The sequence below is a fragment of the Caloramator sp. CAR-1 genome, assembly GCF_030546345.1.
Lineage (GTDB): Bacteria > Bacillota > Clostridia > Clostridiales > Caloramatoraceae > Caloramator > Caloramator australicus.
Window position 1 is genome coordinate 1 of record NZ_JAUONW010000039.1, and the last position, 57,671, is coordinate 57,671.

At 32.2% G+C, this 57,671-nt stretch carries 59 protein-coding genes, 2 tRNA genes and 2 other annotated features; of the genes, 41 read left to right on the forward strand and 20 right to left on the reverse strand.

Features of this window, described 5'->3' with window-relative positions; translation table 11 throughout:
• Together Q3V94_RS10425 and Q3V94_RS10430 are read left to right on the forward strand one after the other, a co-directional pair.
• A partial coding sequence (locus Q3V94_RS10425; protein WP_303527613.1) for a zinc ribbon domain-containing protein occupies positions 1–134 on the forward strand: 134 nt, incomplete at its 5' end.
• 129 nt (positions 135–263) lie between these two features.
• A complete protein-coding gene (locus Q3V94_RS10430; protein WP_303527487.1) occupies positions 264–1,040 on the forward strand; it encodes a hypothetical protein in 777 nt (258 codons plus the stop codon).
• A 364-nt stretch (positions 1,041–1,404) separates the two neighbouring features.
• Here Q3V94_RS10430 and mcrC read toward each other — a convergent pair whose 3' ends face one another.
• Together mcrC and Q3V94_RS10440 are read right to left on the reverse strand one after the other, a co-directional pair.
• Positions 1,405–2,412: a 5-methylcytosine-specific restriction endonuclease system specificity protein McrC gene (gene mcrC / locus Q3V94_RS10435; RefSeq protein ID WP_303527489.1), complete on the reverse strand. Its 1,008-nt coding sequence runs from the start codon at positions 2,410–2,412 to the stop codon at positions 1,405–1,407.
• Positions 2,413–2,431: 19 nt separating this feature from the next.
• Positions 2,432–5,005: an AAA family ATPase gene (locus tag Q3V94_RS10440; protein WP_303527491.1), complete on the reverse strand. Its 2,574-nt coding sequence runs from the start codon at positions 5,003–5,005 to the stop codon at positions 2,432–2,434.
• A gap of 141 nt (positions 5,006–5,146) precedes the next feature.
• Between Q3V94_RS10440 and Q3V94_RS10445 the strand changes: the two genes are divergently transcribed.
• The 7 genes from Q3V94_RS10445 to ptsP all read left to right on the forward strand — a co-directional run bounded on the left by Q3V94_RS10445 (position 5,147) and on the right by ptsP (position 10,916).
• Positions 5,147–5,299 (forward strand): hypothetical protein, encoded by a 153-nt coding sequence (locus Q3V94_RS10445; RefSeq protein ID WP_303527493.1) that lies wholly within the window; start codon positions 5,147–5,149, stop codon positions 5,297–5,299.
• Positions 5,300–5,430: 131 nt separating this feature from the next.
• The gene (locus tag Q3V94_RS10450; RefSeq protein ID WP_303527494.1) at positions 5,431–6,186 is read left to right on the forward strand and encodes a DeoR/GlpR family DNA-binding transcription regulator; all 756 of its coding nucleotides are present in this window, start codon (positions 5,431–5,433) and stop codon (positions 6,184–6,186) included.
• 14 nt (positions 6,187–6,200) lie between these two features.
• Entirely contained in the window at positions 6,201–7,130 is a 930-nt protein-coding gene (gene pfkB / locus Q3V94_RS10455) for a 1-phosphofructokinase (RefSeq protein ID WP_303527495.1), read from the forward strand.
• 1 nt (position 7,131) lies between these two features.
• Positions 7,132–7,575, forward strand: a complete 444-nt coding sequence (locus Q3V94_RS10460; RefSeq protein WP_008907859.1) for a PTS sugar transporter subunit IIA — start codon at positions 7,132–7,134, stop codon at positions 7,573–7,575.
• Positions 7,576–7,604: 29 nt separating this feature from the next.
• Positions 7,605–8,963 carry a PTS fructose transporter subunit IIC gene (locus Q3V94_RS10465; RefSeq protein ID WP_303527496.1) on the forward strand — a complete coding sequence of 453 codons (1,359 nt, stop codon included), beginning with the start codon at positions 7,605–7,607 and terminating at the stop codon, positions 8,961–8,963.
• A 59-nt stretch (positions 8,964–9,022) separates the two neighbouring features.
• Positions 9,023–9,283, forward strand: coding sequence for an HPr family phosphocarrier protein (locus Q3V94_RS10470; protein WP_274767057.1), 261 nt, complete (start codon positions 9,023–9,025; stop codon positions 9,281–9,283).
• A 13-nt stretch (positions 9,284–9,296) separates the two neighbouring features.
• Positions 9,297–10,916: a phosphoenolpyruvate--protein phosphotransferase gene (gene ptsP, locus Q3V94_RS10475; protein ID WP_303527498.1), complete on the forward strand. Its 1,620-nt coding sequence runs from the start codon at positions 9,297–9,299 to the stop codon at positions 10,914–10,916.
• A gap of 16 nt (positions 10,917–10,932) precedes the next feature.
• On the opposite strand, the gene Q3V94_RS10480 is transcribed toward ptsP, so the two are convergent.
• Together Q3V94_RS10480 and rlmD are read right to left on the reverse strand one after the other, a co-directional pair.
• Entirely contained in the window at positions 10,933–11,442 is a 510-nt protein-coding gene (locus tag Q3V94_RS10480; RefSeq protein WP_303527499.1) for a hypothetical protein, read from the reverse strand.
• Between the two features lie 61 nt (positions 11,443–11,503).
• The gene (rlmD, locus tag Q3V94_RS10485; protein ID WP_303527501.1) at positions 11,504–12,847 is read right to left on the reverse strand and encodes a 23S rRNA (uracil(1939)-C(5))-methyltransferase RlmD; all 1,344 of its coding nucleotides are present in this window, start codon (positions 12,845–12,847) and stop codon (positions 11,504–11,506) included.
• Between the two features lie 93 nt (positions 12,848–12,940).
• On the opposite strand from rlmD, the gene Q3V94_RS10490 reads away from it, so the two are divergent.
• The 6 genes from Q3V94_RS10490 to asnA all read left to right on the forward strand — a co-directional run bounded on the left by Q3V94_RS10490 (position 12,941) and on the right by asnA (position 17,906).
• Positions 12,941–13,399 carry an NUDIX domain-containing protein gene (locus Q3V94_RS10490; RefSeq protein WP_008909586.1) on the forward strand — a complete coding sequence of 153 codons (459 nt, stop codon included), beginning with the start codon at positions 12,941–12,943 and terminating at the stop codon, positions 13,397–13,399.
• Positions 13,400–13,435: 36 nt separating this feature from the next.
• The gene (locus Q3V94_RS10495) at positions 13,436–13,876 is read left to right on the forward strand and encodes a cytochrome b5 domain-containing protein (protein ID WP_008909587.1); all 441 of its coding nucleotides are present in this window, start codon (positions 13,436–13,438) and stop codon (positions 13,874–13,876) included.
• 11 nt (positions 13,877–13,887) lie between these two features.
• Complete coding sequence (locus tag Q3V94_RS10500) at positions 13,888–14,766, forward strand: hydrogenase small subunit (protein WP_303527502.1); 879 nt, start codon at positions 13,888–13,890, stop codon at positions 14,764–14,766.
• A 9-nt stretch (positions 14,767–14,775) separates the two neighbouring features.
• Positions 14,776–16,122 carry a nickel-dependent hydrogenase large subunit gene (locus Q3V94_RS10505; protein WP_303527505.1) on the forward strand — a complete coding sequence of 449 codons (1,347 nt, stop codon included), beginning with the start codon at positions 14,776–14,778 and terminating at the stop codon, positions 16,120–16,122.
• Positions 16,123–16,146: 24 nt separating this feature from the next.
• Positions 16,147–16,575: a hydrogenase maturation protease gene (locus tag Q3V94_RS10510; protein WP_303527615.1), complete on the forward strand. Its 429-nt coding sequence runs from the start codon at positions 16,147–16,149 to the stop codon at positions 16,573–16,575.
• Positions 16,576–16,611: 36 nt separating this feature from the next.
• Positions 16,612–16,857 (forward strand) — a binding site (T-box leader).
• Positions 16,858–16,895: 38 nt separating this feature from the next.
• Complete coding sequence (gene asnA, locus Q3V94_RS10515; protein WP_303527506.1) at positions 16,896–17,906, forward strand: aspartate--ammonia ligase; 1,011 nt, start codon at positions 16,896–16,898, stop codon at positions 17,904–17,906.
• A gap of 11 nt (positions 17,907–17,917) precedes the next feature.
• Here the strand turns inward: asnA and ppcA are convergent, their stop codons facing one another.
• Positions 17,918–19,522 (reverse strand): phosphoenolpyruvate carboxylase, encoded by a 1,605-nt coding sequence (gene ppcA, locus Q3V94_RS10520; RefSeq protein WP_303527507.1) that lies wholly within the window; start codon positions 19,520–19,522, stop codon positions 17,918–17,920.
• A 326-nt stretch (positions 19,523–19,848) separates the two neighbouring features.
• Between ppcA and nrdD the strand changes: the two genes are divergently transcribed.
• The 4 genes from nrdD to Q3V94_RS10540 all read left to right on the forward strand — a co-directional run bounded on the left by nrdD (position 19,849) and on the right by Q3V94_RS10540 (position 24,459).
• A complete protein-coding gene (nrdD, locus tag Q3V94_RS10525) occupies positions 19,849–21,882 on the forward strand; it encodes an anaerobic ribonucleoside-triphosphate reductase (protein WP_303527509.1) in 2,034 nt (677 codons plus the stop codon).
• A gap of 41 nt (positions 21,883–21,923) precedes the next feature.
• Positions 21,924–22,415, forward strand: a complete 492-nt coding sequence (gene nrdG, locus Q3V94_RS10530; protein ID WP_303527511.1) for an anaerobic ribonucleoside-triphosphate reductase activating protein — start codon at positions 21,924–21,926, stop codon at positions 22,413–22,415.
• An 87-nt stretch (positions 22,416–22,502) separates the two neighbouring features.
• Entirely contained in the window at positions 22,503–23,390 is an 888-nt protein-coding gene (locus Q3V94_RS10535; RefSeq protein ID WP_303527512.1) for a LysR family transcriptional regulator, read from the forward strand.
• Between the two features lie 85 nt (positions 23,391–23,475).
• On the forward strand, positions 23,476–24,459 hold the full coding sequence (locus Q3V94_RS10540) for a YeiH family protein (protein ID WP_303527513.1): 984 nt from the start codon (positions 23,476–23,478) through the stop codon (positions 24,457–24,459).
• Positions 24,460–24,558: 99 nt separating this feature from the next.
• Here the strand turns inward: Q3V94_RS10540 and Q3V94_RS10545 are convergent, their stop codons facing one another.
• The 5 genes from Q3V94_RS10545 to Q3V94_RS10565 are packed head-to-tail and all read right to left on the reverse strand — an operon-like array spanning position 24,559 to position 29,758.
• The gene (locus Q3V94_RS10545; RefSeq protein ID WP_303527514.1) at positions 24,559–26,037 is read right to left on the reverse strand and encodes a cell wall metabolism sensor histidine kinase WalK; all 1,479 of its coding nucleotides are present in this window, start codon (positions 26,035–26,037) and stop codon (positions 24,559–24,561) included.
• On the reverse strand, positions 26,024–26,710 hold the full coding sequence (locus tag Q3V94_RS10550; protein WP_303527515.1) for a response regulator transcription factor: 687 nt from the start codon (positions 26,708–26,710) through the stop codon (positions 26,024–26,026). Before Q3V94_RS10550 ends, Q3V94_RS10545 begins: the two co-directional genes overlap by 14 nt.
• 12 nt (positions 26,711–26,722) lie before the next feature.
• The gene (locus Q3V94_RS10555) at positions 26,723–27,895 is read right to left on the reverse strand and encodes an ABC transporter permease (protein WP_303527516.1); all 1,173 of its coding nucleotides are present in this window, start codon (positions 27,893–27,895) and stop codon (positions 26,723–26,725) included.
• Positions 27,892–28,596, reverse strand: a complete 705-nt coding sequence (locus Q3V94_RS10560; RefSeq protein ID WP_303527518.1) for an ABC transporter ATP-binding protein — start codon at positions 28,594–28,596, stop codon at positions 27,892–27,894. Before Q3V94_RS10560 ends, Q3V94_RS10555 begins: the two co-directional genes overlap by 4 nt.
• A 13-nt stretch (positions 28,597–28,609) precedes the next feature.
• On the reverse strand, positions 28,610–29,758 hold the full coding sequence (locus Q3V94_RS10565; RefSeq protein ID WP_303527520.1) for an efflux RND transporter periplasmic adaptor subunit: 1,149 nt from the start codon (positions 29,756–29,758) through the stop codon (positions 28,610–28,612).
• Between the two features lie 147 nt (positions 29,759–29,905).
• Here Q3V94_RS10565 and ispF point away from each other — a divergent pair, with 147 nt between their 5' ends.
• Together ispF and Q3V94_RS10575 are read left to right on the forward strand one after the other, a co-directional pair.
• Positions 29,906–30,385, forward strand: coding sequence for a 2-C-methyl-D-erythritol 2,4-cyclodiphosphate synthase (gene ispF, locus Q3V94_RS10570; RefSeq protein ID WP_303527522.1), 480 nt, complete (start codon positions 29,906–29,908; stop codon positions 30,383–30,385).
• Positions 30,386–30,459: 74 nt separating this feature from the next.
• Positions 30,460–30,639 (forward strand) — a binding site (T-box leader).
• A gap of 46 nt (positions 30,640–30,685) precedes the next feature.
• Positions 30,686–32,407 (forward strand): proline--tRNA ligase, encoded by a 1,722-nt coding sequence (locus Q3V94_RS10575; RefSeq protein WP_303527524.1) that lies wholly within the window; start codon positions 30,686–30,688, stop codon positions 32,405–32,407.
• A 76-nt stretch (positions 32,408–32,483) separates the two neighbouring features.
• Here the strand turns inward: Q3V94_RS10575 and Q3V94_RS10580 are convergent, their stop codons facing one another.
• Positions 32,484–32,900 carry a hypothetical protein gene (locus Q3V94_RS10580; RefSeq protein WP_303527526.1) on the reverse strand — a complete coding sequence of 139 codons (417 nt, stop codon included), beginning with the start codon at positions 32,898–32,900 and terminating at the stop codon, positions 32,484–32,486.
• Between the two features lie 172 nt (positions 32,901–33,072).
• Here Q3V94_RS10580 and Q3V94_RS10585 point away from each other — a divergent pair, with 172 nt between their 5' ends.
• From Q3V94_RS10585 to Q3V94_RS10600, 4 genes are all read left to right on the forward strand, one after another.
• Positions 33,073–35,793 (forward strand): hypothetical protein, encoded by a 2,721-nt coding sequence (locus Q3V94_RS10585; RefSeq protein WP_303527528.1) that lies wholly within the window; start codon positions 33,073–33,075, stop codon positions 35,791–35,793.
• Positions 35,794–35,961: 168 nt separating this feature from the next.
• Positions 35,962–36,585, forward strand: coding sequence for a ferredoxin-thioredoxin reductase catalytic domain-containing protein (locus Q3V94_RS10590; RefSeq protein WP_303527529.1), 624 nt, complete (start codon positions 35,962–35,964; stop codon positions 36,583–36,585).
• A gap of 77 nt (positions 36,586–36,662) precedes the next feature.
• The gene (locus Q3V94_RS10595; RefSeq protein WP_303527531.1) at positions 36,663–37,010 is read left to right on the forward strand and encodes an SHOCT domain-containing protein; all 348 of its coding nucleotides are present in this window, start codon (positions 36,663–36,665) and stop codon (positions 37,008–37,010) included.
• Positions 37,011–37,026: 16 nt separating this feature from the next.
• On the forward strand, positions 37,027–37,896 hold the full coding sequence (locus Q3V94_RS10600; protein ID WP_303527533.1) for a DMT family transporter: 870 nt from the start codon (positions 37,027–37,029) through the stop codon (positions 37,894–37,896).
• A gap of 54 nt (positions 37,897–37,950) precedes the next feature.
• Here Q3V94_RS10600 and Q3V94_RS10605 read toward each other — a convergent pair whose 3' ends face one another.
• Positions 37,951–38,667 (reverse strand): L,D-transpeptidase, encoded by a 717-nt coding sequence (locus Q3V94_RS10605; protein WP_303527534.1) that lies wholly within the window; start codon positions 38,665–38,667, stop codon positions 37,951–37,953.
• Positions 38,668–38,874: 207 nt separating this feature from the next.
• Positions 38,875–39,615, reverse strand: coding sequence for a gamma-glutamyl-gamma-aminobutyrate hydrolase family protein (locus tag Q3V94_RS10610; RefSeq protein WP_303527536.1), 741 nt, complete (start codon positions 39,613–39,615; stop codon positions 38,875–38,877).
• Positions 39,616–39,761: 146 nt separating this feature from the next.
• On the opposite strand from Q3V94_RS10610, the gene typA reads away from it, so the two are divergent.
• From typA to Q3V94_RS10655, 9 genes are all read left to right on the forward strand, one after another.
• Entirely contained in the window at positions 39,762–41,588 is a 1,827-nt protein-coding gene (gene typA, locus Q3V94_RS10615) for a translational GTPase TypA (protein ID WP_303527537.1), read from the forward strand.
• Positions 41,589–41,705: 117 nt separating this feature from the next.
• On the forward strand, positions 41,706–42,638 hold the full coding sequence (locus tag Q3V94_RS10620; protein WP_303527538.1) for an ABC transporter ATP-binding protein: 933 nt from the start codon (positions 41,706–41,708) through the stop codon (positions 42,636–42,638).
• A gap of 11 nt (positions 42,639–42,649) precedes the next feature.
• A complete protein-coding gene (locus Q3V94_RS10625; RefSeq protein ID WP_303527540.1) occupies positions 42,650–43,783 on the forward strand; it encodes an ABC transporter permease in 1,134 nt (377 codons plus the stop codon).
• Positions 43,767–44,876, forward strand: coding sequence for an ABC transporter permease (locus tag Q3V94_RS10630; protein ID WP_303527541.1), 1,110 nt, complete (start codon positions 43,767–43,769; stop codon positions 44,874–44,876). The genes Q3V94_RS10625 and Q3V94_RS10630 overlap by 17 nt, the downstream gene beginning before the upstream one ends.
• Positions 44,877–44,886: 10 nt before the next feature.
• Positions 44,887–45,951 carry a sensor histidine kinase gene (locus Q3V94_RS10635; protein ID WP_303527542.1) on the forward strand — a complete coding sequence of 355 codons (1,065 nt, stop codon included), beginning with the start codon at positions 44,887–44,889 and terminating at the stop codon, positions 45,949–45,951.
• Positions 45,952–45,961: 10 nt separating this feature from the next.
• Complete coding sequence (locus Q3V94_RS10640) at positions 45,962–46,582, forward strand: response regulator transcription factor (RefSeq protein ID WP_303527543.1); 621 nt, start codon at positions 45,962–45,964, stop codon at positions 46,580–46,582.
• Between the two features lie 14 nt (positions 46,583–46,596).
• Positions 46,597–47,235 carry an HAD family phosphatase gene (locus tag Q3V94_RS10645; RefSeq protein WP_303527545.1) on the forward strand — a complete coding sequence of 213 codons (639 nt, stop codon included), beginning with the start codon at positions 46,597–46,599 and terminating at the stop codon, positions 47,233–47,235.
• An 11-nt stretch (positions 47,236–47,246) separates the two neighbouring features.
• Positions 47,247–48,275, forward strand: coding sequence for a low specificity L-threonine aldolase (locus tag Q3V94_RS10650; protein ID WP_303527548.1), 1,029 nt, complete (start codon positions 47,247–47,249; stop codon positions 48,273–48,275).
• Positions 48,276–48,283: 8 nt separating this feature from the next.
• Positions 48,284–48,541, forward strand: coding sequence for a DUF1294 domain-containing protein (locus tag Q3V94_RS10655; RefSeq protein WP_303527551.1), 258 nt, complete (start codon positions 48,284–48,286; stop codon positions 48,539–48,541).
• A 27-nt stretch (positions 48,542–48,568) separates the two neighbouring features.
• Here the strand turns inward: Q3V94_RS10655 and Q3V94_RS13695 are convergent, their stop codons facing one another.
• Positions 48,569–48,898 carry a 4Fe-4S binding protein gene (locus Q3V94_RS13695; protein ID WP_368506516.1) on the reverse strand — a complete coding sequence of 110 codons (330 nt, stop codon included), beginning with the start codon at positions 48,896–48,898 and terminating at the stop codon, positions 48,569–48,571.
• On the opposite strand from Q3V94_RS13695, the gene Q3V94_RS10660 reads away from it, so the two are divergent.
• Together Q3V94_RS10660 and Q3V94_RS10665 are read left to right on the forward strand one after the other, a co-directional pair.
• Complete coding sequence (locus tag Q3V94_RS10660; protein ID WP_303527552.1) at positions 48,789–49,145, forward strand: hypothetical protein; 357 nt, start codon at positions 48,789–48,791, stop codon at positions 49,143–49,145. The genes Q3V94_RS13695 and Q3V94_RS10660 overlap by 110 nt on opposite strands.
• Positions 49,103–49,912: an alpha/beta hydrolase gene (locus tag Q3V94_RS10665; protein WP_303527555.1), complete on the forward strand. Its 810-nt coding sequence runs from the start codon at positions 49,103–49,105 to the stop codon at positions 49,910–49,912. Before Q3V94_RS10660 ends, Q3V94_RS10665 begins: the two co-directional genes overlap by 43 nt.
• A 4-nt stretch (positions 49,913–49,916) precedes the next feature.
• On the opposite strand, the gene Q3V94_RS10670 is transcribed toward Q3V94_RS10665, so the two are convergent.
• Positions 49,917–50,597 carry a Crp/Fnr family transcriptional regulator gene (locus Q3V94_RS10670; RefSeq protein ID WP_303527558.1) on the reverse strand — a complete coding sequence of 227 codons (681 nt, stop codon included), beginning with the start codon at positions 50,595–50,597 and terminating at the stop codon, positions 49,917–49,919.
• 112 nt (positions 50,598–50,709) lie between these two features.
• Between Q3V94_RS10670 and Q3V94_RS10675 the strand changes: the two genes are divergently transcribed.
• The 5 genes from Q3V94_RS10675 (at position 50,710) to Q3V94_RS10695 (ending at position 55,591) form a co-directional block, all read left to right on the forward strand.
• Positions 50,710–51,327 (forward strand): 4Fe-4S binding protein, encoded by a 618-nt coding sequence (locus Q3V94_RS10675; protein ID WP_303527561.1) that lies wholly within the window; start codon positions 50,710–50,712, stop codon positions 51,325–51,327.
• Positions 51,328–51,339: 12 nt separating this feature from the next.
• On the forward strand, positions 51,340–51,663 hold the full coding sequence (locus tag Q3V94_RS10680; RefSeq protein WP_303527564.1) for a cupin domain-containing protein: 324 nt from the start codon (positions 51,340–51,342) through the stop codon (positions 51,661–51,663).
• A gap of 109 nt (positions 51,664–51,772) precedes the next feature.
• A complete protein-coding gene (gene gltX, locus Q3V94_RS10685; protein ID WP_303527566.1) occupies positions 51,773–53,227 on the forward strand; it encodes a glutamate--tRNA ligase in 1,455 nt (484 codons plus the stop codon).
• Positions 53,228–53,350: 123 nt separating this feature from the next.
• Positions 53,351–54,766, forward strand: coding sequence for an ISLre2 family transposase (locus Q3V94_RS10690; protein WP_202801031.1), 1,416 nt, complete (start codon positions 53,351–53,353; stop codon positions 54,764–54,766).
• Between the two features lie 174 nt (positions 54,767–54,940).
• On the forward strand, positions 54,941–55,591 hold the full coding sequence (locus Q3V94_RS10695; RefSeq protein WP_303527568.1) for an Mpv17/PMP22 family protein: 651 nt from the start codon (positions 54,941–54,943) through the stop codon (positions 55,589–55,591).
• A 1-nt stretch (position 55,592) separates the two neighbouring features.
• On the opposite strand, the gene Q3V94_RS10700 is transcribed toward Q3V94_RS10695, so the two are convergent.
• The 5 genes from Q3V94_RS10700 to Q3V94_RS10720 form a co-directional block, all read right to left on the reverse strand.
• Positions 55,593–56,540: a D-glycerate dehydrogenase gene (locus Q3V94_RS10700; protein ID WP_303527569.1), complete on the reverse strand. Its 948-nt coding sequence runs from the start codon at positions 56,538–56,540 to the stop codon at positions 55,593–55,595.
• 48 nt (positions 56,541–56,588) lie between these two features.
• Positions 56,589–56,678, reverse strand: a tRNA-Ser gene (locus tag Q3V94_RS10705).
• Between the two features lie 36 nt (positions 56,679–56,714).
• Positions 56,715–57,170 carry a tRNA adenosine(34) deaminase TadA gene (gene tadA, locus Q3V94_RS10710; RefSeq protein WP_303527571.1) on the reverse strand — a complete coding sequence of 152 codons (456 nt, stop codon included), beginning with the start codon at positions 57,168–57,170 and terminating at the stop codon, positions 56,715–56,717.
• 45 nt (positions 57,171–57,215) lie between these two features.
• A tRNA-Arg gene (locus Q3V94_RS10715) sits at positions 57,216–57,292 on the reverse strand.
• Positions 57,293–57,371: 79 nt separating this feature from the next.
• Positions 57,372–57,536: an aspartyl-phosphate phosphatase Spo0E family protein gene (locus Q3V94_RS10720; protein ID WP_303527573.1), complete on the reverse strand. Its 165-nt coding sequence runs from the start codon at positions 57,534–57,536 to the stop codon at positions 57,372–57,374.
• Positions 57,537–57,671: the final 135 nt, after the last annotated feature.

The following is a 57,671-nucleotide window of genomic DNA, read 5'->3' on the forward strand; positions in this document are numbered from 1 at the left end:
CATGTAGTGAATGTGGATATAAAAATCCTGATGTAAAGAATTTAGCATTGAGAGAATGGAAATGTCCAAAGTGTGGTGCAGTTCATGATAGAGATATAAATGCAAGCAAGAATTTGCTAAAATTAGCCATGTGATTGGTATATATGGGGAAGGAACAGCCCTTTGAGCGTGGGTAATCTGGTAACAGAAGTTACCTTGACCACGAAGCCACCACTTCTATAAGTGGGGGTAGTTCACTGATAGCAGCTCTATCTAAAGCATATATGGCAATTGAAGATAAAAAATATAAAGATGCAGCAAGGGATGCAGCTGATTTTATTTTAAATGCACTTGAGAAAAATGGAAGACTTTATCATATGTATAGAGATGGTGAGTGGAAGGTATATGGCAATCTTGATGATTATGCATTTGTTATTTGGGGATTATTAGAATTATATGAGGCTTCCTTTGAAATAAAATATTTGGAGGCTGCATTAAAACTGAATGAAGATGTATTTAAGTATTTTATTGATGATAAGAGTGGGGGATTTTATTTTGCACCTTATGATAACGAAGAGCTTCTAATTAGAAATAAAGAAATTTATGATGGCGCAATACCATCTGGAAATTCTGTTATGATGTTAAATCTATTAAGGCTTGCAAGGATTACAGGAAAAACTGAATATGAGGATAGTGCTCATAAACTTTATAGAGCCTTTTCAAAAAATGTTAAAGATATGCCTATGGGTTATTCATTTTTACTTTGTGCAGTTGAATTTGCTGTTGGGGATAGTTTAGAAATAGTAATAGTAGGAGATAAAACGTCAAGTGAAACTAAGAATATGGTTAAATTTATTAACGAAGAATTCTTGCCAAACAAAGTTATGATTTTAAAACCAACTGATAAAGATGAGACTAAAAGATTACACAATATTGCAGAATATACAATAAATCAAACCTTGCTAAATGACAAGACAACAGTCTATGTTTGCAAAAATTTTGTATGTAATAATCCTACCAATGATCCCATTGAAGTAAAAAGATTGTTCGATGATAATTAAAATCATTATTAAATGCTGATTGTAAACAGACCTTCTTTGGTATTCAGATTTTGCAAGAGCTACGTGAATGGATTTCAAAAAGGCATCTCTCATAAGCTTTAGCAATTCTTGCTTTTCGACTTTTGAAAACAAAGAAAAGCTTAGAATTGCTTAGCGAAATGAGCGAATACCAGGGAAATCCTTCACGGGGCTTATCAAAAACAACTTTTTCAACAGTCTGTATTAAATGGAGATTAAAATATTAAAGGAATTAATTTTTATCTATGATAAAGAGCCTCTTACGGTTTAATAGATCAATAAAATTAAACGAAAGAGGCTCTGATAATTTAAAATCCATTACTAAATAACGTTTGATAAACAACTATTAATTTATAAAACTTTCTGCAATGGTGTTTAATTGCCTGGTTATATTTGAAAAATCAGTATTCAAATCCAACGTTTTAATACTTATATAGTTTCCACATATTATGAAATCACTGTCTGGAACTATTTCTTCATCAGTCTTTGCATATAGTATAAGACCACTTACTTTGCCTGCAAAGAATGATTCCATATTTTTTATATACGTAAAAATTTGATACAAGTTATTGGAATGAAATGTCTTGCTGTCAAAAAGGCTATTTGTTTGCATTGTTTTCGAGTAGTATTTAGTGTCTATGATTAGGATTTTGTTTTTGTATCGTAAAGTGATGTCTGATTTCATAACAGGTAAATATTCTATGTGCCTACCATTAACATCCCAGTCAATATGTGCAGCCGATGCATTGAGTTCTGGGTAATGCCTGCGGTAATATTCAAGAACGAATTTTTCAAATAGTCTATGCATATGTTGATTATCTATAAAACGTGATATTTTTAAAGTGCCGTTCTGCTCAGTCATAAGCATACCTTCAATTATTAGATAACATATATTTAAAAGCATCTTATATGTAGAATTATTTCGGTGGTATTTTATACTTGACCACTGAATCATCTCAGGTTTTATCTCATCAACCTCATTGAAATATAACATTACTTTTTTCAAAGCATTTTTATTTTTTATTGATACTTCTTGACAGCGCAGTAAAAGCATAGCAGTAGTTTTAAGAATTTTATTCATATATGAATTTTCTAAGAGTTCATCATAGTCGCAAACAAATTGTTTTTTAGTAATAAAATTTTGCTTAATTGAGGCTGAGATATTTATTTTCCCAACAGGCCTATTTATAGCCTCAGTTCTTTCAAGATATTCTTTGTTAAGACCTCTTTTTATTTGATTAGTGATTCCTTTAGACAGAATTGCAGCAAATAAATCCGAAGCATAGTCAAAATCTTCTGATGTTATGTTATTGTATCCTTCTTCATTTAAAATTTGAAAAGCATATGCGAGCATGTAATAAATATTTTTAATTCTAACCATTTAAGACACCACACAGACTTTTTGACCATTGCTCAACTTTAGCTGGTTCATCGAACCAATATTCATTTAATAGAGGTAAAATTTCATACTTTATAACAGCCTCCAACCATTCATCCGTTACTTCATCATTAGTGCAAAGATAACTATGACCAATACGGAAACCACTTCCAAGTGTTTCATCCTTACAGATGAAGTCATTCAAAGCTTTAATTTTATCAACAAGGGCATTAAATTTTGGATTATTAGCTTTGAGCATTACCGCTCTAAAACCATCAGAATCAAAAGCGGGTTCGAGTTCAAAAAAAGCAAATCTTCTTCGAAGGGCATAGTCGATTATAGCAAGGCTTCGATCTGCTGTATTCATCATTCCAATAATATAAACGTTTGATGGAACAGAAAATAATTCATTGGAATAAAGCAGACGTATCTTTTCGCCACGCTTTTCTCTTTCAATAAGCATCATCAACTCACCAAAGATTTTACTTACATTTCCACGGTTAATTTCATCAATAATAAAGAAATAATCCCTCTCATCATCATCTTGGGCTGCTTTACAAAATTGGTAAAAAGGCCCATATGTGAGTTCAAATCCGTTTTTAGAGGGACGGAAGCCCATAATAAAATCTTCATAGCTGTAGCTTTGGTGAAATTGAACCATCATAACTCGGCTTGTGTCTTTTTGACCCATTATTGAAAATGCTAGCCTTTTAGCTGCAAAGGTTTTGCCCACTCCAGGTGCACCTTGTAAAATTATGTTTTTCTTCGTTTTTAGTAGATTGACTAAAGTATCATAACGCTCAGCAGTCATAAATACTTCACTTAGGAAGTCATTTTTAGTATAAGATTCATATTTTATCTCTGGTTCTTCGATAATGACGGAATTGTTATCTTCAATGAATATAGCTTCTAATTTTTGAACATAATCGGTATAAGGAGTAATATCAGTAAGTGTTTTCATTACTGCTTGTCCAGGATGTTCCCATTCGCCTTTATGAGTCCATTTAATTTTTCTTATATGTTTATAACTTTTACGACTGGGATCATATATATAGTCTGTTTCAACAATACCTCGCCCGATAACTTTGTACATACCTTTTTTAGCAAAAACAATATCGCCAATTTGTATTTCATTTGCAAACTGCCAAGTTGCAAGAGCAGAATTTTTATATGACAATTCAGGGCCATATAGTTCTTTCATCTTTGCTTTCATATCTTCTTTGCTTTTATACTGTTTAAGGTCGCCCATTTCGTCCCATTCTATTCCCATAATACCTTGATAATAAAACTCATCCCACTTGGAAGAATTTTCACCTGGTGCATAAATCCAATATCGCTTTTTAGGTGAACCTAACATAAATTTTTCTTTATACTGAATTTTATTAGTGATAATGGCATCAATTATATTTGCTTGTTCATTAGTTAATTTAAAATTTGTTTGATTTGGGAATTTTAAAAAGCTTATATTTTTTAAACGTTCATCTGCTAATAAATCCTCTTTTTTTAAAATATTATCAACTAATTTATGTGTAAGTTTAATATCTACAACAGGATATTCCCCTGAATTAATATTATCTGAAATTATATAAGGATCTGAATCTTCATCTTGTCTAATTTCTGGTTCACATAGAATAATACCTGAAGCTATAATTCCACCATTTTGACCTGAAACCCATATATATGCACGATCACCTTTTTTTATTTGATTTTGATATTGCTTAATGCTCCATATTATAATTTCAAGATCCTTAACAGCACCTATAACGTCATAATAATTAGGATTAACTTGAAAAATCCAACCATCATTTTGACTCTGTATAATTGTGCTTTCCCATGCTGCATATGACAATTCTGGAAAACTTTTATGAGGGCAGTTAATATCTTCAAATATTGTTCTACAAGTTGAAATGAGTTCCAAATAAGTTTTTGCATCAGGAAATTGTTTTAAATCAGAAATACTGGTTATTTTTGAATAATATGGAGTATTGATTTGAGTTAAGTATTTTCTATTACGTTCATCAAGATTTAGATAAAATAGTGGACGTATCCAGTAAAGTCCCACAGTTATATTCCATTTTACCCCTTGCTGCTTCCTTACTTTGTCAAAATAAGTTATAAATAATGACTCGTTGTCATTAGATGGATTATCTGCATATTTTATTGCTGCTTCAAAAAGATTCCAAAGATTATCAATATCATCTTCGCTACGGTCTGCTTTAAAGCCGAAAAACCAAGCCTTCAAATTGTTCAATATTGGAATACCATTAAATTCAGTTGGCGTTTTGGCCTTAACACCAAGTTTATCGCCTAATTTTTTCATAATGGCTATTCGATTTTCAATGGTTATTCCTTTGTTGAAACATCCAAATACTGTAAATGGACAAATGTCATCAATTGGTTTTCCATCCTTTTCTAAAAAAGGGTAGCGTAATCCTACATCATCATAGGTATCTTTGATTATTGTAAGAAGTTGCGATCGGTTGTTTTTATAAGTAAGCAACCTATTGGCAAATTCAACGTAAAAATCTTTCCAAGTAAACGTATTTTTTGTTTGAATATTTTGATTCACTTTATAACACCTCGTTTATAGGGGATTATTAATGACTAATATTTTTGTATTAACAATTATTTCCATAAATTTATTTTATCCTATAAGAAGTAATGTGTCTATAGTGTAATTTTTACAATTAGTGCATTTTTTAATAGATCAATGGAGTGGTTTAAGTCCTTCGATATTATAAAAGATATATTTATATTTGTATCCAACGGAAACGATAAGACATTGAATTTTTACTTGAAAAAGGGTTTTAAAATAAGCCACCAAATTTTAGATGGATTTATCACAGTTTTAAGAAATTTTTAAAGCATCCAAATTTACGGATGCTTTTTTCTTGACAATAATTTTCTGACGATTTATAATTAAATTAGTCATAAATGAGCAAAAGTGAGCATAAATTATAATATAAATAATCAAAAATGAGATTAGGTGATTATATGTTTGCAGAAGAGAGGAAAAATAAGATAATCGAGCTGATTAAAAGTGGACAAAGTGTAAAGGTTTCTGAACTTGCTAAAATGTTCAATGTATCTGAATCTACCATAAGAAGGGACTTAAATGAACTTGAAACTATGGGGGCAATAGTAAGAACCCATGGTGGTGCTGTAAACAGTTTTCATACTAATTTTGAACCTTCCTTTATTGAAAAACAGGACAAGTATCTTTGTGAAAAGGACTATATAGGAAAGATTGCAGCAAGGCTTATTAATGACGGCGATACAATTATCCTTGACGCCGGAACTACAACCCAATATATTGCAAGATATATTACCGCTAAAAATGTAACTATAATTACAAACTCAGTAAATCTTGCCAATGACCTTTCAAGCAGGGAAGACATTGAGGTTATTATAACAGGTGGGATTATAAGGCCAAAAACAAAGGCTATGGTAGGATTTATTGCTGAAGACACGTTAAGGCAATTTAGGGTTGATAAGGCCTTTATTGGAGCAAATGGAGTCTCAATCAAATATGGAGTTACAACGCCAAATTTAATGGAGGCAAATGTAAAAAGGGCCATGATGGAGAACGCAAAGGAAGTTTACCTTTGTGTAGATAGTTCAAAATTTAATGAAGTAACATTCTCATTGATATGCCCGGTATCGAGGGTAAATTATATCATTACAAATAATATGGAGGATGAAGAAAAGGTAAAATACAAAAAACTTGGTGTAGAAGTTATAACAGAATAAAGGTGGTAGATAAATTGATTTACACAGTTACTTTAAATCCTGCCTTTGATATGACTGTATATTTGGATGAACTTGTAAAGGGGGATGTTAATAGGAGCATTAAAAGCTTAATCGATATAGGGGGAAAGGGTATTAATGTTTCTAAAGTTATTAAATCCCTTGGTGGAGAAAGTATTGCCCTTGGATTTTTAGGACAAGAAAATAGGGGGAATTTTATAAAACAGCTTGATAGGCTCGGAATTAAACATGATTTTATTTATGTAGAAGGTGAAACAAGGACAAATATAAAATTAGTAGAGAATAAATTTGACATTTTTACTGATATAAATCAAAAAGGGTTTGGGATTACTATAGAGGATATTGATAAATTATTTGAAAAAATAAAGTATTATGCACGGCAAGGGGATATATTTGTATTATCAGGAAGCCTTCCTGAGGGAGCTGATAACAATATCTATTTTGAGTTGATTAAACTTTTAAAGAATATAGGTGCTATAACGATATTAGATGCAGATGGAGAGGCTCTAAAAAATGGACTTTTAGCAAAGCCAGACATAGTTAAACCTAATATTAATGAACTTAGGATGATAATGGATTTTAAAGATGATCTAAATTCCATAGCTTCAGTAGGGAAGGAATTGATAAGCCAAGGGACAGAAAAGGCGGTTATCTCGATGGGAGGTAATGGGGCATTTTATGTAACGAGGGATAAGATATTTTATGCTTATCCTGAAAGGGTGGAGGTTAAAAGCACTGTAGGCGCAGGGGATGCAATGGTAGCAGCCATCGCCTTTGGTGAATCTAAAAATATGGAGGATGAGGAAGTTTTTAGATTGGCGGTATCCTCAGCCACAGCTTCAATTATTGAGGAAGGAACAAAATCGCCGAATTTAGAAAACATTAATAAGCTAATGAAAAAAATTAAAATTGAAAGGTGGATGTAAATTGGACATAAAGATGATGTTTTCAAAGGAAAGGGTGTCCTTTGATTTAAAAGCAAGGACAAAGGAAGAAGCAATCGATGAGTTAATTGAGATGCTCTACAAGGATGGTAAATTGAAGGACAAAGAATCCTTTAAAAGGGCCGTCCTAAAAAGAGAAGAGGAATTTTCAACAGGAATAGGAATGGGAATTGCAATACCACATGGTAAGGATTCTTCGGTTGTAGAGCCATGCATAACCTTTGGAGTATCAAAAAATGGAATTGATTTTGATTCCATGGATGGAAAGCCTGCACATATATTCTTTTTAATCTCTGTTCCAGAAGATGCAGCTGATACCCATCTTCATATACTTAGCTTTATATCAAGGAAACTAATGCATGAGGATGTTCGACAAAAGCTTTTTAATGCAAAGGATTTTGAGGATGTTATTAATGCCTTCAATTAAATTTAAATATGTTAAAGGGGGATTTTTCTATGAAAATTTTAGCAGTTACGTCCTGCCCCACAGGTATAGCTCATACCTACATGGCGGCGGAGGCATTGCAAATTGCAGCAAAGGAGCTTGGAGTGGACATTAAGGTTGAAACAAGGGGTTCTGTAGGTGCAGAAAACGAAATAACAAATGAGGATATTAAAGGAGCCCATGCAGTTATTTTAGCTGTCGATACAAAGGTTGATGAGGAAAGGTTTAGAGGACTTCCGATTATAAAAGTTAGTGTAAAGGATGCAATAAAGGACCCAAAGGGATTAATTGAAAAAGCTATGGCTATGGAAAAGAAGGAATATGTAGACAAGGTTTTTGAGGCAAAAAAGGAATCTAAGGAAAAGATAACTGGAGCCTATAAGCACCTAATGACTGGTGTTTCTTACATGATTCCATTTGTTGTTGCAGGTGGTATACTTATCGCTTTATCCTTTATGTTTGGTATTAAGGCCTTTGAACAAAAGGGAACTTTAGCTGCAGCCCTCATGGATATCGGCGGTGGCGGTGCTTTCTCATTGATGGTTCCAATCCTTGCAGGTTTTATAGCCTTTTCAATAGCTGACAGACCAGGTCTTGTTCCAGGTATGGTTGGCGGTGTTCTTGCTGGAAAACTTGGAGCAGGTTTCTTAGGTGGTATTATAGCAGGTTTTGCTGCAGGATATGTTGTAGCATGGCTAAAGAAGGTTATTAAACTTCCAAAGACTATGGAAGGGCTTATGCCGGTTTTAATATTACCTCTTCTTTCTACACTTATTGTTGGCCTTGGTATGATTTATATAATAGGTGGGCCGGTAGCTGCGATTAATAACGCTATGGCAAATTGGCTTAAGAATATGAGTGGAGGCAGTGCTATAACTTTAGGTATAATTTTAGGACTTATGATGGCCTTTGACATGGGAGGTCCTGTAAACAAAGCAGCATACACCTTTGCAGTTTCAACCCTTGCGGCAGGGCAACCATCTATGATAATGGCTGCAGTTATGGCGGCTGGTATGACTCCACCCCTTGGAGTTGCCCTTGCAACCCTTATTGCAAAGGATAAATTTACTGAAGAAGAAAGGGAAGCTGGAAAAGCAGCATTTTTCCTTGGAATATCCTTTATAACAGAAGGTGCTATACCATTTGCAGCAGCAGATCCATTTAGAATAATACCATCCATAATGGTTGGTTCTGCAGTTACTGCAGCCCTTTCAATGGCATTTAAGTGCACCCTTGCAGTTCCACATGGTGGAATATTCGTATTGCCAATTCCAAATGCTGTGGGAGGATTATTCCTCTATACAATAGCAATAATTATAGGAACCTTAGTTACTGGATTTATGATATCTGCACTTAAACCTAAAAGATAAATTTAATAAAAGGCAGGGCCTCCTGCCTTTTATAATGTAGTAGAATTGGAGGGAATACTATGATAGAAAGAAAAGTAATAATAAAAAATCCTACAGGGCTTCATGCAAGACCTGCAAGCCTTCTTGTGAAGGAGGCCAATAAGTTTAAAAGTGAAATTATGATTAATAAAAACGGAAAAGATGTAAATGCAAAAAGTATATTGAGCGTATTATCATTAGGGGTATCAAATGGAGATGAAATAATAATAAAAGCAAATGGAGAAGATGAAAAGGAAGCAATGGATGCTATAATAAACTTAATAGAAACATTTGTTGAATGAAGGAGATGTTTTTATGCTAAAGGGCATTGCAGCATCATCAGGAATAGCAATAGGAAAAGCGTATGTAATAAGGGAAGAAGAAAATGCAATTAATAGATATGAAGTGAAGGATACTGAAAAGGAAATAAAAAGATTTCAAGGGGCAATTTTAAAAGCAAAGGAAGAAATAGAATCAATTAAAGAAACTGCAGTTAAAAACTTTGGAGAAGAAAAGGCTTTAATATTTGAGGCTCATCTTATGATTTTAGAGGATGAAGAGTTTAAGGCTTCTGTCATAGAAAAAATAAAACAAAATATTAATGCTGAATATGCAGTTAAGGAAACGGTTGAAATGTTTGAAGGTATTTTTTTGAGCATGGAAGACGAATATATGAGGGAGAGGGCAGCGGATATAAGGGATATTGGAGGCAGAATAATAGGAGCTCTTAAAGGAGAAGAAAAAAGTTCAATTGGCGATATAAAGGATAAATGTATTATAGTTGCAAAGGATTTAACGCCTTCAGATACAGCTCAGCTCAATAGAGAATATGTCCTTGGATTTATAACTGAACTTGGGGGAAAAACATCTCATTCGGCAATTATTGCAAGGGCCCTTGAAATTCCTGCAGTATCAGGGATAAAGGGTGCAACGGAAATATTAAAAACTGGGGATTTAATCATTTTAGATGGGGTAAAGGGAATTATATATATAAATCCTGATGAAAGTCTAATTGATGAATATCAAAATAAAATTCAAAGGGAAATGGAAGAGAAAAGGGAACTATTAATATATAAAGATAGAAAGGTATTGACAAAGGACGGCAAAAGAATTGAAGTTGCAGCAAATATTTCTTCTAAAGAGGAAGTTGATGTTGCTTTAAAATATGGTGCTGATGGGATTGGACTATTTAGGACGGAATTTTTATTCATGAATAGGGAAACAGCACCAACAGAGGAAGAACAGTTTGAGGTTTACAAATATGTTTTAGAAAAGATGGATTTTAGACCTGTAATCATAAGAACTTTAGATGTTGGTGGAGATAAAAAGATACCTTATATAGATGTTGGAACGGAGTTAAATCCATTTTTAGGTTTAAGGGCAATTAGGCTTTGTTTTGAGAGACTGGATTTATTTAAAACGCAGCTTAAAGCGCTTTTAAGGGCTTCAATCTATGGAAATTTAAAAATAATGTTCCCTATGATTTCTAAGGTGGATGAAATAAAAAGGGCGAAGGAGATTCTAGAGGATGTTAAAGCTGAATTGAAAAAGGCAGGACAAAAGTTTTCTGATAAAATTGAGATAGGTATTATGATAGAAGTTCCTTCAGCTGCTATTATATCGGATTTGCTTGCTAAAGAAGTTGATTTTTTCTCTATTGGCACAAATGATTTGATTCAATACACTTTAGCTGTGGATAGGATGAATGAGAAAGTTTCTAATATTTATGAACCGTCCCACCCTGCAGTTTTAAGATTGATTAAAATGGTTATAGATAATGCCCATAAAGAGGGTAAATGGGTTGGGATGTGTGGAGAAATGGCCTCTGACATTAGTATGATCCCCCTTTTAATAGATTATGGAATAGACGAGCTTAGCATGAGTGCACCATCGGTTCTTAAAGTAAAAAAGGAAATATTAAAATCCATAGACTAAGCATTAGTCTATGGATTTATTTTTGGCCTCTTATATAATCAGCTATGTCAACAAAGGATTTGTTGATTAAAAGATTAATTTCTTTTTGCAAATTTAATGTTTTTATTATTCCCTTTGATTTAACTTCTGAAGTTAAATTAATTATTTTTTCATTGTTTTCATATACTTCTATTATTGTATTTTTATTTGATGGATTAATATAAATTTCCCTAGAAAAATCCAATAAAATTTTAATATAATCGATGCACTTTTGATTTTGTTTTTTAAATAATATATTAGTTAATGTTAAACCATTTAAAGATTCCGGCTCGGATATATTAATCTGTTCTGCTATTCTAATAGACGAACGAATATCGTCTGGGTTATTGGATTTTTTAAATTCCTGCAATCCCTTATTATATTCCGTCAATATTGCATTCAAGCTGCTTTGATAAAAATATGATATTTTTAGTGTTGTTCTAAGATCTAATGCCAACAAAAAGGTGATTATCAATAAATAAATTAATGTATTTTTATTAAATCTCAAATATAATCCCCCTCTTTAAATATTTTATTCTTATCATCACTTTTTTAGATTGACTTTGTTATTACCTTTCTATCAATGCTACAGTCTCAACGTGTGGTGTATGTGGGAACATGTCAACGCATTTTACTTTTTTTACCTTATATCCGTTTTCTACGAATACCTTTAAATCCCTTGCAAGGGATGTGGGTTTGCAGGATACATAAACGAGTTTTGGTGCTTTAAAATTGATTATTTTATTTATAGCTTTAGGATGAATTCCATCCCTTGGTGGGTCAAGGATTATGATATCCGGCTTTATGTTTAATTCATCCACCTTTGTAAGGACATCCCCGGCGATAAATTCACAGTTATCTAAGTTGTTTAACTTTGCATTTTCCTTTGCAGCATCAACAGCTTCTTTAACTATTTCTATTCCAATAACCTTTTTAGCAACAGGTGCCATAATTTGAGCTATCGTTCCTGTTCCTGAATAAAGGTCGAAAATAACTTTATCCTTTGTATCACCTGCGAAATCCCTTACAACCGAATATAACCTTTCTGCGCCTTTAGAGTTAGTTTGAAAGAAGGAAAAGGCTGTTATTTTAAACTTAAGCCCTAATATTTCTTCGGTTATAAAATCAACGCCGTATAGTATTTCTGTTTTGTCACTTTGAACGACATCTGAAATAGAATCATTTATCGTATGAAGTATTCCCATTATTTTCCCTTCTAAGTTTAATGAAAGAATCATATTAACATATTCTTTAAAATCAAAAATTAACTGTGAGGTAGTAACGATGTTTATAAGCAGTTGGTTAGTATTAAAGGCCCTTCTTAAAACAAGATGCCTTAAAAATCCCTCATGAGTTTTTTTGCTGTAGTAGGGGACATTAAGTTTAGAAAAATAGGAAAGGGTAGCATCTAATACTTTATTAAAGTCATCGTGGACGATTTTGCAATCATCTGTTGTAATAACTTCATAGAACTTTCCTTTTTTGTGCAGCCCTAAAGCTAGGTTTCCCTCATCATCTCCAAACGTAAACTCCATTTTATTTCTATATCCAAACTCTAATGGACTTTTTTCAATTCCTAAAAATTCGTATTTAATTCCTGCTTCATCAAGTAATTTTTTTACTTGTTCTGACTTTAAAGCAATTTGATCTTCATAGGGAAGGGATTGATAGGAGCACCCGCCACATAAACCAAAAACGCTGCAGGGAGGGTCTATTTCATTCTTTGACCTTTCTATAGTTTCTATGATTATTCCTTCAGCGTAATCTTTTTTGTTTTTTACTATTTTTATTTTGACTTTTTGACCTAATATAGCATTTTTGATATATACGGTTTTACCATCTATAACTGTTATTCCCTTATTAGGAAAGTTAACATCCTTTATTTCAACTTCGTAAATTTCTCCCTTTTTCAACTTGCATCCTCCTAACATTATGTTATAACTATTAAGTTATTATATAATTAATTATAGTATTTCTCAAGAATAATATGGTTTTGGAGGTGGACTATGTCTATTAGAAATTCTGCTAAGGCAATAATAATTAAAGATGGCAAGCTTTTATGCACAAAAAATAAGGATCAGTTTGGGATATTTTATCTTCTTCCTGGTGGTGGGCAAAATAAAGGTGAGAATATAATAGAGGCATTGAAAAGGGAATGCAAAGAGGAAATAGGTGCTGAAGTTGAGGTTGGAGATTTAAAATTTGTAAGGGATTACATAGGGAAAAATCATGAATTTAAAGAGTGGGATAGCGATGTCCACCAAATAGAATATATGTTTATATGCTTTTTAAAGGGTGAAATAAACTATGAAAAGGCAAATGAAAAGGATGCATATCAAATAGGAATAGAATGGATAGATCTAAAGAACTTAAAGGGGGTTAGAATATATCCTAAAAAATTGTCTGAAGTGATTAAAGAAGATGGAAGTTTTGAGGATATCGTATATTTAGGGGATGTAAATTAATATAATTTTACTAAAGAAATTATGTGGAGTGATTCTGTGGAGGATATTTGTAAATTAAAGGAGGATCTAGAAAGAATTTTAGAAAGAATAAAAGAACTTTATTCGATGGAGTTTTTGACCTTATGCCCCCTTGGGAAGGAACATTACAAAAATATGATAATAGACAGCATAGACCAAGCCTATTTAAAATTAGAGGAGACATTAAATATTTTAAGACAAAATGAAGGTAAGAGGGAGTTAAAAGAATTTACTTTAGAGGAACTTGCAAATTTTGATGGAAGGAATGGGAAACCCGCCTATGTTGCAGTAAATGGAACTGTTTATGATGTAACTTTAATTGCCTCGTGGGGCGGAGGAAGTCATTTTGGAGTTTTGGCTGGCAAGGACGTTACTGAGGAATATAATAAATGTCATGAAAATGAGAATAAACTTTCAAAACTTGAAGTAGTAGGAAAGCTAAAGGGAAGCAATCTTTAGGGGGATATAGGTTGAAGATTAGCGGTTGCGTAGAAGAAATTATAAACAACAAAAACTCATTATCAAACATTTTAGCAGAAGAAGCTATTACGCAAATTAAAAAGGGAAGGGTTAATAAGCCAAATGTAGTATGGATTGAAGGGACTGGGTGCTCTGGGAACACCATTTCACTTTTAAATGCCAATTACCCTGATGTAATATATCTTCTTAACAACATGATCAACTTAAAATTTAGCAACAGCCTTATGACCTGCGATGGTGAAAAAGCCTATGAAATCTTTTTAGAAACAATTAAAGAAGAATTTATTCTTGTTGTTGAAGGGGCCATCTCTACAAGGGAAAACGGGCTTTTCAATGTAATTGCAAGTTATAAGGGTAAAAAAATTACTGCCCTTGAAGCTGTAAAAATTTCAGGTAATAAGGCAAAGCATGTTATTGCCGTTGGAACATGTGCCTCCTTTGGAGGGGTATCAAAGGCAAATCCTAACCCTTCAGAATCAAAAAGCGCAAAGGAGATTTTAGGAAGAGACGTAATTAATCTTCCAGGGTGTCCTTGCCATCCGGATTGGATTATAGGCACTTTGGCATATCTTATAACAAATGATGGCATAGAACTTGATGATGAGGGAAGGCCTTTATTATTTTACGGATTTACCATCCATGATTTTTGCCCAAGGAGAACCTATTTTAACAATAGAATATTTGCACAAAATGTAGGGGAGCCCTATTGTATGTTTAGATTAGGCTGTAGAGGCCCTGTGACAAGAACAGATTGCCCAACTAGAAGGTGGAATAGCGGTGTTAACTGGCCGATAGGTGACAATACTCCTTGTATAGGATGTGCTAATGCTTATTTTCCAGACGGTATGGAGCCTTTTATCAGGACTTAGGAGGATAATATGGGAAGGATAGTTGTAATAGATCCTATAACAAGGATGAGTGGATTTTTAGGGATAGAGGTTGAAGTTGAGGGCGACAAAATTATTGACGCAAAGGCGGTTGGGAATCTGTTTAGGGGCTTTGAAAAAATTTTAAAGGGAAGGCATGCTTTAGATGCTGTTTATTTAACCGAAAGGATATGTGGTATTTGTTCATCAGCTCATTCTGTCGCATCAACATTGGCTCTTGAGGATGCACTAGAAATAACGCCTTCGTTAAATGTAAGATATATTCGCGACTTAATTCACGCCTTTGATATAATTCAAAACCACATAAGACATTTTTACCTATTTACAGTTCCGGATTATGTCAAATTTGATTCTATTAATCCTGTGTCAGAAACATGTCATAAGGATTATAGAATTCCAGATAATTTAAACAATAAAATTCAAGGGGATTATATAAAGAGCATAGAGTATAGTAAACTAGCCCATGTTGGAGTTGCCCTTTTAGGGGGTAAATCGCCCCACAACCACGGTATTTTGCCCGGCGTTGTAACTGGCTCTTTGGATAGATTTAGAATAGAAGAGTTAAAATCTATGATAAATAAAATAAAGGATTTTGTAGATAATTACATGCTTGAGGATGTAGATATTATTTCTAATTATTACAACGATTATTTTGAAAAGGGAGACACATATAATAATTTTTTAAGTTTTGGACTATTTGACTATGAAGACTTTTCCTATGTAAAGCCTTCGGTCATTATAAATGGGATAAGGCAGGAGTTTGATAAAGACAAAATAAGAGAAAATATAGCTTACTCATGGTATAAGCCAGAAGGTGGGCAAGTAGTAGAGGATATAAACAAGGAAGGAGCCTATTCCTTTGTTAAGTCCCCAAGATATGATAAATGGGCTATGGAGGTGGGCCCTTTAGCAAGGATGATTCTAAGCGGAAGATATAAATTACAAAACTCAACCATGGATAGGATAACAGCAAGGTGTCTTGAGGCATCAGTTATATTAAAAATAATGCAAGTTTTGATAGAAAGGATAGAGCCAGTTGAAGAAAAGATAAAATATCAATTTAAAGATAAAGCTGAAGGGATAGGACTTACAGATACAACAAGGGGTGCATTACTTCACTTTGTAAGTTTAGAAAGGGATATTATAAATCGTTATGACATAATAACTCCATCTGCATGGAACTTTTCACCAAGGGATGAAAATTTTTTTGGGACAGCAGAAAAGGCATTGATGGGGACTAAAATTAATGATGTAAATGATATAGTTGAGGTTGGTAGAATCGTAAGAAGCTTTGATCCTTGCATATCCTGTGCAACCCATGTAACCGTAAGGAGATGAAGGAATGGGGTAAAGGTAATTGGAATAGGTAATATTTTAATGGGGGATGATGGGGTTTCGGTTGAGGTATTGAAAATAATTAAAAAAGAGCTTGAAGAGAATAATATTAAGGTTTTTGCAATAGAAACAGATATAAATTCTTTATTTAGCATTATAGAAGAAGATGATGTAGTTATTTTTGTAGATGCTATGATATCCTCAGGAAAGGTAGGGGAAGTAAAAATATTTAAGCCCGAACTCCCAGAGCAAAATGAATTTTTAAGCCACGCTTATTTTCCATGGGATATTATATCGAGAGTGGCTAAAGAAATTTATATAATCGGCATAGAAGTAGAAGATATAGATTTTAAAATTGGACTTAGCAAGAAATTGCAGGATGAAATTTATTTTATTGCAAATAAAACGTTGTTTTTAATTACTAATATATTGACAAATTTGAATTATAAAGTATAATTATTTTTAAAAAAGAAAAAATAAAAATAAAATATTGCAAAGGCGATGATAAGAAGAGTAGGAACAAGTTGATGCTTCAGCGAGCTAACGATGGTGGGAGGTTAGCGCTAGACTTATTCCGAAGAACATCTTGGAGCCTCTAACCGAAATTGCGAATTGCAAAAGTAGGCTTAGACGGGGCTACGCTGTTAAAAGGTAGGCGATATCGAGTTTATCTCCGTATCGTTAAAGAGGGCTTTGCTAATTTGGGTGGCACCGCGGAAGTAACCTTTCGTCCCATTAGGGATGAAAGGTTTTTTTATTACAAAGGAGGGGATAAAATGAAAAGGTTAATATTTCCAAAGGATTATGTTCCTTTATTAGGTTTAAAGGAAACAGAAATAGCCATAAAAAATATTAAAGATTACTTTGAAAGGGAACTTGCACGAAAGCTAAATCTTACAAGGGTTTCGGCACCATTGTTTGTAAAAAGGAAAAGTGGTTTAAACGATTACCTTAATGGAACAGAAAGACCGGTTGGATTTGATGCCTATGACATTGAAGATGATACTCTAGAAGTTGTTCAATCCCTAGCTAAATGGAAAAGGCTTGCCTTAAAAAGATATGGTTTTTCTGTAGGTGAAGGTTTATACACCGATATGAATGCAATAAGACGAGATGAAACTTTAGATAACCTTCATTCAATATACGTTGATCAATGGGATTGGGAACTTGTAATAGATAAAAAGGATAGAAACGTCGAAACATTAAAGAGGATTGTAAGGGATATTTATGATGTGTTTAAGAGGACGGAAGATTATATTTGTAAAAAATATAAAACAATAACGCCTATATTGCCTGATGACATTTTTTTTGTTACAAGTCAAGAACTTGAGGACTTATATCCTAATTTAACACCAAAGGAGAGGGAAAGGGAAATTGCAAAGAAAGAAGGGGCAGTTTTTATTATGCAAATAGGAGATACACTAAAATCAGGAATAAAACATGACGGTAGATCGCCAGACTATGATGATTGGAAGTTAAATGGAGATATAATATTTTGGTATCCGGTTTTAAACTGTGCCTTTGAGGTTTCATCTATGGGGATTAGGGTTGATGAAAGATCATTGATATATCAACTTAAAAAGGCAGGGTGCATGGAAAGGACTAATCTTTCCTTCCATAGGATGCTCCTTAGGGGAGAATTACCCTATACTGTTGGTGGAGGCATAGGACAATCTAGGATATGCATGTTCTTTTTAAGAAAGGCCCATATAGGAGAAGTTCAAGTTTCCGTATGGGATGAGGAGCTATATACGAAATCTTTGGAAAACAATATAATGCTTTTATAGATAGAGGTGGATTAACCTAATCCACCTCTAATACTTCCTAATTTTATAATTAATTCTTTTAAAATATTGTATTCTTGACAATTATTATCAAGTATTTGAGACTCCTTGCCTAAAAGATGTAAAAGTATTGGCCTTGCGGTTTTTAAAAGGGTATGGTAAAAGCTGTTTTCTATATTTGCTTCCACGTCAAAATCAAGATTTAGTATTTCTCTTGTAAGGGCTATATCTATTTCGTATTCCTTTCTTACTTCTTCTGCAATAAAACGCTTTGTAATGTTTGGATTTGCATATTTTAAAGCAAATTCCATATCGTTTTTTATCTGTGGATAAATTTCAATGAGCTTTTCTATTCCAAAATCACCATATTTATTTTTAATTTCTCTAAGGGCACGGCCTGTTCCTAAGAATTCGGGTGGCATCCCTATGGTATACATTGCAGCGGTAAAGGAAATTGCCCTTGGGATGTTTACATTTAAGGTGGTATCGATTTCTAAAATTTCTTCTTTTGTTTTTTCGTTTTCGATTATTGTTGCAAATTTATTAAGGTCAACAAATTCCCTATGATAGGATAATCCCTTTTTAGAAGCTGCCAATCTGTCGCGATTTTTGGGAATAAAGATGGATATATTTGCTGCTGTTTCTGCGATTTTTAAAAAGGATTTAAGATAATATTTTGTAAAAATGGAGATAAAATCTTTTATTATAGAAATTTCTTCATTTGAAAATTCCTTTGCTTTATATTTGTCTATGTTTTGTTCTATATATTTTACAAGGCTTCTTGTTTTTTCAAATCCATGATCATATCTTAATGCCGATTGAATTGTTACGGTTTTTATTCCTGAGTATGTCTTAAGAAAGTTTTCTATATTTTCAAAGGTAAGTTGCCCTCTAAAAGGTAGACTACCACAACCCATTATAGGGTAAATTTTAGTGGGGTGTATTTTTTCTAATTTCTTTGCTTTAGAAATAGATAAAATGACTGCCAAGACGCTTGATACCATTCCATAGGATAAGGCGGAATCAGATCTTCCGATCATGAACCTTATATACTTTGGTTTATTTTTTAAACCATCTATAAATTCTTCTAATAAATTGTCGATATTTACAAGGGAGACCACATCTTCGAATAGAGGAATAATATTTATTGAGTCTTCATCAAATTTGATACTAAAGTTTTTGTTTCCAAGTTCAATTACTGATTGAATTCGAGAAAGGGTATCAATAAGATCCTTAGAAGATTCGCACATGGGGACGATTACTTCCTTTATTGCTTGATATTGTGTTTTTTCAAACATAGAAAAATTTGTTTCAACTGCAGCCATTATGCACATGATTTGTCTAAATACTGTTTCTTTATCTGCACTTGATAGTCTTGGAGTTATAAAGACATCTTTGCCAGGGATTAGACCATTATGAAAAAGCTCGTTTGCCACTTGAAGGGGTTGATGATAAGGTGTTAATTTTCCTTCAAAATCTATCATAACCTCATCAATGCCAAGTCCCCCTAAATCTTGAGGGAGAAGAGAAAACAAGGCTTCTTCTGGTTCTTGTTGAATAGAAATATACTCTGCTGCGTTATCAGGATGCTGAGTCATCATGGTTTTTGGGATTTTCATAAAATCACTCCTAAGCATATATATTATATTCTATTCTTTTATGCAAGATAATGATACAAAAATTTCATAACATACTTATATAATAATAAATTTAGGGCAAAATTTCAATGAATTTGCAATAATAATTTTAGTAAATTTCACTACGATTTTCATGATGTCAAATGACGATTATTTTAAATAAGAAAAGATATTTTTAGAAAAAGTGAATTTAATATGTTTTTAGATTAAAAAATAAAATAAACTTAATTTGACAAAACTATATATAGTGGGTAAAATTTTTAAAGTGCACAAAATATTGTGGTAATTTTTGAAAAGGGGAGATTTTGATGCTTACTCAAGTAAAAAAGAGGGATGGGAGAGTAGTAAACTTCACAAAGGAAAAAATTACAAGAGCTATTTATTTGGCAGCTCAAAACGTAGGGGGAACGGATTATTCAAAGGCCGAAGAATTAACTGAGAAGGTAATATCCTACATTATGAACAACCTTCCAAATGAGGAAATTCCAACAGTGGAATTTATTCAGGATTGTGTTGAAAAGGTTTTGATAGAAAACGGTCATGCAAAAACTGCAAAGGCGTATATTTTATATAGGGCCAAAAGAACAAGATATAGAGAAGCAAAAAGTGAGCTTATGGATGTTGTAAAGGAAATATTAAAGGAAACAAGCAGAGAAAACGCAAACATAGGGAACTCTCCTTCAGCTAAGATGCTGCAAATTGCATCAGCTGCAAGTAAACAGTATTATTTACATAATGTGATTCCGGAAGAAATGGCAAAGGCGCATATTAATGCCGATATTCATATCCATGATTTGGACTTTTACGGCAAAACTTTAAATTGTCTTCAAATAGATCTTACAAAGCTTTTATTAAATGGCTTTAATACAGGATATGGATATATTCGTCCGCCAAAGAGGATATCCTCTGCAACAGCACAAGCAGCAATAATTCTTCAAAGCAATCAAAACGATATGTATGGCGGTCAAAGTTTCCCCCATTTCGATAAAGCTATGGCTGCGGTTATAAGAACCTTTAAAGAAAAGCCATCCTATGAAGAAATATTCCAGGCTATGGAGGCCCTTGTTTATAATTTAAACAGCATGCATTCAAGGGCAGGAGCACAAGTCCCCTTTAGCAGCATAAACCTTGGAACAGATACTTCAGAAGAAGGAAGAATGGTAATAAGAGCAATGCTTGAAGCCTTTGATAAGGGGCTTGGAAGGGGAGAAAGTCCGATATTCCCTAACCTTGTGTTTAGAATTAAAAAAGGAATAAACTTTGAAGAAGGCGATCCAAATTACGATTTATTTAAACTTGCAATGAAGGTTGCAGCCCATAGAATGAATCCAACCTTTAGCTTTATGGATTCAAGCTTCAATGCAAAATACGGCGATGAGATTTCATATATGGGATGTAGAACAAGAACAATTCAAAACAGAAACGGCCTTGAAATATCAGCAGGGAGAGGGAATATAGCACCGGTTACAATAAACCTTCCAAGGCTTGCTCTTAAGGTTGGATTTGGAAATATCGATGGTTTCTTTAAGAACTTAGATGAAATTTTAGATCTATGTAAAAGGCAGCTTCTTCATAGATTTGAAGTGCTTGCAAATCTTAGGGTAAAGGACCTTCCTTTCCTTATGGGACAAAAGCTTTATATGGGTTCAGAAAATTTAAAGGAAGAAGATACTATAAGGGAAGCTATAAAAAATGGAACTTTAGGAATAGGATTTATAGGACTTGCAGAAACTTTAAAGGCACTTATTGGAAAGCATCATGGCGAGGATAAGGAAGCATTAGAATTAGGTTATAGGATAATTGAATATATAAGAAAGTATACAGATAAAACATCAGAAGAAACAGGACTAAATTTTGTTTGCTATGCAACGCCGGCAGAAGGAACAGCAGGAAGATTTGTTCCATACGATAGAAAAATGTTTGGTTTAATTGAAGGTGTTACTGATAAGGATTATTATACTAATTCATACCATGTTCCAGTAACACAAGAAATTAGCATTTTTGACAAAATTGAAATAGAGGGAAGATTCCATAAACTTTGCAATGGTGGACATATAAGCTATGTTGAACTCCCATCTACAGTCGAAAACAATATTGAGGCCTTTGAAAAGATACTAAAATGGATGGCAAAATGCGATGTTGGATATGCAGGAATAAACTTCCCGATAGATGAGTGCAGAGTATGCGGACATAGGGGAATTATCCATAATGAATGTCCAGAATGTGGTAGTGAAGATATAAGAAGGATAAGGAGAATAACAGGATATTTATCCACTATTGACAGATTTAATGATGCAAAGAAAAAGGAACTTTATGATAGAGTAAAGCATGGGTGGAATTAAGCGGCAAAACGCCGCTTAATTTTATAAAATGAGGTGATAAGATGAAAATAAGGATCGCAGGGATAGAAAGGGAAAGTTTTGTTGATGGCCCTGGAATAAGATATGCAATTTTTGCTCAAGGATGTAGCCACAACTGCAAAGGATGTCATAATCCATCAACCCATGATTTTAATAAAGGTGTTTTAATGGATGCTGAAGATATTTATAATGATATTTTAAAAAGAAGATTTATAGACGGTATAACCTTTACTGGAGGAGATCCTTTTTTTCAGGCGGAAGCATTTTCTTATCTTGCAAATATGTTAAAAAAGCATAACTATCATATTATTGCTTATACAGGATTTTATTTTGATGATCTTATAAAAGAATATAAATATTTAAACTTACTGAAAAATATAGATATATTAATAGATGGACCTTTTATATTAAAGGAGAAGGATTTAAAATTAAAATTTAGGGGTTCAAGAAATCAAAGGATTATTGATGTTAAAAGGAGTTTAGAATTAAATAAAGTAATAACCGTAGATTTTTAGGGCTGCAGCTGCAGCCCTAAGTTTTTATAATAGATTTTTGCTATAATGAACTTAAGCTTGGCTTAGAAATGGAAGGGAGGCACAAGGATGAATGAGAGAAAACTAAAAATATTTTTTGAAGTAGCTAAATCTCTTAATATGACAGAAGTAGCTAGAAATTTATATATAAGTCAGCCGGCAGTTAGTATGGCTATTTCTGAATTAGAGGAGGAACTTGGGGTTAAGCTTTTTGAGAGAATTGGTAAAAAACTTTATTTAACTTATGAAGGAAAAATTTTTTTAGGGTATGTTAGGCGAATATTAAATATTTATGATGAATGTAGAACAAAAATAGAGCATATTGCTAACTTAAAATATGGAAAATTGAAGATAGGTGCAAGCACGACTATAGGGATTTATCTTCTTCCTGAAATAATTGGAAGTTTTAGTGACGTATTCAAAGATATTGAAATTTCAATTGCAATTGAAAATACCAAGATTATCGAGAGTATGTTGTTGGAAAACAAAATTGATATTGCTTTTGTTGAAGGACCTATCTATTCAGAAGAAATAGTAGTTAAGGATTTTTGCGATGATGAGCTTGTGGTTATAGTATCTTCAAATCATAGGTTAGCTAAATTTAATGAAATTGACAAAAAGGAGTTAGAGGATGAAAAGTTTATATTAAGAGAAGTTGGAAGTGGAACGAGGGAGGTTTTTGAAAAGGCATTTTATAAAAGCAGTATAGAATACAAAGTTGCCTTTGAGCTTGGAAATACAGAAGCTATAAAAAAAGCAGTGATGGCTAATTTAGGTATTTCTTGTGTGTCTAAAAGGTGTGTTAAGGATGAAGTAAACTTAGGGCGTATTTCTATGCTAAAGGTAAAAGATGTTGATTTAAGTAGAAAATTTTATTTTATATATCATAAGGACAAATATTTTTCAAATCTACTAAATGTGTTTATTGATTATGCATACAACTTTGTTAGTATATAACTATTATGTTATGGATGATATAAAATAATATTATTTTACTTATTATTTGTTTGAGTTTAAAATTTAAAAAGGAGGTGTTAAAATTATGGATACAAAGATCATCCCAGGTGTTGTAGCAGGTATAATTATTACTGTTCTAACATATTTACTTCAAAACATATGGGTAATAAAAAAACTTAATTTAAGCACATTGATAATAGCAATTATACTTGGAGGATTAATAAAAAATACAGTAGGCGTATCCCAAAACTTTGAAGATGGAATTAAATTTTGTTCTAAAAAGGTACTTAGAGTTGCAATAGTGCTTCTTGGATTTAAACTTAGCTTTTCACAGATTTTAAAAATTGGACCTAAAGCTGTTATTATAATTTTAATTTCAAGCACATCCGCTATTTTGCTTACAAATTACCTCGGTAAGAAATTTAATTTAAAACAAAAATTAACCATATTATTAGCAACAGGTATTTCTATATGTGGAGCTGCAGCTATTGCGGCTACAAATGCTATTATAAAGTCAGATGAAGAAGATGTTGCTTATTCTATAGGAGTTATAACTGTTTTAGGAACTATCTTTATGTTTATTTATCCGGTTATATTTAACATTTTTAAAATGAATTCACAACTATACAGCATTTGGACAGGAGCGTCAATACATGAAGTTGCTCAGGTAGTTGCAGCAGGATTTGCAGTTTCAAATGATGTGGGAACACAGGCAACTATAGTTAAGTTAACGAGGGTTTTATTTATTATACCTGTTACGTTAATATTAAGTTTAGTTTCATCAAAAAGAGAAAATAGCAAGTTTAGTTTTAAAAATGTTTCTGTTCCGCATTTTGTGTTGTTTTTTCTTGGGGTAGTTATAATAAATTCTATTGTTCAAATTCCTAAGAATATATTGGACTTGTTAGTTAAGATAGATGGGTATTTGATGACATTAGCTATGGCTGGACTTGGTTTAGATTTGAATATAGCATCAATGAAAAAGGTAGGACTTAAGCCATTATATTTAGGCATTATATCAAGTTTATTTATTTCGTTAATAAGTTTATTAATGTCGTATATAGTTTAAAAAATAACATAATTAAAAGAAGATGTATGAAGATGCTTTTTAGCAGTGGTAAAATAAGTAATTTACAGTTAAAAAATAGATGAATTTTGAAAGGGCTGCTTAGCAGCCCTTTTTTGGTAGCGTTATATAAAATTTTACGCCTTTGTCGGTGTTTTCAACTCCATAACTCCCGCCATGAAGGTGCATGATGTTTTTTACAATAGAAAGCCCGATTCCCGTCCCGCCAAGTGTTCTATTTCTTGACTTGTCGAGTTTATAGAATATATCCCATATTCTTTCCTTTTCCTCATCAGGAATGTGGGAGCCTGTATTTTCGACCTCTACTTTAATTTGACTATCTTCATCTATCATATTAATATAAATAGTCCCGTTTTCGGAAGTATGTTTTATTGCATTTGTAATATAATTAGTTAATACTTGATTCATCCTGTCAAAGTCAGCAAAAACTTCCATATCATCTATTAGATTTAATTTTAAAGTGATATTTTTTTCTTCAATAGGTCCTTTAAATTTACTAACTATGATTTTTATCAATTTATCCAATTTAAAGTTTTCCTTTGAAAGTTCAAGTTTTCCGGATTCAAGTTTTGAAAGTTCTAACATATCCTCCACAAGGTTTGTCATGTTTTTAGTTTCATCAAGTATTATTTTAAGATAATAATCTTTTTCTTTATCATCAAATATTCCATCCTTTAATGCTTCTGCATAGCCTTCAATGAGGGCAATAGGTGTTTTAAGATCATGGGAAACCGCTGCAATAAAATCCCTTCTCATTTTATCCAGCTTTTTTTCCTTTTCAATGTCCTTTTCAAGTTTTGCATTAGCTTCCTTTAAAGAAGTTAAGGCATTGTTTAAATTTTCAGAAAGGACGTTTAAGCTGTTTGCAAGGCTTCCTATTTCATCTTCAGATTTTACGTTGCATTTTTGGCTAAAATCCAGGTTTGCCATCTTTACTGCGACTTTATTCATTTCAATCAGAGGCTTGGATATAATTTTGGAATATAAATATGATAATATAAGGATTATGCCAATGGCTAACAGAATGAAATATATATATATTTTATTGATTACAAATACAGCCTCATTTATAGGCTGCAACGATGTTGCACAAATAATAAGCTCCCTATTGTCTAAATTATATATACTGACGATGCCAATTATAGGCTCACTTTTAGCGGTTAAAAAAAAGGTAGTGATATTATTGCCTTTCTTTATAAGTTTCATTTGTGATCGGTTAATTCCTTTTATTACATCTAAAAGCAATCTATTTTTTAATACCTTGTCCCTACCATCTAATCTAAAAATTTTAGGCATTAGATTTTCGCTCAAAACCATTATTTTTGAATTTGAATTTTCTTCTGCTTCAAAAATGGCGTTTTCTACTTCTGAAATAGTTCTGGCTTCTTTGTATTTATTTACAAATTCGCTTAATGTTTTTTCAGTTCCGTTTATCTTTTGTGCGATATAAAATCTTTCAAAAAAAAGAGATAGAAATAACATGGTTAGAATAAGGAAGGATATAAATATTACTGCGTTGATCAAAAACAATTTTGCGGTTAAACCTTTAATCTTTATCATGATTCACCTCAAACCTATATCCATAACCTCTAACTGTTGATATAAGGTATCCTTTTGGCCCTAATTTTTCCCTTAACCTTTTTACATGAGTATCTACTGTTCTTAAGTCACCATCATAATCAAATCCCCAAATTGCGTCAAGTATTTTTTCGCGTGTTAGAGTTATTCCCTTGTTTTTAAAAAGATAAAGAAGTATTTCAAATTCCTTAGGCGAAAGGAAAACCTCTTCACCGTCAATTAAGACTCTATGGGCATCTTCATCAATATATAGACCGTTATATGATGCGGGATTAGAATTTACTTCTGTATAATATGTTCTTTTTAAAAGGGCCTTTACATTTGCAACTACTACCTTAGGACTTACAGGTTTTGTAAGATAAATATCCGTTCCAAGTTCAAACCCTAATAATTTATCATCATCATCGGATTTTGCAGTAAGCATTATGACAGGCAGAGAAGAAGTTTTTCTTATTTCGTTTAATAGTGTCCAACCATCCATAATGGGCATCATGACATCAATTACAGCAAGGTGAATCTTATGGGACTTTAATATTTTTAATGCTTCATAGCCGTTTTCAGCTGTAAGAACATTATAATTTTCCTTTATAAGATAAGCCTTTAAAAGATCCCTTAATCTTTCTTCGTCATCTACTATTAGGATAGTTTCCATCATAATAACACCTCGCTATTCATAGCGCAGAGCTTCTATTGGATTTGATTTTGATGCTTTGTTTGCAGGATAAATACCAAATAATACTCCTATAAATATAGAGAATATAACTGCAATAGATATCGTTCGGATAGAAATATAAATGGACATCTTGAAAAACACTTTTAAAACATTTGAAATTAAATATCCTAATGTTACCCCAAAGATACCCCCTAAAAGGCTTATGGTTGCTGATTCAATTAAAAATTGTAGAAGGATCCATCTTCTTTTAGCCCCTACTGCCTTTCTAATACCTATTTCTCTTGTTCTTTCAACTACAGAAACCAACATAATATTCATGATTCCTATGCCTCCAACCAATAGGGAGATAGCAGCAATTCCCATAAGCATTAAAGTCATGCTGTTTGTAGTTTCTGTGGCAGTATTTAAAAGGCTTGTTTGGTCAAAGACTCTATAACTTGTGGTATCACCATTAAACCTTTTACTAAGATATAATTCTAAATATCCCTTTGCAAATTCTACTTCTTCTTTGCTATTAGCTTCTATATATAAAGTCCTTATGTTAGTATTTCTTGTTAACCTTTGGGCAGTTGAGATAGGAATTATAATTCTATCATCACCTGAGCCAGATGAACTACTACCTTGAGATTTAAGTATTCCCACAATTGTAAAATCAATTCCATTAATATTTATATATTCTCCGATTATATTAGTTCTTCCACTATAAAGCTCATCAACTATATCTTGACCTAAAACAGCAACATAACTTCTATTCTTAACATCATCATCGCTTATAAATCTGCCAATGTCAACATAGATTTTTCTAATATCTGAGTATTCTGAAGTGGAACCTTCTAAATTAGTAGTGTATGTTTTTGAGCCATATTTTGCAGTTACATTTCCTGATATAAAGGGGGCGATTCTTTTTATTCCTGGTTTTGTCTTTAAATATTCAATATCTTCATTTGAAAAGGAGTTTGAACGAAAGCCTGTAATGTTTACTGTTATTAGATTGGTTCCTAGACTTTCTATTTGAGATTGAATTTGCTTTTTAGTTCCTTCACCAAGTCCTACAAGTATTATTACAGATGAAATACCTATAATTATACCTAGCATAGTAAGGAATGACCTCATTTTATTTGCTAGAATAGATCTAAAGGATACTTTAAATAGTTTACTTACCTTCATATGCTAACCTCCTTAACCATATTATCAGAGGTTATAATACCGTCCCTTATAGTAATTATTCTTCTTGCTTCCTTTGCTATATCTTTGTCGTGGGTAATTAAAACGATAGTGTGTCCAACGTTGTTTAATTTTTGTAAAAGTTTCAAAATTTCGCTACCTGTTTTGCTATCAAGGGCTCCTGTAGGTTCATCCGCAAGCAAAATAGATGGATTAGAGACCAGAGCTCTTGCAATTGCTACTCTTTGCATTTGACCGCCTGAAAGTTCAGAAGGTTTATGATTAATATGAGTTTCAAGTCCTACTTTTTCAATAGCTTCAATAACTCTTTTTTTTGATTCCTTTGAATCAAGCCCCATGTAAATTAAGGGAAGTTCTATATTTTCATATACGTTTAATCTAGGTAAAAGATTATATGTTTGAAATATGAACCCTATTTTTTTGTTTCTAATTTCTGCAAGTTTATCATCCCTACATTTTGTTATTTCAATCCCATCGAGGATGTATTCACCCTCGCTAGGTGTGTCAAGGCATCCTATGATATTCATAAGGGTTGTTTTACCGGCACCAGAAGGGCCAATTATTGCTACAAATTCTCCTTTTTTTATTTTTAAATTTATATTTCTTATAGCTATATAATCCTTATTTCCAATCCTATACGCTTTAGAAATATTTTTCATTTCAATTATGTTCTTTTCTTTCATACTTATCACCTTCTTATTTGTTTTTGCTTGAATTCTGTCTAGGACTTATAGGAGGCATTCCACCTTCACCACCAGGCATAAAGCCAAATCTTTGTGTTCGTCTTTCAAGGATATTATTAGATGAACTTGTTGGGACATTTATTAGGATCTTCTGTCCTTCTTGTAATCCTTCTAAAACTTCAACATATATATCATTTTTGATTCCTACTTTTATTTCAGTTAGCCTTCCTTGAACAGTGCTTGAAACAGTAGCGATACCACCTTGATTTGGCAATTGTGATGATGAAAAATCATTTGCTACAAGGACAAATTTTTTATCGTTTCTTTCAATTAATGCTTCAACAGGGATTACAAGAGCATCTTTTTTATTTTCTATCTGTATTTCAACATTAGCTGTCATATTTATTTTTATGTCTTTTGAACTATTAAGAGAAATTATAACATCATAGGTAGTTACATTATTTTGATTATTGCCTATTAAAGAGATAGACTCTACCTTACCTTCATATGTTCTACCTTCAAGAGCATTAAACTTAATTTTTACACTTTGCCCAACTTTGATTTTAGATATATCAAGTTCATCCACGGAAGCTTTTACTTTTAAAGAAGATGGGTCTAGTATAGTTAATACATTTTTACCTGCTTGAACATTATCTCCATTATTAGCATTTTTTGTTACAACAAGACCATTGATAGGAGATTTAACTGTCATTTTGCTGTATTGCTTTTTTATATTTTTAAGATTATTTTCAGCTTCTTCTATTAAAAGGTTTTGAAGTTTTATTTCATCTTCAGTTTTGGCTTTTGAAGCTTGTAATTTTTGCTTTTCTAAGTTTAATTCTGCACTTTTTAGCTGCTGAAGAATCTGATCACTATAAACAGTAAATAGGGTTTGCCCTTTTTTAACGGTATCACCTTCATTAACTTTTAAATTTTTTATTTCACCACTATTTTCAGCTACAACTTCACATTGTGTTGCTGCAAAGACTATTCCGGTTGTTTTTACAGTTAACTCAATGTCGCTTTTTTTAGCCATTGCAATCATAAATTTAGAAGATGATGGCTGAGATTTAGTTGAAAATTTTTTAATAACAAAAAAAATGCCTGATGCAAAAATCAAGATTAAAGAGATTGAAAATATTAATTTTGTGCTTTTTTTCATACTAACTACCTCCTTTTGCTTTTTTTAAAATTTTAGTTTTTGTGGATGATAAAAAAGTTACAAAGTTATTAATAAATTATTAACAAAAATTATGCTATAATTAAAATAAACGAAGAACAATTTATATAAATTAAAGAGGTGAATTCGATGAGAATAGGTCACGGATATGATGTTCATAGATTAGTTGAAGGAAGAAAGCTTATATTAGGTGGTGTTGAAATACCTTATGAAAAGGGACTTTTAGGCCACTCAGATGCGGATGTTTTAGTTCATGCTATTATGGATGCCATATTAGGAGCTGCTGCTCTTGGGGATATAGGAAGGCATTTTCCGGATACCGATGAAAAATTTAAAGGTGCAGATAGTTTAAAATTATTGGAGGAAGTAAAAAAACTTATTGAAATAAAGGGATATTCCATATCGAATATTGACGCTACAATAATCGCTCAAAGACCAAAGCTTATGCCTTATATAGAAAAAATGAGGGAAAATATTTCGAAAACATTAAATATAAGTATAGATGATATTAATATTAAAGCAACTACTGAAGAAGGTCTAGGCTTTACAGGTAGTGGTGAGGGCATATCAGCTCATGCTGTAGCATTATTAGCAAAAACTTTATGTTAAATAAAATTTAAAAATATTGTAGAATATTGACAGCAAATTAAATGAAAAATATAATTATAAAAAGAACTAAATATAAAAATGCTGTGAAAAAGAATAGTAGGCTAAAATTCCAGAGAGAAAACCCATAGGCTGAAAGGTTTTCACTTAGCCGAACCCGCTTTGGAGCAGCTAGCGATGAGCTATGCCGGCACTTGCCGTTATCCAAAATGAGTTAAAATTTAGGTGGTACCGCGGAGTAAGCCTTCGCCCTATAGGGGTGAAGGCTTTTTTGTATAGAAACTTACATAAGGAGGGAGAAAAATGAGACTTAGCAACTTATTTATGCCAACATTAAGGGAAGTTCCAGCAGAAGCTGAAATACCAAGCCATCAACTAATGCTTAGGGCAGCATTGATGAGAAAACTTGCATCGGGAATTTATAACTATTTACCTCTTGGGCTTAGAGTTCTTAGAAAAATAGAAGAGATAGTTAGAGAGGAAATGAATAGAGAAGGTGCACAGGAGATACTTTGTTCAGCCCTCTTACCATCGGAGCTATGGAAGGAATCGGGAAGATGGGAAGTGTTTGGCCCAGAAATGTTTAAACTTCTCGATAGAAACGGAAGAGAATTCTGCCTTGGACCAACCCACGAGGAAATTTTTACAGACATTATAAGAAACGAAGTAAAATCCTATAAGGATATGCCACTTAACCTTTACCAAATTCAAACAAAATACAGAGATGAAAGACGACCAAGATTTGGAGTAATGAGATGTAGAGAATTTACAATGAAGGATGCCTATAGTTTCGATACATCTTGGGAGGGACTTGATGAATCCTTTAATAAGATGTATAGGGCATATTGCAGAATATTCGACAGATGCGGACTTGATTATAAGGCTGTAGAAGCAGACACAGGTGCGATGGGCGGAACTGGATCAATGGAGTTTATGGTTAAGTCAGATATCGGAGAAGCTGAAGTTGTATATTGCACAAGTTGTGATTATGCTGCAAATATTGAAAAGGCACCAACATTTGAAGTTAAGGTGGAAGCAAAAGAAGAACTTAAAGAGCTTCAAAAAGTAGAAACACCAAATGTAAGAACAATTGAGGAGCTTGTTTCCTTCTTTAACACTACACCACAAAAATTTGCAAAAACATTAATCTATAAAGCAGATGATAAAGTAGTTGCCGTAATGGTTAGAGGAGATAGGGACGTTAACGAAACTAAAGTTATAAACCACTTAAAATGTATAAACCTTGAACTTGCAGATGCTGAAACAGTCAGAAAGGCTACAGGGGCTGATATTGGGTTTGCAGGACCTATTGGAATTAAAGTGGATGAGCTTTTAATTGACTATGAAGTAAAGTATATAGAAAACATGATTATAGGTGCAAATGAAACAGGATACCACATGATAAATGCAAATTATGGAAGGGACTTTGAAGGAACAGTTGGAGACTTTAGAAATATTGCAATTGGTGACAAGTGTCCAAAGTGTGGAGCAGAAATTACAATAAACAGAGGTATTGAAGTTGGACATATATTTAAGCTTGGAACAAAGTATTCACAAGCTATGGGAGCAACCTTTGTGGATGATAAAGGTGAAGAAAAGCCAATTATAATGGGATGCTATGGAATAGGAATAAATAGAACTATGGCTGCAGTTATTGAACAAAACCATGATGAAAAGGGAATAATATGGCCTTTATCAATTGCTCCCTTCCACGTTATAGTAGTTCCAGTTGTTATGAAGGATGAACTTCAGGTTAAAGTTGCAGAAGAGATTTACAATAAGCTCAATGAGATGGGAGTAGAAACACTAATCGACGATAGAGACGAAAGGGCAGGAGTTAAATTCAACGATGCAGACCTTATTGGAATTCCAATTAGAATAACTGTAGGCAAGAAGATTAAAGATGGAATAGTTGAATTTAAACTTAGAAATTCAAGTGAAGTAAAAGAAATAAAAGTAGAAGAAGTTTATGATGAGGTTTTAAAGGTTTTCAAAGAAAGAAATGTAAAGATTAAAAGCTGCTAAGGAGAACCCTTAGCAGCTTTTTTAGTGCCTGCCACTTGACATTTTGACTTTTTGACATTTCTATAATTTACCATATCTAATTAAATGAATTTATATCTGATAATAATTCAGACAACGTATTATTTATGAATTCTACTTTGTTCTTTAAAAGAATGAGGCTTTCTTGATAGATATCATCTACTTGTATTAAATTTAAGCTATTTTGTAATAATTGGAAATACTTAAAGGAAGGAAGGAAGAGTTTGTTTAAAAAGAAATTTTTGCTTGTATATGAAAGGCATCCATCTATATACTGGGATTTTAAAAATCCAGTTGCTTGGAAAAAATAAAAGGAAGCTTCCTGAAGTGTATTAAAGCAGCTATTATAGTTTTCCATAGATTCTTTTTGCGGTTTTATTCCTTTAAGATGTTTTATTGAATTTAATATAGCCTTTTGTAGGTTTTGCATTTTAAAAAGCACAGAAACTATTTCAGAATTTCTTCTTTGCTCCAAAAAAATCCCCCCAGTTTTTTTCTTAATATATAAATATGTTATGGCAAGTGAATAAATGAAAGGCAAAAATTGCAAGGGAAATTAAAGAATAATTACCAATTAATTTTGATGGAAACTTTTGTTGAATCAATGTATAATTTAAGGAAGTTACATAAACTAAGGAGGTTTTACATTGAAGCGTATTTTATATTTGATTTCTCTTTTTATTGTTCTTTTACTTTTATCTACCAATTCGGCATCTGCTGCAGTAACATCTAAGTATCCTATCGTAAAGTTTAGTTCGAATTTCAAAGATGTATATTATATAGGTGACAAGATTATTTTTACGGTTAACTCATCTTACTTCCCAGGAAAAGTTGAATACAGGGTGCAGATCAAAAATTTAAGCACGGGAAAAATTACAGAACTTTGGAATTCTAAAAACGGATATCCAACAAGATATAATACAAAAGGGCAAGTTCTTGGAAGAAATAATTTTAAAGTGTCAACGACGGTTAGTGAAGCTGGGATCTATAATATAACAGTTTATGCAAAAAGGGCAGGACTTGCGTTAAACAAAGCAAAGAACTCAAAGCTTGGCTATGATTCTATAGTCGTATCTAAAACATTTGAAGTAAAAAATCCAATAAAAATATTGGATAAAGAGGGAACTGTAATAGGATCAGAAATAGTTGGACAAAATGAGATGATTAACAATGTTTTAAAAATAACAGCTAAAGATGTTACTATAAAAAATGCATTTATTTATGGGGATGTATATGTTCTTGCAGATAATGTAACATTGAATAATGTTCATATTTCAGGAAACCTTATTTTAAACCCATCAAGTGAAGGAGGTTTCAATTTAGATAATGTATTTGCAGAAAATGTTAACATAGTATCGAATAAATCTAATGAAATTTCCTTAAAGCATTTAATAACGAGAGCATTAAAAGTTGACTCAGGTAATGTAAACAAATTAGTTGTTACTGATGAAAGTCAAATAAGCAGCACAAAAATAAACAGGAATATGACTTTAGATGTTCAATCGGGTTCCTTTGGAGCTATTTTTGTTGAAGGAAAGGCCAATGCAACAATTGAATTGAATTTGGTAGGAGTTTTTGATAAACCTATAATTCCAAAAGGCAATGTGGTTATTAATAATTTAAATACAGAAATTAACAAGCTTGTTGATGTCCATGTGTATGAGAGTGCTAGCCTAATTTTAAATGGAAACTTTAGAGAAGTTTATATTAAAAAACCAGCTTATTTAAACTTAGCTGAAAATTCTAAAGTAAATTTGATAAAGACCTATGATGATGCAGAAATCTATCAAAATGATAATACAAGGATTGATTTTTTAACAAATGCAGATAATTCAAAATATGTTTTAGTAGATGGAAAACAAAATGTAGGAAATTATAGTGGATTTGTAAGGTTTACTGTTGGGAAAGAACTATTGCCAAGCAATGAATTAATTAAAAAGGCTGCAAAGGTTGATGTTTATTACTATGATATAATTGCTAGAACAAATTCAAATAATTATACAATAAAACCGGTTTTAGTGTTTAGACTTTTAAGGGAAGATGGATCTTATATTCCTATTAAATTTGGTGGATATATTTACTTTTACAACGATGGAGTTGTAGAGAAAATACAGCGCTATGTAACCAATAGTGTATTTACAATAGGAGTTAATAAAGAGGATGGAACTATAGCATTAAGGGGAGGAAAATACAGAATAATTATTCCTTCAGAGGATGGAAATTGGTATGAAGTTTCCTTTGAAACTAAAAAAGTGGAAGGATATAATCAAGCAAAAAGTGAAATTGTTTCAGTCGACGAAAAGCCCTTTAAGCTTGCAAGATGGAAAAGAAATGTTACTTCAAGCACAAGTTATTTTACATTAGGGACTACATTGAAGGACCTTATAAAGATACAAGGACAGCCAAAGTCAGGAAGCTATCAAGATACCAATAACCGTTTCTATATATACAAATACTCGTCATCAATTAAAACGAAAAATGGTAATAATTATGTTGAAAGCACGGTTTATCTTGATAACATCGACGGACAATTTGTTGTAACCGGATGGCAAAATTGGGGTAATTTAAAGGTTAGCCTAGGGAATAAAGATCCTAAAGCAAAACCTGTTACATTTGGTTCTACACTACAGGAATACGTTAAAGCAAATGGAACTCCCTTTGAGGTTTATCTTGATTCTGACACCATTTATGTAAATGGTGATGAGACGGCATTTTATTTTGGGAAATTAACAACCTTTAAGACCTATCCAAATTTAAAACTGGAAATAGGTAAAAAAGATCCTAACGCAGCTCCAATTAATTTGGATTCTAAAAGACAGGATGTTATAAAGGCTATGGGGACGCCCAATAAAGTATCCTTTGGAGATGATTCATATACCTTAGAACATTGGGAGTATGGTGATTCTTATATTACATTTGATAGAATAACAGGAAAAGTAAAAGAGTGGAAAAATTATGGTAATTTGAAGGTTAGCCTTGGGGAAAAACTAGACGATGCACCAGCCATTATGCTTGGATCAAGCTACATTGATGTTGTAAAGGCTGAAGGAACGCCATATTATATGAGTAAACACGACGATGGAAGGATGTATTGGGCATATAAAATTACACAATATACTTCTGATTCCTTCACATTTGACAAAAACGGAAATTTAATAGAGTTTACAACTAGCGGAACAATTAAAGTTTTTATTAAAATTGGCGAAACTATTTATGACAATATTAAAGTTGGAATGACTAGGGATGAGATTATAAACATACTTGGACAGCCAAGTTATCAAACGGATAGAAATATTAGTTATGGTGATTTATCATTTACCTTAGATTCAAATGGAAAGGTTACTTTTATAAGACAAGGAAGCCGTTAAAAATAAATGTTATATTATGCCCTATAAAGTTATTTTGCTTTATAGGGTTTTAAATTTTATATAAAAATCTTATAAAAAGCTTATAAACTATAGAAATTTTAAATTAGAGTTAATTAATAAATTTTATTAAAATATACCCCAGAGAGGTATTAAAGGAGGTTGTAGATAATGGAAATGCTAAAAATGATGAGGGACTTTTTTAAAAGTTATATAAAATACAGGAAAGAAATAAAAAAACAAGATGAGTGGATAAAAAAATATGCTAATATGAAGGGATATAAGGTAAATCCCCATTGGATGATGTATACTAATTTAAAAATATGGCTTGTTGAAACACAAAAAATATTTGGTAAAAGATACTGCCCATGCTTTGAACCGTCGGGAAAACCTGAGATTGATAATAAGATGCTCTGTCCCTGTAAGTTTGCAGAAGAAGAAATTAAGGAATATGGTACTTGTCATTGCAGACTATTTGGTAGAGGAGATTTTACGAGTGAAGATTTTAAAAGGGCAGAAAAAGAACTTATGAGGGAGTATAGGGTTAAACTAAATATAAACGGAAATACATTAGATACAACAGGAATGCCTAAGGATAAATTAAGAGGCCTTCCAATTCCAGATAGTCTTCATCAAGTAAAAAGAGCAATTAATATTTTAAATGGAAATGAAATAAATGTGATAGTAGAAACTGATGTTGAAGCGGAAAACTTAAGAAAATTTGCAAACTTTTATGGATATAAGTTTGAAAAGAAGATAAAGGATGATTTAATATTTATTAAGTTGTTAAAATGAGGGACAGAAGCAATTAATTGATTTGACAAAAAATGTATATCCGGTAAAATAGAATTAAAAAAGATTGGGGTGGGGTTATGGGTAAAAGAATAGTAGTTAAACAAAGTAAAGAACAAGCGATATTTTCAATGATAGTGGGCTTAATATTTGTTATTATTGGGATTACGATAGCTATTCCCAACTTTGGACTATTTGGGATATTTTGGACACTCATTGCATTTTTAATTTTTGGATCTTCAGTTTACAACGTTATAAACAAAAAAGGGCTTCCTTCCTGGAGCGCAGAAATTGAAGATAATAATGTTGAGTTAAATGAGGATTTTGAAACTAAGCTTAGAAAATTAAATAGATTAAAAGAAGATGGGCTTATAACGGAAGAGGAATTTCAAATAAAAAGGGAAGAAATAATGAAGGAAAAGTGGTAATCTTTTGGAGGATAAAATGAGAGTAAAGGGATTTTTATATGGAATACTATCAGCAATATTCTTTGGAAGTTCTGGAATATTTATTAAACATGGTTATGATAAAAATTTTTCTCCCGTAGATCTTTTAATGCTGCAATATATAATAGCAGGAATAATACTTTTTATATATTCTCTAATTAAATATAAAAGTAATATAAAACTTACAAAGGAACTTTATAAGAAGCTTTTTATCCAGGGAGCTATTTTTAACACCCTGATGACGGTATTTTTCTATTCGTCTTTTAAATACCTAGACGTTGCAGTTGCAACAATACTTTTATATACTTATCCAACGATGGTGGCCCTTTTTAGTTTTATGTTTTTAGGGGAGAAGCTTTCTAAAATCAAAGTTTTTGCTATTGTAGGAACTTTAATAGGATGCTATCTTGTTTTAAACATTCACAATATAAATTTGAATAAAGCAATTATTATTGGCATAATTTTTGGTCTTTTATCAGCAGTTTTTTATGCAGGAGTAAATATATATGCTAAATACATCGTTGAGGATGTTCCTGAAGTATTAGTCACGTTTTATTCAACTACCTTTTCCTTACTAGTTTTACTTATATTTAACTTTCCGTTTATTTTTAAATTATCCTCGATAAGTTTTGTATCTGTAAAAAACGCTGCGTTACTTGCTGTATTTTGTGAGATAATACCATTAACTTTGCTTTATGCAGCAATTAAATATGTAGGACCAGTTACAACTTCAATAATAAGCACAATCGAAATACCTTCTGCAGCAGTTCTTTCTTTTATTTTTATGGGTGAAAGACTAAATATTATTCAAGTCATAGGAATTATTTTAGTAATAATTTGTGTGATACTTTTGAAAAGAGATGAATAGTGCGTAAAAATAGCCCCGTAGGATTGAAAAATCCTTAACGGGGCTTCAAAATTCTTAGTTTATATAAACTATCGTTCCATTTGGCATATTTTTATATATCCAGTAGGAATCATTGATGCTAAGCCTTACACAGCCATGACTTGCTTTTTTGCCTAAGGTGTTATCTACGACCTTACCTTGCTTGTCCATAGGAACAGAATGAAAAAGATATGGTCCACTAAATCTTACCCAATGCTTTGCTCCTTGTCTATAAAAGTTTGAGTAAAACCATTTTCCCCTTGCGGATATTCTAAAAATCCCTTTAGGAGTTGGGGCTGTATTTAATCCTGTTGAGCATTGCATAGTTTTTATTAATTTATATCCATCCCTTTCTTTTATAAAAACATGGGTATTTTGTCTTAATAGATCAACCCAGATAAGATATTTTGAAGGGGTTTTAAAATTTTTATTGTTTATATAATTTTCTATAATTTCCTTGTCAAGCCCTTCAATTTCAATATTTTGCTGAGAGGCTATTGCTATTTCGCTACTTTTTACCCAAGCTAATTTATTAGTTGATAAACTTCTAACATAATAAAATTTTTGCTTTTCTCCTTTTATTACTTCAACTAACTCCCCCATTTGAAAATTTGCAGTATCCTTTGCTATAATTCCGGTAACAACATCTGAACCTACTATATCATCATAACTTAATGTTGCTTTAGCATTTGCTTTAAATGTTATTATATTAAGTAGAAGGACTAATACTACTAGTTTTATGATAAATTTCAATGTGATTCTCCTTTCTCTTTTGTGATAGACAGCTGGCTTTTATATTTTATCATAATAAATCAAACTTATAAATACTTTAAAAGATGCGGCTTAACTTGTCCATCGAATAAAGATTCACTTATTTAAATCTATTTTCTATTTCAAGGAATATTTCATACGTTAATTTGTCATGATTGCAAAATATAATTTCTTATCTTTATCATAAGGTTACCTCCCTGATTTTGTTTTTTTACATTCTTCAATGAAATCTAAAAAAATTTTTCTCATATTTTCATGGGAATTAAACATCATTTCAGGATGCCACTGAACAGCAAGGACATATCCACCATTTACTTTTTCTATAGATTCTATGATTCCATCCATTGAAAAGGAGCTTGCTATAAATCCTTCAGCTAAATCCTTAATAGCTTGATGGTGATAGCTGTTTACTACGGCATTATTGCCCAAAAGGTTAAACATTCTTGTTCCAGGTTTTATTTCAATTGAATGGGTTGGGGTATCTTTTTTGGCTTTTTGCCAATGGTTGAATTTAGAGCCGCTCTTTAAACTTAAATCCTGAAACAAACTGCCTCCAAAGGCGACATTTATTACTTGTAGTCCTCTGCAAATGCCTAATATAGGCTTTTTCAATTCATTTGCCCACCTTATTGCTTTAATATCAAACTCATCTATATCATCTGAAACAGACCCTATTTTTTCAAGAGGCTCTTCATTATAACGTAAAGGATTAACATCAATCCCTCCAGGAACTAAAAGGCCATCTATGCCTTCAATAAACTTTCTTAAATTTTCTTCGCCCTTTACCAAAGGAAGGATGATAGGAGTTCCGCCACTGCTTTCAATGGCATTAATATAGTCCATACTTACAAAACATCTTTCTATATAGTTTATATCCTTATCATATTCTCCTAATACTCTGCTAAGTATACCGATTATAGGTTTAGACATTATATCCCCTCCAAATAAATGTTTATATATATTTATTTGACATTTAAAAGGAATTTCCTTCAAATTTGAAGGGCGTTATTGACAATAATAATTAAATTAAAGTAAAATAAAACGTTGCACAATTTAGTTTAAGTTTGGAGGTTAATATGGATAGATTTGTAAGGAACGATGTAAGAAACATAGCAATTATTGCCCATGTTGACCATGGGAAAACAACACTCGTTGATGGGATGTTAAAACAAAGCGGTGTATTTAGAGTAAATGAAAGGGTAGAAGAAAGGGTTATGGACTCTAACGATATAGAAAGGGAAAGGGGAATTACAATCCTTTCTAAAAATACCGCTATATTTTATGGTGATACTAAAATAAACATTGTTGACACCCCTGGCCATGCCGACTTTGGAGGAGAAGTAGAAAGAGTTTTAAAGATGGTGGATGGAGTATTGCTTCTTGTAGATGCCTTTGAAGGCCCAATGCCACAGACAAGATTTGTCCTTAAAAAGGCTCTTGAGCTTAAGCTAAAGCCTATTGTAGTTATAAATAAAATCGATAGACAAGATGCAAGGCCTAATGAAGTTATAGACGAGATTTTTGAACTATTTTTAGAACTTGGTGCCGATGATGAACAGCTTGATTTTCCAATAGTTTACTGCTCTGCAAGGGATGGTATTGCAAAATACGAACTTGAGGATGAGGCAAAAGACTTAAAGCCGTTATTTGACACAATAATTAATCACGTTCCTGCACCACAAGGGTATAAAGATGAGCCCCTTCAAATGCTTGTAACAACCATAGACTCAAATGATTATGTAGGCAGAATTGCCATAGGGAAAATAGAAAGGGGAAGGATTAAAAGAAACCAACAGGTTGCAATATGCGGTAAGGATGGAAGCGTTAGAAATGGGAAAATTGTTACTCTTTATACCTTTAACGGTTTAAAAAGAGAAGAAGTTGAAGAGGCCTTCCTTGGGGATATAGTAGCAGTTGCAGGGCTTTCTGACATTAATATAGGAGAGACTATAGCTGATTCTCAAAACCCCGAGTCCCTTCCTTTTGTTGAAATTGATGAGCCAACGATATCAATGACCTTTAGTGTCAACGACAGCCCCTTTGCAGGAAGGGAAGGGGAATACGTTACAACAAGGCATTTAAGGGACAGGTTATTTAAGGAACTTGAAACGAACGTAAGCTTAAGAGTAAGCGAAACCGATTCACCAGACGCCTTTGAGGTTGCAGGAAGAGGAGAACTTCATCTTTCTATTCTTATTGAAACGATGAGAAGGGAAGGATATGAATTTCAAGTATCCAGACCAAGAGTTATTTATAAAGAAATAGATGGGGTATTGTGTGAACCTATTGAGCTTTTAACGATAGATGTTCCAGAGGAATATGTAGGAGTTGTAATTGAAAAGCTGGGTTCCAGAAAAGCTGAAATGATAAATATGGCTTCTGCTATAAATGGATATGTAAGGCTTGAATTTAAAATCCCAGCAAGGGGGCTTATAGGATATAGAAGCGAATTTTTAACAGATACTAAGGGTAATGGAATAATGAATCATATATTTTACGGCTACGAACCTGCAAAAGGAGATATACCAGAAAGAAATAGGGGAGTTTTAGTAGCCTTTGAAACAGGGGAAGCAGTAACCTATGGACTATATAATGCACAGGAAAGGGGAAGCCTTATAATTGGCCCAGGAACGCCTGTTTATCAGGGAATGATTGTTGGAATATGTTCAAGGTCGGAGGATATAGATGTTAACATATGTAAGAAAAAACATGTAACTAACATGAGGGCAGCAGGTTCAGACGAGGCTCTAAGGCTTACTCCACCTCTTGAAATGTCCCTTGAGCAGTGCTTAGAATTTATAGCGGGGGATGAGCTTGTTGAGGTAACGCCAAAGAGTATAAGGATGAGAAAAAGAATTTTAAATCCTGAAATGAGGAAAAAAGAGGCGAAAAAATCAAAGTAGGAGAATCTTCATTATGAAGGTTCTCTTTTTTTATGACAAATGTCATAGTAAAACTTTATTTAAATCACTAAAACGTTAAGATATTTTTTTATATCATATCATTAGGAGGTGGAAAAAATGATACTGGAAATTAAAAATTTAGTTAAAAGATACGGAGATATGTTGGCTGTTGACAACTTAAGTTTAGAATTGAGGGAAGGTCAAATATTAGGACTTTTAGGTCCTAATGGTGCAGGTAAAACTACTACAATTAACTGCATTTTAGGTTTAATCAGTTTTGATGGCGGAGAAATAAAAATATTTGGCAAAAGATTGAATGAAAACGAGATGGAAATAAAGAGGAATATAGGAGTTGTTCCTCAAGATGTTGCCCTTTATGGGGAAATGACAGCCTATGAAAATGTTGATTTTTTCGCAAGGCTATATGGACTAAAGGGAAGAGAGTTAAAAAGTTATATAGAAGAGACCCTTAATTTTGTTGGGTTATGGGAAAAAAGAAAGGAAAAAGTAAAAAAGTTTTCAGGTGGAATGAAAAGAAGGCTAAATATCGCCTGTGGAATAGTTCACAGACCTAAATTTATCATAATGGATGAACCGACGGTAGGAATAGACCCTCAATCAAGGAACCATATATTAGAGTCAATAAAGAAGCTAAACAAGGATGGAGCGACGATTATTTATACCTCCCATTATATGGAGGAGGTTGATATGCTCTGTGATTATATATCAATAATGGACAAAGGAAGAATAATAGCAAAGGGAACGAGTGAGGAACTAAAGTCATTAATTTCCACTGATACAACGCTTATAATAGAAATCTCTTCTATAAGTCACACAGTTATTGAAAGTATAAAACAAGTAAATGGAGTAATTGACTGTTTTATCGATGAAGGGAGATTAAAGATAATATCTAAAAAATCGGCGAACAATTTAAGCAAAATTATAGATTGTCTTCTTTCTAATGATGTTCAAATAATATCTTTAACATCTGAAAAGCCGACGTTAGAAGGAGTGTTTTTAACTTTAACAGGGAGAAGTTTAAGGGATTAGAGGTGAGTCCTATGAAAATGTTAATCATTGCCTATTACACTTTTTTAAGACGATTAAGAGATATACAAACCCTTGCTCTTATGACTGTTTTACCTATTGTTATAATAGCAATACTAGGAGCGGCACTTAACTCTTTTTATTCTCCTAAAGAGCTTAAACCTGTCAACGTTTCTTATCTTAATGAAGATAAAAGGGATTTTGGGAAGGCTTTTGACAACTTTTTGAAAATGGATGAGATTAAAAAATTTATAAATGTTACTAAGGTATCTTCCTATAATGAAGGAAAAGAGCTTTTAGAAAATGGAAAAGTATCAGGGTTTATTTATATTAAAAATGGTTTTACGGAAGAATTGCTCTCTAATAAAAAAACACAAATAGAGGTTATGACTAATAAGAATAAAGAATATGAAAATAAAGTTATTGAAGGGATAGTAGAAAGCTTTACGAATGGCTTTAATACCCAAAGGGCTTTAGAAAAAAGGCCTGCCCAATATAGTTATCAACAGCTATTGGTTGAAAGTCCACTGAGCATCGAAGGCAAAATCCCAAGGGCAATAGATTATTATTCAGTTACTATGCTTGTTATGGTGCTGATGTATGGAACACTATATGGAAATTATATACTGTTAGAGGATAAAATCAACAGGACAAATATTAGAATGAAATCTCTGCCAATTAACAATATATATAATTTTTTGGGTAAAACACTGGGGATGATTTTTACTTTATTTATAGATATATTGATTATAGTGTTTTTCTCTAAATATGTATATGGAGCAAACTGGGGTAATAATATTTTGCTAATTATATTAATATCAGCTTTGTTTATGATATTTACAATATCATTGGGAATTTTAACGGGATTATTTATCAAAGACGAAAATAAGTCATCTTTTGTTTTGAATTTTTTAGTGTTATTTGGAACAAGCGTAAGTGGCGGATATATAAAAACAGAAGGCGCTCCAAAATGGTTTGAAAGGCTTCAGTTTTTATCCCCTAATTATTATGCTCATAATGCTTTGTTTAATTTAATCTATGGTGGTGATTTTGCAAGATATATCTTAATTATTCTTTTCTTGACGATAATTAGTTTTATTTTAGCCTTTTTAATAGGAAGGGTGAGGATTAATGAGTATACTGATTAATAATTTAAAAAGAATTTTAATTGACAAAAAGAACATTTTCTTCATGATAGTCCTGCCCCTTATACTTGTTTCCATCACAATGATTATTGCAACCTACAGCGAAGAAAAAATAACTGTTGGGGTTGTAGATTACGATAATACAAAATTTACGAGCATTTTAGTTGACAACCTGAATAATAAGGCAAATATAAAATATGTAAAAGAAGATGAAATAAAAAGTTTGTTGTTTAAAAATAAGGTAGAGTATGCTATCATTATTCCAAAGGGCACTACAGAAAGTCTTATAAAGGGGAAAGAAATAATTATCAAATCTTTTAGCATAAAAGAAACGAATATTTCCCTGCCAGTAAAGTTTTATCTTAACAATTTTTTAAACTCAGCAAATAATTTGGCGAAAGATTCCGATGGGAATTATGAAAAGTTTTATGCAAAATTAGACAATTATTTGAAGGGTAACTTACAGATAAAATATGTTTCGACTGAAAAAAATAAGGATAGAAAAAATAACACGTTGGCATCTTTAGGTTTATTTATAATGAGCATGTTATATCTGTCCCAGTCATCAACGGAGCTAATATTAGAAGACAAAAATTTAAAGATATTAAGTAGAATATTATCTGCTCCTGTTAAGCCTTTTTACTATTCTCTTCAAAATATTCTAAGCTTTTTTATAGTTTTAATATTTCAACTTATGATTATATTTTCTGTGATGCTTTTAATATTCAAAGCTGACTTTGGACCATCTCCGTTAAATGTATATTTTCTTTTTTTAATCTTTTCTATAATGTGTGTTTCGTTGGGGACGGCTGTAGCTGCTTTTGCTAAAAATAGGCTTCAGGCATCTGCATTGTCACCGTTAATAACAGTCCCTATATGTATGCTAGGAGGATGTTTTTGGCCTAAAGATATAATGCCAAGCTTTATGCAAAAGATATCAAAGTTTGTTCCAACATCATGGATAATGGATGCTTCTGAAAAGCTTATTTTAGGAGGAAGTTTAAAGGATGTTTTGTCAAATATTTTTGTGATTTTACTTTTTACAATAGTATTTTTGCTTTTAAGCTCTTGGAGAAAGAAAGAATTGTTGGAATAAGAGGGGTTGTATGGTGGGGATTTTTAAAACTATTTTATTCCTTTATATAGGAGTTAAATCTATAATTTTAAATGACGTCAATTTTACTATAATTTCATCTTTACTCGTTTTAATTTCCTCTAATATATACAGGGAGAAGTATAGAAATTTAAGACTTCTCCTTGTTTTTGAATTTTTTGTTATTTTATTATTGACGAGAAAATATTCATATTTCTTTGTTTTATATTCTTATATTGTTTATGATATTATATTATTGGAGTTTTATATATTTTTGGTGCCTGTAACTTTTTTTAACGTAATTTTTCTTTTTAGAGAAATTCAATTAGAATATTTAACTATAATTGCCCTTTTTATTTATTTTGCTTTTGTTATTAAAGATAGAAATAAAAGGGAAGAAAGATACAAAAAAAGCTTTGATGAAGAGAGAAGATTAAGATTAGAGCTTGAGAGAACAAAGGCGCAATTGATAAAAAGTATAAGAGAAGTTAAGGAAATGTCAGAACTTAAGGAAAGGGACAGAATAGCAAGGCAGTTACACGACAAATTAGGTCATTCCATTGCAGGAATACTTTTCCAGCTCCGGGCTATGAGAAAGTTGGTTAATAAGGACATTAATAAGGCAATTATTATGCTTGATAATTCAATTATGGAGCTATCAAATACATTAAATACTATTAGGGAAACCGTTCATAATATGAAGGCTTCTAAAAATATAGGAATTGAAGATTTAAAGAATTTAATGGAAAAATTTAATTTCTGCAAAGTTGATTATAAGTTAATAGGAGATTTTAACAGATTAGATACCTATCACTATGAAGTATTGATTACTATAGTGAGGGAAGCACTAACCAATGCTACTAAATATTCTAAGGCTAATAATATAGAAATAAAAATAGAAGTTTTAAATAGGATTTTAAGAATTTACATAAAGGATGACGGAATAGGTTGTCAAAACATAAAAGAAGGCATGGGAATAAAAACTTTAAGAGATTTAGTAGAAAACATGGGGGGAAATGTATCTATAGATGGAATGAATGGATTTTTGATGGTTTGCGTTATTCCTTTAAATGATTGAGGTGAGTGGATTGAAGATCTTGATAGTTGATGATGATGCCCTTATAAGGGATAGTTTAAAGATTATTTTGGGCTTAGAGGAAGACATTGAAGTTGTTGGATGTGTTAAAAATGGACAAGAGGCCTTTGAGTTTTGTAAAAACAATGATGTTGATGTCATACTTATGGATATTAGAATGCCAGTTTGCGATGGAGTTTTAGGAACGAAAATGATTAAAGGGTTAAATAAAAATATAAAGATATTAATTTTAACAACATTTATGGATGATGAGTATGTTTATCAGGCTTTAAAATATGGAGCTGAAGGGTATTTATTGAAGAGCCAATCCACCGATAGCATAATAGAGAGTATTAGGGCAGTTTTTAAGGGAAATGTGGTCTTTGAAAAGGAAGTTGCCAAAGTTTTGACTCAAATAAAACCTAAGAAAAAAAGCTATGAAGACTATGGTATAACCGAAAAGGAATTTCAAATTTTACAATGTATTGGCGAAGGTCTTTCAAATAAAGAGATCGCAATAAAGCTTTTCCTTAGTGAAGGAACGGTTAGGAATTATATTACTTCATTATTAGATAAATTAAATTTGCGTGATAGAACTCAACTTGCAATATTTTATATAAAAAATTTTGAATAGAAGGGAGATTATAAATGGTAAAGGCTGTAATTTTTGATATGGATGGGGTTTTAATCGATAACTATGAATATCATTGTATAGCATGGAAGGAATTTGCTAAAAAATATGGGGTGGAATTAAAGGATAATGATATAATTAAAAACTTTGGAAGAACCAACAAAGAGATTTTTGCAGAAATTTTTAAAAGGGAACTTAAGGATGATGAAGTATTGACACTTGGTGAAGAAAAGGAAAGGGTTTACAGGGAGGTTTATAAGGATTATATAAAGGAGGTTGATGGTCTTACAGAATATCTAAAGTTTTTAAAGAATAAGGGGATAAAGGTTGCGGTTGCATCTTCAGCTCCAATTCAAAATATAGATTTTATTTTAGACGGGTTAGATATAAGAAAATATATAGATGCAATAGCCCATGCGGGGATGATCAAAAGGGGTAAACCAGACCCGGAAATATTTTTAAAGGCAGCTGAACTTTTAAGGGTAGAACCTAAAGATTGCATTGTTTTTGAAGATTCCCTTGCAGGCATTGAAGCAGGAGTTAGAGCTGGAATGAAGGTTTTTGGAGTTGCAACAACTTATCCAAAGGAAAAACTAACGATGGCCCACGATGTAATCGAAAACTTTAAAGAAGGAAACCACTGGTTATTAATTTAAGGGGGGATTTTATGAGAAGTTTTGCAAGCGACAATAACGCTAGGGTTCATCCTGAAATTTTAGAGGCAATAATAAGGTCAAATGATGGGGATGTCATATCCTACGGAGATGACGTTTATACTCAAAGGGCAATAGAAAAGTTTAAAGAAATATTTGGGAAGGATATTGATGTATATTTTGTCTACAACGGAACTGGGGCTAATGTTTTAGCATTAACGGCAATAACAAAGCCCTTTAATGCAATAATAGCATCACCGATGTCTCACATAAATGTTGATGAATGTGGTGCGGTAGAAAAAAGTTCCGGTTGTAAGATAATTACGGTTCCAAGTTCTGATGGGAAAATAAGAATCGATGATATCAAAAAACTTTTACATGCAAAAGGAGTAGAACATCATTCACAACCCAAGGTTATTTCTATAACTCAATCTACTGAAGTTGGAACAGTTTATACTGTTGAAGAGATTAAAGAAATTACAAAATTTGCTCATGAAAACGATATGTATGTCCACATGGATGGGGCAAGAATAGCAAATGCTGCGGCATCGTTAAACAAAAGCCTTAGGGAAATAACAAAGGATGCGGGAGTTGATGTTTTATCCTTTGGCGGGACAAAAAACGGAATGATGTTTGGAGAGGCAGTGGTGTTTTTTAATAGAGAGCTTTCAAAGGATTTTAAATTCGTAAGAAAACAAGGAACGCAGCTACATTCAAAGATGAGGTATATTTCAGCACAGTTTGAAGCCCTTTTAACTAATGATTTATGGTTAAAAAATGCAAAGCATGCAAATGAAATGGCAAAATACCTTGAGGAAAAGGTTAAAGAGATAGATGGAATAAAAATAACTCAAAGGGTGGAGGCAAACGCTGTATTTGCAATTATGCCAAGAAAGGCTATAGAAAAACTGCAAGAAAAATATTTCTTCTACATATGGGATGAAGAAAAAGATGAAGTTAGATGGATGACATCCTTTGAAACAACAAAGGAAGATATAGACCTATTTGTAGAGGAAATAAAAAGGGTTATGAGAGATTTTTAGGAGGTTGTATGGATTTAATAAAATCTTATTTATTATTAATTAATATCTTATCCCTATTAGCAATGTTTATGGACAAGCAAAGGGCTAAAAGGCATAAATTTAGAATTTCTGAAAGGAGTTTACTTTCGCTTGCTTTATTAGGCGGAAGCGTTGGGATATTTTTAGGTATGCTTTTGTTTCACCACAAGACAAAGCATATTAAATTTACTGTTGGCATATCTATGATAATTATTCTTCAAATCTATTTTATCATTAAGTATTTTTAGATATAAAAAGGATATAGCCTCTTTAGGCTATATCTTATACTTTATTATTCCTTTGTATATTTTTCCCATGGGGCATAAGGTAGTGCACCAGGTTCTGTTTTTATAAAATATTTGTAAAGTCAATGCGATAAATACGATAAAAAGGATAAACTTAAATAGCTCTGCCCAAAGAAAAAAAGTATTTCCCCAATTATAGTATAGGATTAAGAAGATATAAAGGAAAAAGACGATAAAAGTTAAATACTGAATGGATTTTGGAACCTTAAGAAATTTTTTATTTTCCTTAGAAGAAAATGCATCCGAAAGGATGCCTATTGGGCAAAAATTTGCACAGTATGTTCTTTTTTTTGTTATTATAGTTAATGTTATACCGAAGATAAAATATAAAAATATAGCAATCCACATTTTAAGACCACACATTAAGAAAAACATAATTCCAAGGGATATATATTGTGAGTTTTTCAATTTTTTCTTTGACATTTTAATCACCACCCAAATACCATATAGGGGTATTTTAACATCTGGATGTATTGAAGTCAATAATAGATGGAAGGTGTTAGCATGGAGAGAAAAATTATTAGGGAAATTTTTATACCTCAACTAAACAGGAAAAGAACTATAAGGATTTTTCTTCCTTTAGATTATTTCAAAGCCCAAAAAAGATATCCTGTTCTTTATATGCATGATGGACAAAATTTGTTTGATAAAAGTGAGTATTCAGGGTATTCTTGGGAGGTAGATATCACCCTTGATAGACTTCAAAGGGAAGGATACACGGATGGAATGATTGTTGTTGGAATTGACTGCAACAAAGAGGGACACAAGAGATTAGATGAATATTCTCCTTGGGCAAATTATGAAGTTCCAAAACTTTTATCAAGGGTAGATATTCCCTCTGTTGGTGGAGAAGGAAGCCAGTATATAGATTTCATAGTTCATACTTTAAAACCTATAATAGATAGCGAGTTTAGAACTTTAAAGGAAAGGGAAAATACTATAATTGCAGGAAGTTCCATGGGGGGATTTATATCCCTTTATGCAGGAGTAAAATATCAGGACGTATTTTCAAAGGTTGGAGCCTTTTCAACGGCAGTTTGGTTTTCTGAGGAGGATTTATTAAGGTTTATAAGGGAAAATGAAATAAGAAATGATATGAAGTTTTATTTAGACATTGGAACAAATGAAACAAGCGATGAAAAGGTTAAGGAGTTCCCCAATATTTACGTTAAAGGAACTTTAAATGTTAATGAAGAACTTCTTAGAAAACTTCCGAAGGAAAATGTAAAGCTAGTAATCGACGAAGGTGCAACCCATAGCGAAAAATATTGGGCAAAAAGATTTCCAGAGTTTATAAAGTGGATAATAAAATAGATTTTTAAAGCGTTATAAAACTTTTTAGTTTGTTTAAGTTTAGAATTTCAACTATATTTTTATTGAAATTAATGATACCTTCTTTTTTCATCTTAATCATTTCTCTTGATAGAGATGGCCTTGGTATACCAAACATTTCGGCCATCTCTTTTCTTGTGCATGGCAATATAATTTTTAAATTATTTTGCCTTTTATATTCATTATAAATGTAATTTGCTATTTTTTCTCTGATTGTTTTATATGAAAGATAATTTATCTTATTATCCAATAAAAATAGCTTATTTGAGAGTAGTTTCATAAAATTTGTTAAAAATATTAAGTTAATTTTGCAGATATCTATAATTGATTCGCGGGATATAAATAGTATTTCTGAATCTTTTGTTGCAATGATTGTTGAGGGGAAAGTGTGTTTATCAGAAAAAATAAGAGCTTCTCCAAATATGTCTCCTTGAATCAAATGTGTAATAGTAACTTCATTTCCAGATGGTAATATTTTTTTTACTAAAAGGCAACCATTTATTATTATACCAACGCCTGAACATAAATCCCCTTCAAATGCTACAATTTGATTTTTTTTATAAGAACGAATATTATAGTTTATATTTTTAAGAATGTCATTAATGTCTTCTGCATTAATATTGTTAAATAGTTTTGAAATTTTGATATTATTCACTATGTTGTTCATAAAACCACCTTAAATGTTGGTAACATAAGTTACCGACTGTTTTTTATTATAATATTATAATTTTAATTGTATAGATTTCCAAGTAAAAATTAAGTGGGGGAGGTGGTTAATTTTGATTAGGTTTAGAAAAATTATTCAATTAGCATTTTTACTAGTATTTGCATTATTGATTTATAAAAAAAAGATTCAACTATGGATGTTAATATTTTTACTCAGTGCAATATCAGCCTTTATTTTTGGACGCTTTTATTGTGGATGGATTTGTCCAATAAATACCTTAATGGAAGTGAATGACTGGATATATAAAAAACTTAAAATAAAAAGGAAAGTTATTCCAGATTTTGTTAAAAGTAATTTTATTAGGTTAAGCATACTAACTATTTTTGTTTTGGCTTTCATATTGAATAATAAATTTTACAAAAGTATTCCTATTTTACTAATATTGATTATTTTAGCTATTTTAATATCGTTTATTTATGAGCCTTCATTATGGCATAAATATCTTTGCCCATTTGGAATTATCTTGAATGTCCCAGGAAAATTTTCTAAACATTATTTGAATGTAAAGGACGAAAAATGTATAAAATGTGGAGCATGCAAATCTGCTTGCCCGGCTGATGCAATTAAAATGGAAAATAAAAATGAATTTCCTAAGATACTAAAAGAATATTGTCTTGAATGCACAGCTTGCATAAAAGCATGTAAGAAAGATGCAATAAAATATGTATAGGGGTGATTACGAATGATAGAAAAAATTTATGAATTTAAAGCTTTAGATGAAAAGCTCATTGAAAAAATTGTAGATGATGATAATTTGGTTATTAATCACATGATTTTAACTAAAGATACTGGACTTCCTGAACATTTTTCAAATTCAAATGTTTATATGGTAATTACAAAGGGTAAAATGACAATAAAGTTAAATGATCAGGAACCTCATATTTACGAAAAAGGAACCATCTTAAATATCCCATTTAATATAAAGATGAATGTTAATAATTTTCATGATGAAGTTTTAGAGTTTTTTGTAGTAAAGGTACCTAATCCAAAAGATATGCCTAAGTGATATTAATGGCTGTTCGAGATATTTCTTGAACAGCCATATATTTATGTTGAAAAATATCGGAAATATAAGTAAAATTAATAAGGAACCTAATATTTTTGGAGGTGTTTTGATGGAGAGAGTAAGATTTGCCCCAAGTCCAACAGGGCATTTGCATATTGGCGGCGCAAGGACAGCACTTTTTAATTTTCTTTATGCAAGACATACAGGTGGAAAATTCATTGTTCGAATAGAGGATACAGACCTTAATCGTTCAACAGTAGAGTCAGAAAGGGTAATCATCGAAGGCTTAAGATGGCTCGGAATAAACTGGGATGAAGGTATAGAAGTTGGTGGAGAACACGGACCATATCGTTCAACTGAAAGGGTAGGAATATATAATCCATATGTTCAAAAATTATTAGACGAAGGAAAGGCATACCTTTGCTACTGCAGCGAAGAAGAACTTGAAAGGGAAAGGGAAGAGGCTCTAAAAAAGGGTGAAATGCCACGATATTCAGGAAAGTGCAGACATTTAACACCTGAGCAAAAAGAGGCCTATGAAAAAGAGGGAAGGAAACCAGTTGTAAGATTTAAAGTTCCTGATGATGAGCTTATAGTTGTTGATGATATCGTAAGGGGAAGAGTAGAATTCCATTCAAAGGATATAGGGGATTTTATTATTGTAAAGTCAGATGGAATTCCTGTATATAATTTTGCTGTAACTATAGACGACCACCTTATGGAAATTACTACAGTTATAAGAGGAGAGGAACACCTTTCAAATACTCCAAGACAAATTTTAATATACAAGGCCCTAGGCTTTGATGTTCCAAGGTTTGCCCATGTTTCATTAATTCTTGGGAAAGACAGAACAAAGATGAGCAAACGCCACGGCTCAACATGGGTTGAACAATATAGGGATGCAGGATATCTGCCTGAAGCTATAGTAAACTATCTTGCCCTTCTTGGATGGTCTCCAGAAGGAGAAGAGGAGATATTTACAATAGACGAGCTAATTGAAAAGTTTGATTTAAATAGGGTAGTTAAAAATCCTGCTGTATTCGACTTAGATAAGCTAAATCATATAAATGGTATATATATAAGAAAAAGCCCAATCGAAAGAATAGTTGACCTTGCTATTCCTCATCTTGTAAACGCAGGATTTATAACAGAAGATTTTGCTAAGGAAAATAGAGAATGGATAACAAAGGTTGTTGAAACTGTAAGAGACGGATTGCCCTTTGTTGGAGATATAGTAAATCATGTTAACATTTTCTTTGGTGATGAAGTTAAGATGGAAAACGATGAAACCCTTGAAGTTCTAAAGCAAGAACATGTTCCAAATCTTATAAACGAATTTGAAAACATGGTAAAGGAAGCTGAAAGCATTGACATAAACTTTGCTCAAAACGTGTTTAAAGAGCTAAAAAATAGAACAGGTGCAAAGGGTAAGGCACTATTTATGCCGGTAAGAGTTGCCCTCACAGGTCAAATGCACGGCCCAGAGCTTGTAAATATTATTGACATTCTTGGAAAGGATAAAATATTAAAAAGATTAGAATATGTAAAAAATAACTTATTGTAAAAACAAAATCCCCTTCAAATAAGGGGATTGATGTCATAGTGTAAAATTATTGTAGGACGAAAAAGGACAAAAAATTTAAAAGAGACAACCCCTGTGGTAAAATAAAAAGTGGAAAAAACACAAATCAATAAGGGGGTGTCTCTTTTGAATAATATTATACAACATGATATTATACAACAACATTTAATAAATTTCACTACTAAATTAATAAAAAATGTAGAAGAAATGCTGTCAAAAGAATGGGATTTTACAAAACTTGTTGAGGTAGTTAAAGAATCGACTGATGAACTTGGAAGGAATATAATAAAAGACTTTTTAGAAGAATTAGATAAAGCGATTAAAGAAGATGATAAGAGAAAAAAGGAATGGATAGTTGAAAGAAAAGACAAGAAAAGTATTATTACGCTCCTAGGAGGAATAGAATATTCAAGAACATACTACAAATCAAGAAAGAGCGGAGAATATAGATATTTACTTGATGATGTTATAGGTATAAGGAAACATGAGAAGGTGGATAAAGAAGTAAAGATAAGGCTTGTAGAGAATGCAATCAACATGTCCTACGAAGAAAGTAGCAAGGTAACATGCAAAGAGAAGCTAAGTAGGCAAACGGTATTTAATGCAATAAGGCAGGTAGGGGAAGTAGAGGTAAAGAGAGAAGTAAAAGAAAAAAGGAAGGTAAGGGTATTATACATAGAAGCGGATGAAGATCATGTTGCACTGCAGAATGGCAAAAAGGAGATGCCAAGGCTTGTCTATGTTCATGAAGGAAGGCAAGAGAGGAATGGAAGGAATGAATTAAAAAATGTATATTACAAAGCATACGTAGGAGTAGAAGCAGAAGAAATATGGATAGATGTAGCGAATTATGTGTATGAGAATTATGAAATAGAGAGCATAGAAAAGATATATATAGCAGGGGATGGGGCAAGATGGATAAAGGAAGGGATAGAGTGGATTCCAAAAGCGAAATTTGTATTAGACAGATATCATTTAAACAAATACATAATAAGAGGGACAGCAAAGAGAGAAGAATATAGGGAAAAGATATGGAAAGCCATAAATGAAGGAGATAAGAAGGGTTTAAGGGAAATATTTAAGGAGCTTGCAAGTAAAGCAGAAACTAATACAGAAAAAGAAAGGATAAAAGAAGTAAGAAGGTATATATTAAACAACTGGGAAGGGATAGAAATATATAAAGATGACGATGATGTAATAGGATGCAGCGCAGAAGGGCATGTAAGCCATGTATTATCGGCGAGATTAAGCAGCAGGCCATTAGGATGGAGCAAGGAAGGATTAAAGATAATGGCAAAGCTAAGGGTATTTAGCAAGAATGGAGGAAATTTAAGGGAAATAAGTGTGTTTAAGGAAGATGAAAAAGCCTTCAAGGTAAGTAAGAAGAAAATAAAAGAAGCGATAAGAAAGATAAATAAATCTTCACGTGAAGTTATGAATAATATAACGATATTGAACATAGGGAAAGTAACGCCAATTTACAGGATATTAAAATCAATAAAATATGAAAATATAATTTAAGTTTTTTAAATTTAACAAACGCCTTGAAACTAGCTAATTTAAGGGGTTGTCTATAAAAATTAACCTACAATATCTTGACACTATCCCTTAACCTTTAAAAATTGTTAAAGTTGTCCCACATATGATATAATATTGGAAAATACAAAAAATTTCAATAAATTTAGGGGGATAAAGATGAAGAAAAAGGATTTTCTATGGATTACCGCTCTTTTATTAGTTATTTTTATTCTAATCTACAAACCAACTCATATTGCCTTTGTTACTCTAACAAAGTCCCACCCTTATATTATGGGATTTATAAAGGTATCCATCCTTGCTACAATGGGAGAACTTTTAGCCATAAGACTTCAAACAGGGGACTACAAAAAACCCTATGGATTAATTTATAGGTTTATAATCTGGGGCTTTTTAGGAATGGTCTTTGCCCTTGTTTTTGATTTATTTTCTTCCGGAGTTAGTGCTTGCATAGAAAAAAGCTTACTGCCTAAGAGCAGCTTAAGGTTCTGGCCAGCATTTTATACAAGTGCACTTATGAACCTTATTTTTGCACCAACCTTTATGGCCTTTCATAGGATAACAGATACCTTTATAGACCTTGGAGAAGGTAAAGTTAATAAAATATTAAGGGTTAAACTTAGTGATGTTACATCAAAAATAGATTGGAATACCTTTATCAGCTTTGTAGTTTTAAAAACTATTCCATTCTTTTGGATTCCTGCCCACACAATAACCTTTTTACTACCATCCGAATACAGGGTATTAATGGCATCCTTTTTATCGATAGCTCTAGGTGCTATTTTATCTCTGGCAAAACGCAAAAAGTAAGCTATACAACGGGTGTTAAAGGCTTATGGCCCTTTAATACCCTTATTATATTCTCTGCAGCAAGGCGAGCCATCTCATTTCTTGTATTTATGGTTGCACTGCCTATATGAGGCAAAATTATTACATTATCCATACTTTTAAGTTCCTCTTCAATTTGAGGTTCAAATTCATAAACATCAAGACCTGCACCAAATATTCTTCTATTCTTTAACGCCTTTACAAGGGCCTTTTCATCAACAAGAGGTCCCCTTGCAGTGTTTATAAGAATTGCAGTTTCTTTCATCATATCAAAATCCTTTTCAGATATAATATGATAGGTTTCATCTGTTAAAGGTGCATGGAGTGAGATAAAATCAGATTCCTTTATTAAAGTTTCTTTATCTACATAAACTGCGTTAAAATCCCTTTCGAATTCTAAATCCCTTCTCCTGTTATGGTATATTATTTTCATGTCAAATCCCATACTTCTTTTAGCAAAGGCTTTACCAATCCTTCCTGCACCGATTATGCCTAAGGTTTTACCTTTTATATCACAACCTAAAAATAAATTAGGTTCCCACCCTGTAAATTTACCTTCCCTTGTAAATTTATCCGCCTCAACTATTCTCCTTGCAACGGAAAGCAATAGGGAAAAGGCAAGGTCAGCAGTTGCATCTGTCAAAACATCCGGCGTATTTGTAACGATAATTCCCCTCTTTTTAGCCTCTAGAACATCTATGTTATTAAAACCCACCGCATAGTTTGCAAAAATCTTTACCCTTTTAGCATTATCCATAACTTCTGCATCGATAGTATTATTTAAAAGACATAATACTCCATCTGCATCCTTTATTTTTTCTATAAGTTCCTTCTTGCTTAAATGCCTTCCTCTATTTACCTCAACTTCAAAGTGCTCCTTTAATAGTCTTTCTGCAATTTCTGGGATCTGGTAGGTAATATATACCTTCATACTATTCCTCCTTTAAGTATATAAAAAAATCCGGCAAAAGCCGGACATTGGCGGAGAGAGTGGGATTCGAACCCACGGTGGAGTTACCCCCACGCTTGATTTCGAGTCAAGTGCCTTAGACCTCTCGGCCATCTCTCCATACTAAATATATATTACAACTTTTATATAAAATTATCAATCCTTTTTTCTTTTGCCTTTGAAAAACTCTTTTAATAGTTTACTGCACTCATCCTGTAAAACTCCCTCAATGATTTCTATTCTGTGGTTAAGCCTTTCATCTGCTACAATGTTATACAAGCTTCCGCAGGCTCCTGCCTTAGGATCCCTAGTCCCAAAAATCAAAGTTTTTATTCTAGAATTTACAAGGGCTCCTGCACACATCGGACAAGGTTCTAGGGTTACATACATAATGCAGTCTAATAGGCGCCATCCTCCTAATGCCTTGCATGCCTCATTAATTGCAAGGATTTCAGCGTGAGCTGTAGCATCCCTTAAGGTTTCCCTTAGATTATGAGCCCTTGCTATTATTTCCCCATCCTTAACTATTATAGCTCCAACGGGAACCTCATCTAAAAAAAGACACTTTCTAGCTTCTTCAAGAGCTATTTTCATAAAATATTCATGATTCATAAAATCACCACTTAAAAATAAAAAATCAAGCCCGAAGGCTTGATATGGTGCACCCGAGAGGATTCGAACCTCCGGCACACGGTTTAGGAAACCGTTGCTCTATCCTGCTGAGCTACGGGTGCATAACGTTTACAATTTTATTATAATTGATTATTTTAATTTGTCAATTACATTATATAGAAGTGCAAACAAAAATAGGGGCTAACCCCTATTTATTTTCGTTTGCCTTTTTTGATATTTTGCAATAAACTTATCCAATAATTGGCTTAACTTAACTATCTCATCATCAACAATAAAATTTTTTTCTTCTAATCTTCTATCCATCTTCCTTCTTAAGTATTCTATTTTTTCGCGCAGCATCCTCATGGCATTCCACCTCTTTTTTTTAACCTGGTTTCCCAAGTTAAAGAGGTCTGCCTGTCAAATTTAGCAGTCTTTTTTTTAATTATAACACAAATAATAAATATTTCAAAAGGTTATTTATCGACAAAAAATCCATTT

Excerpts from the sequence above, each read along its gene's own strand:
- Q3V94_RS10630 (WP_303527541.1), top strand. The coding sequence starts at position 43,767 with ATGAGTATACTGATTAATAATTTAAAAAGAATTTTAATTGACAAAAAG.
- Q3V94_RS10470 (WP_274767057.1), top strand. The coding sequence starts at position 9,023 with ATGATAGAAAGAAAAGTAATAATAAAAAATCCTACAGGGCTTCATGCA.
- Q3V94_RS10600 (WP_303527533.1), top strand. The coding sequence starts at position 37,027 with ATGAGAGTAAAGGGATTTTTATATGGAATACTATCAGCAATATTCTTT.
- Q3V94_RS10545 (WP_303527514.1), bottom strand. The coding sequence starts at position 26,037 with ATGATAAAGATTAAAGGTTTAACCGCAAAATTGTTTTTGATCAACGCA.
- Q3V94_RS10430 (WP_303527487.1), top strand. The coding sequence starts at position 264 with ATGGCAATTGAAGATAAAAAATATAAAGATGCAGCAAGGGATGCAGCT.
- Q3V94_RS10650 (WP_303527548.1), top strand. The coding sequence starts at position 47,247 with ATGAGAAGTTTTGCAAGCGACAATAACGCTAGGGTTCATCCTGAAATT.
- asnA (WP_303527506.1), top strand. The coding sequence starts at position 16,896 with ATGAAAAGGTTAATATTTCCAAAGGATTATGTTCCTTTATTAGGTTTA.
- Q3V94_RS10575 (WP_303527524.1), top strand. The coding sequence starts at position 30,686 with ATGAGACTTAGCAACTTATTTATGCCAACATTAAGGGAAGTTCCAGCA.
- Q3V94_RS10665 (WP_303527555.1), top strand. The coding sequence starts at position 49,103 with ATGGAGAGAAAAATTATTAGGGAAATTTTTATACCTCAACTAAACAGG.
- Q3V94_RS10635 (WP_303527542.1), top strand. The coding sequence starts at position 44,887 with ATGGTGGGGATTTTTAAAACTATTTTATTCCTTTATATAGGAGTTAAA.
- nrdD (WP_303527509.1), top strand. The coding sequence starts at position 19,849 with ATGCTTACTCAAGTAAAAAAGAGGGATGGGAGAGTAGTAAACTTCACA.
- ptsP (WP_303527498.1), top strand. The coding sequence starts at position 9,297 with ATGCTAAAGGGCATTGCAGCATCATCAGGAATAGCAATAGGAAAAGCG.
- Q3V94_RS10560 (WP_303527518.1), bottom strand. The coding sequence starts at position 28,596 with ATGAAAGAAAAGAACATAATTGAAATGAAAAATATTTCTAAAGCGTAT.
- Q3V94_RS10555 (WP_303527516.1), bottom strand. The coding sequence starts at position 27,895 with ATGAAGGTAAGTAAACTATTTAAAGTATCCTTTAGATCTATTCTAGCA.
- Q3V94_RS10535 (WP_303527512.1), top strand. The coding sequence starts at position 22,503 with ATGAATGAGAGAAAACTAAAAATATTTTTTGAAGTAGCTAAATCTCTT.
- Q3V94_RS10720 (WP_303527573.1), bottom strand. The coding sequence starts at position 57,536 with ATGAGGATGCTGCGCGAAAAAATAGAATACTTAAGAAGGAAGATGGAT.
- gltX (WP_303527566.1), top strand. The coding sequence starts at position 51,773 with ATGGAGAGAGTAAGATTTGCCCCAAGTCCAACAGGGCATTTGCATATT.
- ispF (WP_303527522.1), top strand. The coding sequence starts at position 29,906 with ATGAGAATAGGTCACGGATATGATGTTCATAGATTAGTTGAAGGAAGA.
- Q3V94_RS10445 (WP_303527493.1), top strand. The coding sequence starts at position 5,147 with ATGGAGTGGTTTAAGTCCTTCGATATTATAAAAGATATATTTATATTT.
- Q3V94_RS10695 (WP_303527568.1), top strand. The coding sequence starts at position 54,941 with ATGAAGAAAAAGGATTTTCTATGGATTACCGCTCTTTTATTAGTTATT.
- Q3V94_RS10610 (WP_303527536.1), bottom strand. The coding sequence starts at position 39,615 with ATGTCTAAACCTATAATCGGTATACTTAGCAGAGTATTAGGAGAATAT.
- Q3V94_RS10655 (WP_303527551.1), top strand. The coding sequence starts at position 48,284 with ATGGATTTAATAAAATCTTATTTATTATTAATTAATATCTTATCCCTA.
- Q3V94_RS10700 (WP_303527569.1), bottom strand. The coding sequence starts at position 56,540 with ATGAAGGTATATATTACCTACCAGATCCCAGAAATTGCAGAAAGACTA.
- mcrC (WP_303527489.1), bottom strand. The coding sequence starts at position 2,412 with ATGCTCGCATATGCTTTTCAAATTTTAAATGAAGAAGGATACAATAAC.
- Q3V94_RS10680 (WP_303527564.1), top strand. The coding sequence starts at position 51,340 with ATGATAGAAAAAATTTATGAATTTAAAGCTTTAGATGAAAAGCTCATT.
- typA (WP_303527537.1), top strand. The coding sequence starts at position 39,762 with ATGGATAGATTTGTAAGGAACGATGTAAGAAACATAGCAATTATTGCC.
- nrdG (WP_303527511.1), top strand. The coding sequence starts at position 21,924 with ATGAAAATAAGGATCGCAGGGATAGAAAGGGAAAGTTTTGTTGATGGC.
- tadA (WP_303527571.1), bottom strand. The coding sequence starts at position 57,170 with ATGAATCATGAATATTTTATGAAAATAGCTCTTGAAGAAGCTAGAAAG.
- Q3V94_RS10625 (WP_303527540.1), top strand. The coding sequence starts at position 42,650 with ATGAAAATGTTAATCATTGCCTATTACACTTTTTTAAGACGATTAAGA.
- Q3V94_RS10490 (WP_008909586.1), top strand. The coding sequence starts at position 12,941 with ATGTCTATTAGAAATTCTGCTAAGGCAATAATAATTAAAGATGGCAAG.
- Q3V94_RS10465 (WP_303527496.1), top strand. The coding sequence starts at position 7,605 with ATGAAAATTTTAGCAGTTACGTCCTGCCCCACAGGTATAGCTCATACC.
- Q3V94_RS10450 (WP_303527494.1), top strand. The coding sequence starts at position 5,431 with ATGTTTGCAGAAGAGAGGAAAAATAAGATAATCGAGCTGATTAAAAGT.
- Q3V94_RS10660 (WP_303527552.1), top strand. The coding sequence starts at position 48,789 with ATGGATTTTGGAACCTTAAGAAATTTTTTATTTTCCTTAGAAGAAAAT.
- Q3V94_RS10550 (WP_303527515.1), bottom strand. The coding sequence starts at position 26,710 with ATGATGGAAACTATCCTAATAGTAGATGACGAAGAAAGATTAAGGGAT.
- Q3V94_RS10505 (WP_303527505.1), top strand. The coding sequence starts at position 14,776 with ATGGGAAGGATAGTTGTAATAGATCCTATAACAAGGATGAGTGGATTT.
- Q3V94_RS10595 (WP_303527531.1), top strand. The coding sequence starts at position 36,663 with ATGGGTAAAAGAATAGTAGTTAAACAAAGTAAAGAACAAGCGATATTT.
- Q3V94_RS10620 (WP_303527538.1), top strand. The coding sequence starts at position 41,706 with ATGATACTGGAAATTAAAAATTTAGTTAAAAGATACGGAGATATGTTG.
- Q3V94_RS10565 (WP_303527520.1), bottom strand. The coding sequence starts at position 29,758 with ATGAAAAAAAGCACAAAATTAATATTTTCAATCTCTTTAATCTTGATT.
- ppcA (WP_303527507.1), bottom strand. The coding sequence starts at position 19,522 with ATGAAAATCCCAAAAACCATGATGACTCAGCATCCTGATAACGCAGCA.
- Q3V94_RS10670 (WP_303527558.1), bottom strand. The coding sequence starts at position 50,597 with ATGAACAACATAGTGAATAATATCAAAATTTCAAAACTATTTAACAAT.
- Q3V94_RS10645 (WP_303527545.1), top strand. The coding sequence starts at position 46,597 with ATGGTAAAGGCTGTAATTTTTGATATGGATGGGGTTTTAATCGATAAC.
- Q3V94_RS10540 (WP_303527513.1), top strand. The coding sequence starts at position 23,476 with ATGGATACAAAGATCATCCCAGGTGTTGTAGCAGGTATAATTATTACT.
- Q3V94_RS10590 (WP_303527529.1), top strand. The coding sequence starts at position 35,962 with ATGGAAATGCTAAAAATGATGAGGGACTTTTTTAAAAGTTATATAAAA.